The organism is Pseudomonas rhizophila (genome assembly GCF_003033885.1).
GTDB lineage: Bacteria > Pseudomonadota > Gammaproteobacteria > Pseudomonadales > Pseudomonadaceae > Aquipseudomonas > Aquipseudomonas rhizophila.
Map to the genome: position 1 here is coordinate 113,512 of NZ_CP024081.1, position 56,243 is coordinate 169,754.

The following is a 56,243-nucleotide window of genomic DNA, read 5'->3' on the forward strand; positions in this document are numbered from 1 at the left end:
GCCCTTGAAGTGCCCGGCCTTGATTCGCTTGATCACGTCATAGACGTCGCCCGTGGACGAAGCGGTGTGGGGCGTGCCTTGCACGAGCTGGAACATCCCGCTGCGCAGGATTTCGCCCTTGATGTCGCCGGTGAACTTGCGCAGTTCGCCCTGCTCGATATAGCTGGTGGTGGCTTCCATCTCGTCGTAGCTCGACGAAGCGCTGGCGCTGTAGGGGTTCGCCTGGAAGTTGCTCTGGGCCGAAACGGTGTGGATGTATTCCTCCACCCGTTGCTGGTACGCCAGGTCAGTGACCGCGACTTTCGGGGCCGCCTGGGCGCCGAACGCGCAGGCCAGGGCCATGATGCCGATCCATGTGCGCATGGCTTAGCGCTCCGTGGTCTTGCGGATTTCTTTCTCGTCCATCCACTCGGCCAGACCGCTTTCGACGTCGATCAATTGCAGGCTGAATTTGTAGAAGACGTCCTTGTAGTCGCTGCTGCGCTTGACGATCGAGCTGATGGAGCCTTCGAGGCGGTATTTGGCCGCGATCATGTTGCCGGTCTTGGCCACGGTGCTTTTCTTGTACAGGCCGCTCTGGTTTTGCAGCTTGAGCTGGTCAACCTGGCTGTCCATGGCGTTGTTGTCGCTGGCGAAACGTGCCGCACCGGTCTTCATCAATTGGGTCTTGATGCTGGTGGTGATCTCGCGGGTGTCGATGTACTCGCTGGTCTTGTTCTTCACGTCATAGACCTGAACCACCGGGCGGCCCTGCAGAATGCCGGACTGGGCCAGGGAGCGGGTCATGGACTCGGCGATCATTTGCAGATCGGTGGAACCGAATTCGTTGGTCACGGTTTCCACGGCCTTGGTGTCGCCGTAGCTGATGTTCTTGCTGCCCAGGACCGGAGAGTTGTTGGCGCAGCCGCTGACCAGCAAGGCGGCCAGGGCGAGGGATGAAATGCGTACAAACATGGGAGTGCTCTCGAAAGCTGAAAAATTAGGGTTAACGCGTGGTGCCAGTCAGTAGAGCCTTTTGTGGGAGCGAGCCTGCTCGCGATAGCGGTCTGTCAGCCAAGCGCATTGCTGGTTGATGCATTGCTATCGCTAGCAAGCTCGCTCCCACAGGTGTGTGGCTCAAGGCGTATTGATTTCCAATCGGAAATCCACAGCCTTGGGGGTCGGTGCGATAGCCGGCAGGAAACTGGTTTGTTCGCCGTACAGCGTCAGGCTTTTCCAGGTTTCTTCCTCGGCAACCGGAAAGCCTTCCGGTCCCAACCAGGCAAAGCGGTAGTACATCGTCTTGTTGTTGAAGCTGGTGTTGCTCAACTGCACATTGACGGTCAGGTAGCCGTTTTCCCGGGCCACGCGCATGGCGCCGACCACGATGTTTTTCTGCTTGCCCATGGCCACGACTTTGCTGGCGGCGCTGCCCGGCTCCGGCGGCGCAGGGGTGGCGCAACCGGCCAGCAAGGCCAGGACACCGAGGGTGATCAGTTTTAAACGCATTTGAACAAGACTCCGTTCTTAAGGTTGCTTGATGCTGGCGACGGCGGTCGGGTTGGTGCTCGGGATCACCTGGGCGGCCAGGCCACCGGCGAAGACCTGATTGCCCACCGCCCGCAGGCTGATGACCTGGTAACGCTGATCGACGGTAACCTTGACCACCGAACCGCCCACCGCGCTCGGCAAGGTGACGTGGTGTTCACCTTTTTTCAGGCGCAGACGCACCACTTGGGTGTAGTCCGGCAGGGTGCGCCAGGTCCGGGTGTCCGCGCCTTCCAGCACGGCCGAGGTCAGGCCCACCGCGAGGCCGGCCAGGGGATTGGTTTCGTTGATCTGTTTTTGCGCCACGCCCCGGGTGATCGCGCGCACGGTTGTGCGCAGGATGATGCCGGGCATGTCGTCGCGCAGGGCGCGGCGGGACATGGCTGTGGTGCTGTTGAGCTGGGTCAGGTCCAGTTGACGACCGTCGACACCGATTTGAGTGAACGTGGCGGTGGAGGTGTCAGGCTTGATCAGGGGGAATGACAGTGGCGTGATCACCACATTGCCGCTGATGGGCAGGGGCAGGGGAATGCGGATCGAGTCCCGGGACGGCGCCAGGCCGCTCTGCACCACAATCAGGATGTCGCTTTCATCCTTCTTGCCAGCGGGCTTGTCGAGGTTGATCAATGCCTGCTCCAGCAACGGCGTATTCGGACGCAGTTCGGCGGCTTTGCGATAACCCGGAGCGGCCAGGTCTTTTTCGCCCAAGGCTTCATAGACGAACCCGGCCAGGTAATGGCTGAACGCACTCTGATAGCTGTTTTTCAGGCTGATCACTTCCGGCGCGTCGAGGCTGGCCACCGGGTAGCCCTGCAGGTCCTTGTACTCGGTCTTGACCCCTTGCTTCTCGGCGTCTTCCTCGCGCTTGAGGTATTCCTTGTCCCGCAGGTCGGCAATCACCGCTTCGCGCTCGTGGGTTTTCTTGATCTGCATCCGCGCGCCGTCGAAGTCGTTCACGGCCAGCTGGTTCAGGGCCATCTGCGTGGTCAGCATGACCTTTTCGTAGTCATAGCCTTCGTAGCGTCGAACTTTATCGTTGACCAGAAAGCTGCCGAACTGTGCCAGATATTTGCCTGTGTCGAGCTTGACTGCATCTTCCCACTGACCCACCTGCTGATCGGCGCTGGACCAGGCAGCCTGACTGCCGGGCAGGTCGCCCTTGGCGCGCAACAGTTCGCCTTTTTCGAAGAAATACAGCAGGTCTTTGTCTTGGCTGGTGTTGTTCTTCTCCAGCAGGGTCAACGCCGCGTCGACGTTGCCGGAAGCCAGTTGCTGATTGGTCTGGGCCAATTCGCTGTCGTAGTTGCGAAACGCAGAGCAGCCAGACAACAAGGTGATCGCGCCGAGGGCGATCGAAAGAGCGGCACGGGATGCCATGAATACTTCTTCCCTGAGGTATCAGCCGGGGGTGCGGGTCGGGCTGGGACGATCCACGGACGAGCGCTGGGCGCTGTCGGTTCCTCATAACCGGAGGAGCTTTTATGCCTTCGGACAATAAGAGGGCGGCGGGATTATAAACATGGCCGTTGGCTATGTAATGGCTTTTTAATCTCGTAATGCAGTTTTTGTGACATCACTTCCAAGCGTGAAGATCCGATGAAATCTGCTTCAGAAACACATCAACCCTTGAGTCAAGGTCATTGGAAGTGAACAATGTGTTACTTCTTATTTCCATCTGAGAGTCATTCATGACTGCCCCGTACCGTTTTCTGGCCTGGCTAGCGCTGCCGTTGTTTGCGCTATGCAGCGCCAATCTATTGGCCGACACCCTGGAGGGCGCCCCCCAGGCGCTGCATTTACTGGATTACATCGGGGCGGATTATCCGGCGACGGTGCAGGCGGGCAAGGTTGTCGACGAGTCTGAATACCGCGAGCAACTGGAATTTACCCAGCGCCTGGAAGGGCTGATCGTTGCGCTGCCAGCCAAACCTGAGAAAGCAGAGCTGACACAAGGCGTCGCCGCCTTGCGCAGCGCCATCACCGCGCATCAGGACGGCGATGAGGTCGCCCGCCTGGCGCGGCAACTGGGGGCCAGACTGGCGGTGGCGTATGAGGTCAGTCAGGCGCCGGTGATCACCCCGGACCCGGCCCGCGGTGCGCCGCTATATGCGCAGAATTGCTCGGTGTGCCACGGTGACAGCGGGGCCGGCGACGGTCCTGCCGGTGTCGGCCTGGAGCCTGCACCCGCCAACCTGCGCGATGGGGCGCGCCTGGATCATCTGAGTCTCTACGCGATCTACAACACGCTTGGCATGGGCGTCGAAGGCACTGACATGCCGGCCTTTGCCGATCAGCTCGACGACCGTCAGCGCTGGGACCTGGCGACGTACATCGCCAGCTTCAGCGCCGACCCGGCGGCCGCTAAAAGCGGACAGACCTTCAACCTCGCTGATCTCGCGCGCCAGACACCGACCGAAATCCTCGCGGCGCAGGGCCCTGAAGCGGCAGCCACCTTTCGTGCCCAGCGTGCCCAGCCGCCACAAGTGCAGCGTGGCCCGGCGCAGTTGCTCGACTACACCGCCACCACCCTGGACAAGAGCATCGCGGCGTATCGCGCCGGTGATCACGACCAAGCCTATGACTTGTCGGTAGCGGCTTACCTGGAAGGTTTCGAGCTGGTGGAAAGTTCGCTGGATAACGTCGATGCCAATGTGCGTAAGGACACTGAAAAAGCGCTGATGGCCTACCGTCAGTCGTTGCAGGATGGCTTGTCGGTCGAGCAGGCCGAGCAGCGCCTGGACGCGGCCAAGGCCAAGCTGACGGAGTCGGCGGATCTGCTGGGTGGCGACGGTTTGAGCTGGTCGCTGAGCTACATCTCGGGCTTGCTGATTCTGCTTCGCGAAGGGCTGGAAGCGATTCTGGTGCTGGCGGCGATCCTGGCGTTCCTGCGCAATACCGGTCAACAGTCAGCGGTTCGCAGCGTCAACGTCGGTTGGGGGCTGGCGCTGCTGGCTGGTCTGGCGACTTGGGGGCTGGCCGCTTATGTGATTGACGTCAGCGGCGCCCAGCGCGAATTGCTCGAAGGCGCAACGGCCTTGTTTGCCAGTGTGATGGTGCTGTGGCTGGGTGTGTGGATGCACGACCGACGTCACGCGGCGGCCTGGCAGGATTACATCAAGAGCAGTCTGGTGGGCGGCGGCGGACGTTTCGGTTTTGCGATCCTGGCGTTTTTCTCGGTCTATCGCGAGCTGTTCGAAGTGATCCTGTTCTACGAAACCCTGTGGCTGCAAGCCGGTCCCGCCGGGCATGATGCCGTATTGGCTGGCGGCGCCACGGCGCTGGTGCTGTTGGTGGGGTTGGCCTGGGTGATTCTGCGCGGCTCGGCGAAACTGCCGCTGGCGTTGTTTTTCAGCATCAATGCCGGATTGCTCTGCGCGCTGTCGGTGGTTTTTGCCGGTCATGGCGTGAAGGCGCTGCAGGAAGCCGGGATCTTTGGCACCCGTCCGGTGGCGTTCTTCGATTTCGACTGGCTGGGCATTCACGCCGATGCTTATTCCTTGGCCGCCCAAGTGGTGGCGATCGTGGCGATTGTGGTGTTGTACGGGCGCAGTCGGGTGGCGGAGAAGCGTAGGGTCCAGGTTTCCTGAACAGCATTCGCTGCGCTCATAATCGCGGGCAAGCCTTGCTCCCACAGTCAGTATTCGCCTGTGGAAGCAAGGCTTGCCCGCGATGCTTTTAATTAGAGGAAAAACTCAATGCGTGTATGGATCGACGCCGACGCCTGTCCCAAGGCCGCGAAGGAACTGGTGGTCAAGTTCGCCTTGAAACGCCGCTTCGAAGTGGTGCTGGTGGCCGGCCAACCGCAGATCAAGCCGGCCCTGGCCTGCGTGAAGCTGATCGTGGTGCCCAGCGGGCCTGACGCGGCGGACGATTACCTGGTGGAGCATGCCGTACCGGGTGAGCTGGTGATCTGCAGCGACGTACCGTTGGCTGACCGGCTGGTGAAGAAGGGGGTTGCGGCACTGGATCCGCGGGGCAAGGAGTTCGATGCGCAGAACATGGGTGATCGGCTGGCGGTGCGCAACCTGTTCACCGACTTGCGTGAGCAGGGCCATATGGGCGGCGGGCCGGCAGCGTACAGCGAGCGGGACAAGCAAGGGTTCGCCAATGCGCTGGATCGGATACTGACGCGCTTGGCCCGAACTTCCTGAGTCTTGCTCGGACCTCTTGTGGGAGCGAGCCTGCTCGCGATGACGGTGTGTCAGCAAACAGATACATCAACTGAACTGACGCCATCGCGAGCAGGCTCGCTCCCACATTGAAGGGTGGTGTTACTCGTCATTCTCGTGAGTCAACTCCAGCACCCGGTCCACCAGTTTATTGATCCCCGAAGCCGCTTCGCTGATGTTCTGCGCCAGCATGTAGGCCGGCGTGCTGACCAGCTTGCGCGCAGTGTCTTCGACGATATCGGTGACAGCGCAGTCTTCGTGGATGCCGCCCATTTTGGTGACGGCGGCGGCAGTGTCGGTATCTGTGCCAATGGTGCAGGTCACCCCCGGACCATAGATTTTTGCCGCCAGGGCCGGGGAAATGCAGATCAGCCCCACCGGTTTTCCGGCCTCGGCAAAGGCTTCGGTCAGCGCCAGAACCTCCGGCTGGACGGTGCAGCCCGCGCCTTCGACGGCAAAGTTGGAGAGGTTCTTCGCCGCGCCGAAACCGCCAGGCACGATCAGCGCGTCGAAGTCCTCGACGTTGGCTTCGCGCAAATCCTTTACATTGCCCCGAGCGATCCGGGCGGACTCCACCAATACGTTGCGGCTCTCGCGCATCTGCTCGCCGGTCAGGTGATTGATGACCTGCAACTGCGCGATGTCGGGGGCGAAACACTGCACCTGTGCGCCGCGCTGGTCGAGGCGCAGCAAGGTGATCACGCTTTCTTGGATCTCTGCACCGTCATACACGCCACAGCCGGAAAGGATCACTGCAACTTTTTTGCTCATGGGCTTTTCTCCAGATTCATGGCGTTAAATGTCCACTAATTTGTCACTCGTTGCCATAGGGTTATCGAGCAGCTACACCTAATCTGCCGACTATCTCCCTGCTTTGTCTGCTCGGGTTGCGTCATGAATTTCATTCTGTATGCCGTGCCGTTTTTCTTTGTGCTGATTGCCGTCGAGTTGCTGGCCGACCGCTGGCGGGGTGTGAGCCATTACCGCGTGGCAGACGCCATCAACAGCCTGAGCACCGGCGTGCTCTCCACCACGACCGGTTTGCTGACCAAGGGCGTGGGGTTGGTGACCTACGCGTTTGCCTTGGAACACCTGGCCGTTATCCACTTGTCTGCCGACCAGGCCTGGGTCTGGGTATTGGCTTTCGTGTTCTACGACTTCTGTTATTACTGGCTGCACCGCATGGGCCATGAGCGCAACATCCTCTGGGCGGCCCATTCGGTCCATCATCAGAGCGAGGACTACAACCTCTCCACGGCGTTGCGCCAGACCAGCACCGGGTTTGTGTTGAGCTGGATTTTCTACCTGCCGCTGGCGGTGGCCGGCGTGCCGCTGGTGGTGTTCGTCAGCGTGGCGGCGTTGAATCTGCTGTATCAGTTCTGGGTCCACACCCAACACATCCCCAAGCTCGGCTGGCTGGAGTGGTGTTTCGTTACGCCGTCCAATCATCGCGCCCACCATGCACAGAACCCTCTTTACATGGATCGCAATTACGGCGGGGTGTTCATTATTTGGGACCGTCTGTTTCGCACCTTTCAGGAAGAAGACGCTAACGAACCGGTGATTTTTGGCGTGACCACGCCGCTGGCGAGCTGGAATCCGTTGTGGGCCAACCTGCAGTTCTATGCGCAATTGTGGGCGGATGCGCGACGGGCAGAGCGCTGGCGAGACAAACTGCGGATCTGGTTTATGCCCACCGGTTGGCGTCCGGCGGATGTGGCGGCGCGGTACCCGCTGAACAAGCCGGACCTGAGTCAGTTCCGCAAATTCGAGGTGCCGCTGGACGGCCGCCAGCAGTGGTACGTGGCGTTGCAGTTCTGTACCTACATTGCGCTGGGCAGTTACTTGATGAACCTGGAGAACAGCCTGTCGGTTGCTGCCCTGGTGTTGGGTTGGGGCACGGTGGCGCTGGGTTTGTTTGTGTTGGGCGTGGCCCTGGAGAATCGCCCGTGGGCCCTGAGGCTGGAGCTGTTGCGGCTGGTCCTGAATTTACCACTGGTGTGGCTGGCGCCGCTGGTGGGGTTGTGGCCGGCCAGCCCCGTGGCCTGGGTTGGGTTGCTCAGCTACAGCCTGCTCAGTGGCATCGGGCTGTATTGCTGTCGCAGCCGGGTCACTCGGCTGGCGTCGTAGGCTCGTGGGTCCTGGCTTGCTCCAGCCGTTCGGCTTCGAGGACTTTCCTGGCCAGCCGTGCATTCTTGATACGTCGACGCAGCCACAGGCACAACCCCAGCACCAGCAGGGCACCGAGTACCCACAATTCATATTTCTTGATGCTGCCCAGCATGCCTTCGAGCACCGCGCCGAAGTGGTACGCGGCGGCGGCCAGGGCAGTGGCCCAGATCGCCGCGCCGATACCGTTGAGCAACAGATAGCGGCCCGGCGGATAGCCCGACAGCCCGATGGCCACCGGCATGACTGTGCGCAAGCCGTAGACGAAGCGAAAACTCAGGACCCAGATGTCCGGATGCCGGCGAATGTGCTCCAGCGCCCGATCGCCCATCAACTGCCAGCGAGGTTTTCGCGCCAGTAGCCTGCGGCCGTGCTTGCGCCCCATGAAGTACCACAACTGATCGCCCGCGTAGCTGCCGCAGAACGCCACCACCACCACCAGATTGATGTCCATGTAGCCACGGAACGCCAGGAAGCCTGCGAGCACGAGGATGGTTTCGCCTTCGAAGAACGTGCCGATAAACAAGGCCAGGTAGCCGAAGTCATGGAGAAATTGCTGGAGCATTGTCTGGGTGCTGGCGAAATGAACGCGCAGCCTAACCCTTCGGACACATTCAGGAAAGTATCGAGATGTGTCTCGACGTGAACATTTCCTGCAACGACAATGACTGCGACGACGGGACGCAGGTGCACATATCTGTCATCTGTTCGTCATAATGGCCGTCTATAACTGTCACGCTCGCCCGTCAGCGCGGGCTCAGGAGTCTGCCGTGAGCTTTACCCCCGCCAATCGTCTGTTCCCCGCTACCCGTCTGCGTCGCAATCGCCGTGATGAGTTCTCTCGTCGGCTGGTGCGTGAAAACGTGCTGACCACTGATGACCTGATCCTGCCGGTGTTCGTGCTGGACGGTGAGAACCGTCGCGAGGCCGTGGCATCGATGCCCGGGGTAGAGCGCCTGACCATCGATCTGTTGCTTGAAGAAGCCGCCAAGTGGGTCGAGCTGGGTATTCCGGCGCTGGCGCTGTTCCCGGTCACACCTGCCGGGCTCAAGTCTCTGGACGCCGCCGAAGCCTGGAACCCCGATGGCATTGCCCAGCGCGCGACCCGTGCCCTGCGTGCCCGTTTCCCGGAACTGGGCGTGATCACCGACGTGGCGCTGGACCCGTTCACCACGCATGGGCAGGACGGCATTCTCGATGAAGAAGGCTATGTGCAGAATGACATTACCGTCGATGCACTGGTCAGGCAGGCGTTGTCTCACGCCGAGGCCGGTGCCCAGGTGGTGGCGCCGTCGGACATGATGGACGGTCGCATCCAGGCGATCCGTGAGGCGCTTGAAGTGGCCGGTCATGTCAATGTGCGGATCATGGCCTACTCGGCCAAGTACGCCAGCGCCTATTACGGCCCGTTCCGTGATGCGGTCGGCTCGGCGCTGAATCTGGGCAAGGCCAACAAGGCCTCTTATCAGATGGACCCGGCCAACAGCGAGGAAGCCTTGCACGAAGTGGCGGCGGACTTGTCAGAAGGGGCTGATATGGTCATGGTCAAGCCGGGCATGCCTTACCTCGACATTCTTTGCCGGGTCAAAGACGAATTCAAAGTACCGACCTTTGTCTATCAGGTCAGCGGCGAGTACGCCATGCACATGGCGGCAATCCAGAACGGCTGGTTGGGCGAAGGAGTGATCCTTGAGTCCTTGACCGCTTTCAAACGTGCAGGAGCTGATGGCATCCTGACTTACTTTGCTGTGCGCGCCGCCCAATTGTTACGAGAGCAGAAATAGCCTCCCAGGAACTTGTGATGAATACCGAAGGACTCTCTGAAGTTGCCGTAAAAGACGCTCAGCCCGTGGTCGAGCAGGTCGCCGAAACACCGCCGGAGCATGAGGCCGTGCCTACGCCGCCGGTGGTACCCGAGGCCCCCGTGGCCCCTGCGATTGTCATTCCCAACCTGGATGACAGCAGCCTGTACATCCATCGCGAGCTGTCGCAACTGCAGTTCAACATCCGCGTGCTGGAGCAGGCGCTGGACGAGTCCTACCCGCTGCTGGAGCGGCTCAAGTTCCTGCTGATCTTTTCCAGCAACCTGGACGAGTTCTTCGAGATTCGCGTCGCCGGCCTGAAAAAGCAGATCACCTTCGCCCGTGAACAGGCCGGTGCCGACGGCCTGCAGCCGCACCAGGCTCTGGCCCGCATCAGCGAGCTGGTCCACGGCCACGTTGACCGCCAGTACGCGATTCTCAATGACATTCTGTTGCCCGAACTGGAAAAGCATCAGGTTCGCTTCATTCGTCGGCGCAACTGGAACACCAAGCTCAAGACTTGGGTGCGCCGCTATTTCCGCGACGAGATCGCCCCGATTATCACCCCGATCGGCCTCGACCCGACGCACCCGTTCCCGCTGCTGGTCAACAAGAGCCTGAACTTCATCGTCGAGCTCGAAGGCATCGACGCCTTCGGTCGCGATTCCGGCCTGGCGATCATCCCCGCGCCACGCTTGTTGCCGCGCATCATCCGCGTGCCTGAAGACGTTGGCGGGCCCGGTGACAATTATGTGTTCCTGTCGTCGATGATCCACGCTCACGCCGATGACCTGTTCCAGGGCATGAAGGTGAAGGGTTGCTACCAGTTCCGCCTGACCCGTAACGCCGACCTGTCGGTAGACACCGAAGACGTCGAAGACCTGGCCCGCGCCCTGCGCGGCGAGCTGTTCTCGCGCCGCTACGGTGATGCGGTGCGCCTGGAAGTGGCCGACACTTGCCCCAAACACCTGTCCGACTACCTGCTCAAGCAGTTCAACCTGCATGAGACCGAGCTGTATCAGGTCAACGGTCCGGTCAACCTGACCCGACTGTTCAGCATCACCGGTCTGGACAGCCATCCGGAACTGCAATATTTGCCGTTCACGCCACAGATCCCGAAGTTGCTGCAAAACAGCGAGAACATCTTCAGCGTGATCAGCAAGCAGGACATCCTGCTGCTGCACCCGTTCGAGTCGTTTACGCCCGTGGTCGACCTGCTGCGCCAGGCGGCCAAGGATCCCCACGTATTGGCGGTGCGCCAGACCCTGTATCGCAGCGGCGCCAACTCGGAAATCGTCGACGCCCTAGTGGACGCGGCGCGTAACGGCAAAGAGGTCACGGCGGTGATCGAGTTGCGGGCGCGCTTCGATGAAGAGTCCAACCTGCAACTGGCCAGTCGTCTGCAAGCGGCCGGTGCGGTGGTGATTTATGGTGTGGTCGGCTTCAAGACCCACGCCAAGATGATGCTGATCCTGCGGCGCGAGGCCGGCGAGATCGTGCGTTACGCCCACCTGGGCACCGGCAACTATCACGCCGCCAACGCCCGTCTGTACACTGACTACAGTCTGCTGACCTCCGACGATGCCTTGTGCGAAGACGTCGGCAAGCTGTTCAGTCAGTTGATCGGCATGGGCAAGACCCTGCGCATGAAAAAACTGCTGCACGCGCCGTTCACCTTGAAAAAGGGCATGCTCGACATGATTGCCCGGGAGACGCAGTTCGCCCTGGACGGCAAGCCGGCGCACATCATCGCCAAATTCAACTCGCTGACCGATCCGAAGATCATCCGCGCGTTGTACAAGGCCAGCCAGTCGGGCGTGCGCATCGACCTGGTGGTGCGCGGCATGTGCTGCCTGCGGCCGGGTATCCCGGGGGTTTCCCACAACATCCATGTACGCTCGATCATCGGCCGCTTCCTGGAACATACCCGGGTGTTCTACTTCCTCAACGGTGGGGAGGAGCAGATGTTCCTGTCCAGCGCCGACTGGATGGAGCGCAACCTCGACAAGCGCGTCGAGACCTGCTTCCCGGTGGAAGGCAAGAAGCTGATCCTGCGGGTCAAGAAGGAGCTGGAAAGCTACCTCACCGACAACACCCACAGCTGGAGCCTGCAATCGGACGGTCGCTATATCCGCAACACGCCGACCGGCAACCAGAATGCCCGCAGCGCCCAGGCGACATTGCTGGAGCGCTTGGGCAGCCCGTTGCTGACGGTTCGTTAAGAGGTAGAGGCAGGCTTAGCTTTTGTGGCGAGGGAGCTTGCTCCCGCTGGGCTGCAAAGCGGCCCTGAATTCTTGGGAGGGCTTCGCCCTCCAGCGGGAGCAAGCTCCCTCGCCACAGGGATTGCAGCTCACTCCAGTGAGCAATCAGTGGATGTTCAGCACAATCCCGACTCGGGTAAGCCATTCGGCTTCCTGGGCGAAGTCAGCCTGGGTCAGTTGGTTCTCTTCCAGCCAGCCTTCGGGAAACAGCACATCCAGTTGAGCTCCGTCGGCGCGCAGGATCACCTGGGGCATTTCCTGGGTACCGCGGATGTGGTGGAACAGGATCGCAAAGCGCAGCAGCACGCACAGACGAATCAGTTTGATGCCGTCATTGCCGAACTCGGCGAATTTATCCCTGGGAATATTGCGCCGGTGGCCACGTACCAATAGCGCGAGCATCTGCTGGTCTTCGCGGGAGAAGCCAGCCAGGTCCGAATGCTCGATCAGGTAGGCGCCGTGTTTGTGGTAGTGATAGTGGGCGATGTCCAGGCCCACCTCATGCACCTTGGCGGCCCAGCCCAGCAATTCGCGCCAGACCCCGTCGTTCAGATCCCAGTCGTCGGCCACCTGGTCGAAGGCGTGCAGCGCTTTGCGTTCGACCCGTGCGGCCTGTTCCTGATCGACGTGGTAACGCTCCATGAGCGAGCCCAGGGTGCGCTCACGGACGTCTTCATGGTGATGGCGCCCGAGTAGGTCATAGAGCACGCCTTCGCGCAGGGCACCCTCGCAGTGGTCCATGCGTTGCAGTTCGAGGGCGTCGAAAATCGCTTCGAGGATCGCCAGGCCCGCCGGGAAAATCGCCCGGCGGTCAGGCTTGATGCCTTCGAAATCGATTTTGTCCGAGTCGCCGAGCTTGAACAGCCTGCGCTTGAGCCAGGCCAGGCCTTCGGCGTTGACCTCGCCAGTGCCATGGCCGCCGGCCTTGAGGGCCAGGCCAATGGCGCGAATGGTGCCCGAGGAGCCAATGGCTTCATCCCAGGTCAGGCGGTGCAGGGCATGTTCGATGCTCATGATTTCCAGGCGAGCCGCCGTATAGGCCTGGGCGTAGCGCGCCGGGGTGATCTTGCCGTCGCGGAAATAACGCTGGGTGTAGCTGACGCAACCCATTTGCAGGCTTTCGCGCAGCAGCGGCTCGAAGCGCTGGCCAATGATGAATTCGGTACTGCCGCCACCGATGTCCGCCACTAGGCGTTTGCCCGGTGTGTCTGCCAGCGTATGGGAGACACCGAGGTAAATCAGACGGGCTTCTTCACGCCCGGAAATGACTTCCACCGGATGGCCGAGGATCTCTTCGGCGCGGTGGATGAATTCGCCGCGGTTGCGCGCCTCGCGCAATGCGTTGGTGCCCACGATCCGTACCGCGCCCAGGGGCATGCCGTTGATCAGTTGGGCGAACCGCTTGAGGCAATCGAGCCCGCGCTGGATGGATTCCTCGCTCAGCTGGCGCTCTTCGTCGATGCCGGCGGCCAGTTGGACCTTCTCGCCGAGCCGCTCAAGAATTCGGATTTCCCCGTTCTGGGCCTTGGCGACGACCATGTGGAAGCTGTTGGAGCCCAGGTCTATGGCTGCGATCAGGGACAGATTCTTGGCTTGGGATGGCGGCATGGTCAAAAAGTCTCGGTCGATAACCTTGCCATCCTGCCACGATCAACCGCTTACGCCAACGCAAAGGCGACCGCTTCGCGTCAATCGCGAGCAGGCTCGCTCCCACAAGTGACCGAGTCGCGATCGAACTGGGAGCGAGCCTGCTCGCGATGAGGTCAGAAACGGCGCAGCAGAACCTCAGGTCGCCGACTCGACCGTCCCGATAAAATTCGCCAGTTCCACCGTCTGCGGATCGGCGAACAGCACCTTGGGGTCCCCCGTCTCATGCACCTTGCCCTGGTGCATGAACACCAGCTTGTCCCCTACTTCACGGGCGAAGCGCATCTCGTGGGTGACCATGATCAGGGTCATGCCGTCCTTGGCCAGCTGTCGCACCACGCCGAGCACTTCATTGACCAGTTCCGGGTCCAGGGCGGAGGTGATTTCGTCGCACAGCAGTACTTTTGGCGACATCGCCAGGGCGCGGGCGATGGCGACCCTCTGTTGCTGGCCGCCGGACAGGCGGTCCGGAAAGGCGTCGAATTTCTCCCCGAGTCCGACTCGCTCCAGCATCTGGCGTGCCAATTCAGCCGCTTTGGCCTTGGATACTTTTTGAACAACCTGCGGCGCGAGCATCACGTTCTCACCGACGGTCAGGTGCGGGAACAGGTTGAATTGCTGGAACACCATCCCGACTTTCTGCCGCAGGCTGCGCAGATCGGCGCGGCCGGCGTCGAGGTATTCGCCGTCGACTTCAATCACGCCGTCGTTGATCGACTCCAAACCATTGAGGGTGCGCAAGAGGGTGGATTTGCCCGAACCGCTGCGACCGATGATCGCCACGACCTGGCCTTCCTCGACGCTCAGGTCGATGCCTTTAAGCACGTGGTGATCGCCGTAGTATTTATGCAGGGCGGAAATTCTAAGCAGAGGCATGCAGTCTCCTTTCCAGGTAGCGCGCACTGAGGGACAAGGGGTAGCAAAGCAGGAAGTAACCGAGGGCCACCAGGCCGTACACCATGAACGGCTCGAACGTGGCGTTGGCGAGCATGCCGCCGGTCTTGGTCAGTTCGGTAAAGCCAATGATCGAGGTCACTGCCGTGCCCTTGACCACTTGCACCGAAAACCCCACGGTCGGCGCCACGGCGATGCGCAAGGCCTGGGGCAGGATCACGTAGCGCAACTGCTCCAGCGGGTTGAGGGCCAGGCTCGCCGAGGCTTCCCACTGGCCGTTGGATATCGCGTCGACGCAGCCACGCCAGATCTCCGCCAGATAGGCACTGGTAAACAGCGTCAAGGCAATCGCCGCTGCCATCCACGGCGAGATTTCCACCCCGGCCAGGGCGATGCCGAAGAACACCAGGAACAGCTGCATCAACAGCGGTGTGCCCTGGAACAGCTCGATGTAGGTGCGAGCAATATTGCGGGGCAGGGCGCTTTTGGAAATGCGCAGCACCATCACCAGCAAGCCGATCACGCCGCCCCCGATAAACGCCACCAGCGACAATGCCAGGGTCCATTGCAGGCCCGTGAGCAGGTTGCGCACCACGTCCCAGAAAGTGAAATCGCTCATTGGCTGCTCCTGGCAATGTAGCGGCGCCCCACCCAGTTCAGGAACTGGCGGATCAACAGCGCCATGCACAAGTAGATCAGCGTGGTCAGTGCATAGGTTTCGAACGCGCGGAAATTACGGGACTGAATGAAGTTGGCGGCAAAGCTCAGCTCTTCAGTGGCGATCTGCGAGCAGACCGCCGAGCCGAGCATCACGATGATGATCTGGCTGCTCAGGGCCGGCCAGACCTTGCCCAGCGCCGGCAGCAGCACCACATGACGAAAGGCTTCGAAACGGCTCATCGCCAGGGCCGCGGCGGCTTCCAGCTGCCCACGCGGAATGGCCTGGATGCCGGCGCGGATGATCTCGGTGGAGTAGGCGCCGAGGTTGATCACCATTGCCAGTACCGCTGCCTGCCATTCGGATATCTGCAAGCCCAGGGACGGCAGGCCGAAGAAAATGAAAAACAGCTGCACCAGGAATGGCGTGTTGCGGATCAGCTCCACGTACACGCCGAAGATCGCCGAGAACGGACGAATATGCCACGCCCGCACCACGGCACCGACGATGCCCAGGCCAACCCCGAGCAGCGCGCCGATGGCCGTCAACTCCAAGGTGAACAAGGCACCGCGCAACAGCAGCTCGGTGTTCTGCACCACCGGCATAAAATCGAACTGATAAGCCATGCTCAACCTCTCAGGCGACGGTCAGAGATCGGCCGGCAGCGGCTGCTTGAGCCAGGTCTGGGAGTTTTTCTCCAGGCTGCCATCGGTCTTGGCAGTGGCCAGGATCTGGTTGACCTTGTCCAGCAGCGCCGGCTCGTTCTTGTTCACGCCCACATACACTGGCGAATCCTTGAGTTTTACTTTCAGCGCCGGGACGCGCTTGGGGTTGCGTTCGCTGATCGCGACCATCACCACGTTGCCGCTGGCGATCAGGTCCACCTGACCGGCCAGGTAGGCGGCGATGGTCGAGTTGTTGTCTTCAAAGCGTTTGATCGTGGCGCCTTGGGGAGCGACCTTGGTCAGCTCGATGTCTTCGATGGCGCCGCGGGTGACGCTGATGGTCTTGCCCTTGAGGTCGTCCAGGCCACTGATGGCGGCGTCGGGCGGGCCGAATACCGCGAGGTAGAACGGCGCGTAGGCGCTGGAGAAGTCGATGACTTTTTCACGCTCGGGGTTCTTGCCCAGGCTGGAGATCACCAGGTCAACCTTGCCGGTGGTCAGGAACGGAATGCGGTTGGTGCTGTTGACGGGGGTCAGTTCAAGCTTGACCTTGAGCTGATCGGCCAGCAGTTTCGCGGTGTCGATGTCCAGGCCGCGCGGCTTCATGTCCGGGCCAACCGAGCCGAACGGCGGGAAGTCCTGGGGGACTGCGACTTTGAGGGTGCCACGCTTGACCACGTCTTCCAGGCCGTCCGCTTGAGCGGGCAGATGAGTGAGCATCAGGCTGGCGAACAGGGCGGTAAGCAGGGCGCTGTAACGCTTGATCATGGCGAATCTCCGCATCGGTGATGTGATTTCTGCGTTCGGACAGAGCACAGGCCATGCCAAGCTGGTTTTTAATCTGCCAAAGCCACGGTTTTACTGGCGGGATGAGGTCTTACTGGTCTGAACAGTTGCGCCGCGTTTCGCACCGTTATCGAGCGTTGGTATTTGCCGCCGAACCCAAGTGGAGCACGACTTGCCGGGCGCGGCGTTTAGCTTTACAACTGGTCGCTCACTGGCCCGGTTCGTCTGAAAAACCATGAATTCCATCTCTCGCGCGGTGCCCGAAGTGGCGCTGCAAGCCATCCGTAAACTGATCGTCGATGAAGGCTTCGCTCCTGGGGATGCGCTGCCGTCGCAACGGGACCTGGCGTTGCAACTGGGGGTGAGTCGCGCCTCGCTGCGTGAAGCGCTTTCATCGTTGAGTGCGCTGGGCGTCATCAGCGTACAGCCGGGCAAGGGTGTGTTCGTGCAGTCGTCGGTGGAGGTTTCGCGCAGCGAACTGGCCCCGGGCTGGCCGTTCGCGGCCCAGGCTTCGCCGGTGGATATCTTCCAGTTGCGTTATGCCCTGGAGGGTTTCGCGGCCGGGTTGGCGGCGGTGACGTTGAGCGCCGATGAACTCGACACATTGGAGGACAACGTCGAGGCCATGCGTCGGGAGCTCAAGGCAGGGGATTTCGACGCAGCGGCGCGGCTGGATTTCGAGTTCCATCGGCGCATCCTGCAGGCCAGCGGCAACCAGGCGATGCTGAGTATTCTCACCGCCAGCGCCGACATCTTCCTGGAGAGCCAGAAACTGCCGTTCATCAGGGCGGAGCGGGCGATGGAGACCTGGCAGGAGCATCGCAAGATCCTTCGGGCCCTGGCCCGTCGCGCTTCGGGTGGCGCGCAAAAAGCCATGCAGGAACACGTACGTAACGCCGCACTGCGCACCGGAATTTCCTTCGTGGCCCCGGCTGCCCCATGACGGGCGTCATACCTAAATACATCAGACACCATAGCGAGACTCAATCAACTGCGGCTTCCTGAACCCGGTAAGGGCAGCTATGATGGGCCACGTTTTTTTGCTGACAATCCCGGAGATTCCATGAGCAGCGATCTGATCAAACATGTTAGCGACGCTAGCTTCGAGGCTGACGTACTCAAGGCCGAAGGCGCGGTACTGGTCGACTATTGGGCTGAGTGGTGCGGTCCATGCAAAATGATCGCCCCGGTCCTGGACGAAATCGCTGACACCTACGCTGGCAAGCTGACCATTGCCAAGCTCAATATCGACGAGAATCAGGAAACCCCGCCCAAGTATGGCGTGCGTGGTATCCCGACGCTGATGCTGTTCAAGAACGGTAATGTCGAAGCCACCAAGGTTGGCGCACTGTCGAAGTCGCAACTGGCTGCTTTCATCGACGCCAACATCTAAGCGCCGAATGCTGTTGAAAAAGCCCCGCTAATCGCGGGGCTTTTTTCGTTACTCGGGGCTAGACGCTCGCAAACCCAGGTGTTACATTCGGCCCCGCACTGGTTTCTCCTTTGCCCCCTGCAAGCCGTCGCCGACGCACTCCTTTCGAATAAGTACGCGATCCTGTCGCCTTCTCCGCGGCGCGGCCTCATTAAGCCAAAAGCTTAATTTCCCCCCTCCATAAATGATTACGTCATTCCTATATGAATCTGACTGAACTCAAGCAAAAGCCGATTACCGAACTGCTCGAATTGGCCGAACAGATGGGCATAGAAAATATGGCCCGTTCGCGCAAGCAGGACGTGATTTTCTCCCTGCTCAAAAAGCACGCGAAAAGCGGCGAGGAAATCTCCGGTGATGGCGTGCTGGAGATTCTCCAGGACGGCTTCGGCTTTCTCCGCTCCGCAGACGCTTCCTATCTTGCCGGCCCAGACGATATCTACGTCTCGCCGAGCCAGATCCGTCGTTTCAACTTGCGCACCGGTGACACCATCGTTGGCAAGATCCGCCCTCCGAAGGAAGGCGAGCGTTACTTCGCGCTGCTCAAGGTCGACACGATCAACTTCGATCGTCCGGAAAACGCGAAGAACAAGATTCTCTTCGAGAACCTGACCCCGCTGTTCCCGACCGTGCGCATGAAGATGGAGGCCGGTAACGGTTCCACCGAAGACCTCACCGGCCGGGTCATCGACCTGTGCGCACCTATCGGCAAGGGCCAGCGCGGTCTGATCGTGGCGCCGCCGAAAGCGGGCAAGACGATCATGCTGCAGAACATCGCGGCCAATATCGCTCGTAACAACCCTGAAGTTCATCTGATCGTGCTGCTGATCGACGAGCGTCCGGAAGAAGTGACCGAGATGCAGCGCACCGTGCGCGGCGAAGTGGTTGCCTCGACGTTCGACGAGCCGCCGACCCGCCACGTGCAGGTTGCCGAAATGGTGATCGAGAAGGCCAAGCGCCTGGTCGAACACAAGAAAGACGTGGTGATCCTGTTGGATTCCATCACCCGTCTGGCCCGTGCCTACAACACCGTGATCCCGAGCTCCGGCAAGGTGCTGACCGGTGGTGTCGATGCCCACGCCCTGGAGAAACCGAAACGTTTCTTCGGCGCCGCGCGCAACATCGAAGAAGGCGGCTCGCTGACCATCATCGCCACCGCGCTGGTTGAAACCGGCTCGAAGATGGACGAAGTGATCTACGAGGAATTCAAAGGCACCGGTAACATGGAACTGCCTCTGGATCGCAAGATCGCTGAAAAGCGCGTCTTCCCGGCCATCAACATCAACCGTTCCGGCACCCGCCGCGAAGAGTTGCTGACCGCCGACGACGAGCTGCAGCGTATGTGGATCCTGCGCAAGCTCCTGCATCCTATGGATGAAGTCGCTGCCATCGAGTTTTTGGTCGACAAGTTGAAGCAGACCAAGACCAACGATGAGTTCTTCCTGTCGATGAAACGCAAGTAATCGATCAGGCAGGGCAGCAAAGCCGGGGAAACCCGGCTTTTTGCTATCCGTGCATTCACTATTTTGAACGGGCGGCGTTAAACTCGGGCCCCCGAACGCCACGGCTACCATGAGGCTTTTGCATGCAGTATCGCGACTTGCGCGACTTTATCAGCGGTCTGGAACAGCGCGGCGAACTCAAGCGCATTCAGGTGCCGGTGTCCCCCGTACTGGAAATGACCGAGGTCTGCGACCGTACGCTGCGAGCCAAAGGCCCGGCGCTGTTGTTTGAAAACCCGACCGGTTATGACATCCCGGTGCTGGGCAACCTGTTCGGTACGCCGGAGCGCGTGGCCTTGGGCATGGGCGCCGAAGCCGTCAGCGAATTGCGCGAGATCGGCAAGCTGCTGGCGTTTCTCAAGGAGCCTGAGCCGCCCAAAGGCCTGAAGGATGCGTGGTCCAAGCTGCCGATCTTCCGCAAGATCATTTCCATGGCGCCGAAAGTCGTCAAGGACGCCATCTGCCAGGAAGTGGTGATCGAAGGCGACGATGTCGACCTGGCAATGTTGCCGGTGCAGACCTGCTGGCCGGGCGACGTGGGGCCGCTGATTACCTGGGGCCTGACCGTCACCAAAGGTCCGAACAAGGACCGTCAGAACCTCGGTATCTACCGTCAGCAGGTCATTGGCCGGAACAAGGTCATCATGCGCTGGCTGAGCCACCGTGGCGGTGCACTGGATTACCGGGAATGGTGTGAAAAACATCCTGGGCAACCGTTTCCGGTGTCCGTGGCCCTCGGCGCGGACCCGGCGACCATTCTCGGCGCTGTCACGCCAGTGCCTGACAGCCTCTCCGAATATGCTTTCGCCGGGCTGTTGCGTGGCAACCGCACCGAACTGGTGAAATGCCGCGGGAACGACCTGCAAGTGCCGGCCACTGCCGAGATTATTCTTGAAGGCGTGATCCATCCCGGCGAAATGGCCGATGAAGGTCCGTACGGCGACCACACCGGCTACTACAATGAAGTCGACAGCTTTCCGGTGTTCACCGTCGAGCGCATTACGCATCGGATCAAGCCGATTTACCACAGTACCTACACTGGCCGTCCGCCTGATGAGCCGGCCATTCTCGGGGTGGCTCTGAACGAAGTGTTCGTGCCGATCCTGCAGAAGCAATTTCCCGAGATCACCGACTTCTACCTGCCGCCGGAAGGCTGCTCTTACCGCATGGCCGTGGTGACCATGAAGAAGTCGTACCCGGGGCATGCCAAGCGGGTCATGCTGGGGGTCTGGTCGTTTTTGCGACAGTTCATGTACACCAAGTTCGTTATTGTCACTGACGACGATATCAACGCACGAGACTGGAACGACGTGATCTGGGCCATCACCACGCGCATGGACCCCAAGCGTGACACGGTGATGATCGAGAATACGCCGATCGATTACCTCGACTTTGCCTCGCCGGTGTCCGGCCTGGGGTCGAAGATGGGACTCGATGCCACGCACAAATGGCCCGGTGAAACCACCCGTGAGTGGGGCCGGGTGATCGTCAAGGATGAAGCCGTTACCCAACGGATCGATGCCATCTGGAATCAGTTAGGAATAGATTGATGCGTGTAACCTTGCAGCCTTCCGGGGCGGTGTTGGATATCCGGCCCGCCGAGCGGATTCTCGATGGCGCGCGACGCCTGGGCTACGAGTGCCCGCAAAGCTGCCGCAATGGCAACTGCCATGTCTGTGGTGCGCTGTTAGTGGAAGGCCGCGTGGAGCAGGCGGGTGAAGTGCGCGATCACGGTGAGATTTTCACCTGCATTGCCGAGCCCCTGGAGGACTGCGTGGTGCTCTGGGATGGCGTGCTGTCACCGGGCGAGTTGCCGGTGCGCAGCCTGGCGTGCCAGGTCACTGAATGCGCCGACGTGGGCGGTGATGTCTGGCGAGTACGCCTGCGCGCGCCGGCGGGCAAGCCGCCGCGCTATCACGCGGGGCAGTACCTGATGATCGAGCGGGAGAATGGCGAGAAATCGGCGTTTTCCCTGGCCTCGGCGCCGCATTCGGGGCGCGAGCTGCAATTGCACGTATTAGTGCGCGAAAACAGTGCGCAGACATTGTTGGAGCAACTTCAGCGTAACCCCAATGTGCGCATCGAAATGCCCTTTGGCGACACCCATTTGTCCGAGTTGCCGGAGGGCCCACTGGTGTTGATTGCCGCCGGTACCGGCATGGCGCAGATGCACAGCCTGATCGAACATTGCCGCGCAGCGGGTTTCAAGCACCCGGTGCATCTGTATTGGGGTGTGCGGCGTCCGGAAGATTTCTATGAAATCGAGCATTGGGATGAGTGGAAAAAACTGCCGAACCTGTATCTGCACAAAGTCGTCAGCGACCTGTGCGGCTGGACAGGTCGTTGCGGGATGCTTCACGAAGCTGTGTGCGAGGACATCAGCAATCTCAAGGATGTGCATGTCTACGCCAGCGGTTCGCCGGCCATGATCTATGCCACGCTCGATGCTTTGGTAGAAGCCGGAATGGACGCCCACCAAATGCGCGCCGACGTGTTTGCCTATGCGCCGCGCTCTTGAGCCGAGCTCTTGAGCGGCTCTTGAGCGGCTCTTGAAGCTTGATTGAGGTCTGTTTTTTGTAGCGAGAGGATTTCAGCTTTGTGGGAGCAAAGCTTGCTCGCGAAACAGGCACCTCGGTCTCTGAAAGACAGCATCGCTTTCATCGCGGGCGAGCCTTGCTCCCACAGGGTCATATACCTGGCGATATATCGATTCGATATTTAGTACGCACACTAGATGTCGTTAAGGTATATGCCTGAGTTTCAGGCATTCATGGCATCCAACTTGCCTTGATTCTGATCAGCGTCAGTGTCATGACGGCGCTACCAACTTCCGACCCGCGAGGAGCCAACTGCTACCGGCCATGACCGCTATCGAATCCGCCTTTGCCAGCGCCCCATACCCGCCACGCCTCGACCTGGGGCCGCAGCTGACCCATGAGCAGCTGCGCACGTCGATGCAATCGACCATGAGTCTGCACCAGGGCGGGCCTGTGTGGTTGTTCGCTTATGGTTCGTTGATCTGGCGGCCGGAATGCACGGCGGTGGAACGGGTGCGCGGCCGCGTCCATGGTTATCATCGCGGTTTGTATTTGTGGTCTCACGAACACCGTGGCACCCCCGAATTGCCGGGGCTGGTGTTTGGACTGGATCGCGGCGGTTCGTGCAGCGGTTTTGCCTATCGATTGCCGCAGGACAATCTTGAGGATTCGTTGTTCGCCCTATGGCAGCGCGAGATGCCGTTCCCGTCCTATCGTCCGCACTGGCTCAGTTGCCGTCTCGAAGATGGCAGCCGAGTGCAGGCCTTGGGGTTTGTGCTGGAGCGGCACCTGCCCAGCTATGCCGGCAACTTGCCGGATCATGTGCTGAGCCAGGTGTTCGAAAGCGCCTGTGGGCGCTATGGCACCACTCGCGATTATGTCGAGCAGACCATCCACGCCCTGCGCAGCCACGCCATGCCAGACCGGAATCTGGAGGCGCGGCTCAAACGCTGTAAATCAGCCCTGGATCAGGCCACCGCTTCGCGGCTCTGACTGGCGATTTGCTTGTGCCACAAGGTTGGCGCGAGGAACGCCATCGCCAGCAGGCAAGCACCCACCAGCAATACAAAACCACCGTTCCAGCCGAAATGGTCCACCGTGTAGCCCATGGCAGCACTGGCCGCGACCGAGCCGCCCAGGTAGCCAAACAGCCCGGTGAAACCTGCGGCGGTGCCAGCGGCCTTTTTCGGCGCCAGTTCCAGAGCCTGCAAACCGATCAGCATCACCGGGCCGTAGATCAGAAAGCCAATGGAAACCAGGGCGATCATGTCCACGGTCGGGTTGCCGGCCGGGTTCAGCCAGTACACCAGTGTCGCCACGGTCACCAGCGCCATGAACACCATGCCCGTCAGGCCCCGGTTGCCGCGGAAGATTTTGTCCGACATCCAGCCGCACAGTAACGTGCCGGGGATGCCTGCCCACTCATACAAAAAGTACGCCCAGGAGGTTTTATCCACCGTGAAGCCTTTGGCTTCCTTGAGGTAGGTGGGCGCCCAGTCCAGCACGCCGTAGCGCAGCAGGTAAACAAAGACGTTTGCCATGGCGATGTACCAGAGCATTTTGTTGCGCAGCACGTACTTGACGAAGATTTCCTTGGCGCTGAACTCGTTCTCGTGACTGGCGTCGTAGCCTTCCGGGTAATCGTTCTTGTATTTTTCGATCGGCGGCAGGCCTACCGATTGCGGGGTGTCGCGCATGGTCGCGAAGGCAAACAGCGCCACCAGTAGCGCCACGGCCGCCGGTACATAAAACGCCGCATGCCAGTCATTGAACCAGCCCATCCCCAGCAGGAACAACGGCCCAATCAAGCCACCGCCGACGTTATGCGCCACGTTCCAGACGGACACCACACCGCCGCGTTCTTTCTGCGACCACCAGTGCACCATGGTCCGGCCACTGGGTGGCCAACCCATGCCCTGGGCCCAGCCATTGATGAACAACAGGATGAACATCATGGTTACGCTGGATGTTGCCCAAGGCGCGAAACCGAAAATGAACATCACCCCCGCCGAGACCAGCAAACCGAATGGCAGGAAATAGCGCGGGTTGGAACGGTCGGACACCAGGCCCATCAGGAACTTCGAAAGCCCGTAGGCGATGGCAATGGCCGACATGGCCAGGCCCAACTGACCCCGGGTGTAGCCCTCGTCGATCAGGTATGGCATGGCCAGGGAGAAGTTTTTGCGCAGCAGGTAATAACCGGCGTAGCCGATGAAGATGCCGGCGAAAATCTGCCAGCGAAGGCGTCGGTAGGTGCTGTCTATTTTTTCTTCAGGCAGGGGCGCCTGATGTACGGCAGGACGAAAGAAAGCAAACATTCAAGGGCTCCAGATTCTTGTTATGACTGCGGATGCGAATGTTACAGTTTCGTTACCGAAAATAGCATCGCTTCTCATCACTTAAACAATGGGAATTTCCCTGAATGAATGTTCTTAAATGAACATGTCGCTCAGACATACGCCGATGGCGTTGTAGGAATTGCCTTGTAAGGTCTCTTTACTCCTGCACTCCATCGTTGCGGGACAAGAAAGTAGGAAACGTCCTTCAACCAACACAGAAGTCTCGCCATTCAACTAATGAGCCTCGCTCTTTACACTTCACGTTTCTGCCGGAGCTGGCATTCAGGTGAGGAACGGTATGAGGGGGTGTGCTGTGATGCTGCTGTGCTTGGGCAGTGCGAGTTGGGCCGCTCAGGTTTTATGGGTGCCCGAGAACAATCCCGAGCCAGCCTCCCCGGCAGCGCAGACGCAAGCCGTGGAATCGTTGGAATTCCATCCGGAGGGCGAGCCGATCGATGCAGACAAATTGGCCGAGGCCTGGAAGTGCTCGGACATCAACGTGCATGGCGCCAACCATGGGTGCAGAAGTTGCGCTCGTTCCATTACACGCGCCGCTACGTGTCCGATGTGTTTTTCGGCAAGTAGATGCCGGGCGCCGGGCGTTTTGCCTTGATCGCCAGATTCAATCGTCACGCGGTCCGCCGCTTTTGGCACGCGGACCGCTTGATTGACTATCAACGCACCTGCACCACCACCTTCCCCACGGCTTTGCGCTGGCCCAGGTCATTGATCGCCTGGGCGGCGTTGCTCAATGGATACACCTGCGAGACCAGTGGCTTGAGCTTGCCTTCGGTGAACCAGCTAAACAATTGCTGGAAGTTGGCGGCGTTGTCCTGGGGTTGGCGTTGGGCGAAGGAGCCCCAGAACACGCCGACCACGGCGGCGCCCTTGAGCAGGGCCAGGTTTACCGGAAGCTCGGGGATGCGTCCGCTGGCAAAGCCGACCACCAATAGCCGGCCGTTCCAGGCGATGGCGCGAATGGCCTGGTCAAACAGATCGCCGCCCACCGGGTCGTAAATCACATCGGCGCCTTGGCCGTCGGTGAGGCGTTTGATTTCATCCTTGAGGCTGGTTTCGCTGTAGTTGATCAGTTCGTCGGCACCGGCAGCCTTGGCCACGGCCAGCTTCTCTGCACTGCTGGCGGCGGCAATCACCCGGGCGCCCATGGCCTTGCCGATCTCCACGGCCGCCAGGCCGACGCCGCCCGATGCGCCGAGCACCAGCAGGGTTTCGCCGGGTTGCAGGTTGGCCCGTTGCTTGAGGGCATGCATCGACGTGCCGTAGGTCATGCTGAAGGCGGCGGCGGTGTTGAAGTCCATGGACGAGGGGATGGGCAACACGTTGTAGCCTGGCACGGCCACCTGTTCGGCAAAGCTGCCCCAGCCGGTCAACGCCATGACCCGGTCACCGACCTTCAGGTGGCTGACCTTTTCACCCACGGCGCTGATGACGCCCGCTGCTTCGCCGCCGGGGGAAAACGGGAAGGGTGGTTTGAATTGGTATTTGCCCTCGATGATCAGCGTGTCAGGGAAGTTCACGCCGGCGGCATGCACATCCAGCAGCACTTCGTTCTTCTTCGCGACGGGGCTGGCGACGTCTTCCAGCACCAGCGATTCGGCAGGACCGAATTCTTTGCACAGCACGGCTTTCATCAGGGCTATTCCTTTGGGAGTGATGGCCGATAAGTGTAGGTGTGAGAGTCAATGGGTCAACGAGCATGCCCTGCCCTGATAGCCGGCCATAAGCTTGTGCTTGAACGGCGGGTCGGTATGCTGGGCCGCAAACCGTATGAGGAGTCGAATGTGAAAGCGTGGATCATGTTGATGCTGGCCCTGTCGTTGCCTGTGACGGCAATGGCCGAGGAAGCCAAAGAAGGCGAGGCGCCGAAGGTCAGTTACATCACCCTCAGCCCGCCGTTCGTGGGCAACTATGGCTTGGACGGCTCGGCAAAGCTGAGGGTGTACAAGGCCGATGTGGCCCTGCGTGTCACGGGGGATGCCGCCGCTGCGGCGGTGAAGGCCAACGAGCCGCTGATCCGTAATCAGCTGGTTGCGCTGTTCGCCCAACAGACCACCGAGGCCATGAACAATATCGAAGCCAAGGAAAAACTGCGTCAGGAAGCCTTGAAGCAGACCCAGCAGATCATGAACGACGAAACCGGCAAGCCGATGGTGGATGACCTGTTGTTCAATAACCTGATCATTCAATAAACCCGCTAGATCGCAGCCTTTGGCAGTGCCCGGATCCCCAGGCGCTACCCAAGGCTGCTTTTTTTCGTCAAGACGCCAGGCTTTTGCGAAACCGGCCCAGGGCGATTGCGAAGAACAACAGCCCGATCGCCGCCAGTGCCAGCAGGTCTGGCCATACCACGCTCACGCCTGCATCACGGAACAGGATCGCCGCGCTGAGGCTGACGAAATGGGTCGAAGGCGAACCTTGCATCACCCATTGCAACCATTGCGGCATGCTGTCCAGCGGCGTGCTGCCGCCCGACAACAGCAGCATCGGAATGATGACCGGGATCGACAGTAAGCCGAACTGGGGCGTCGAACGGGCAAGGGTGGCGAGGAAAATACCCAGGGCGGTGCTGGCGAACAGGTAGAGCGCAGTTACCAGCAGGAAGAGCAGCATGGAGCCGGCGAGCGGAACGCCCAGTGCGAACTTGACGATGATTTCCAGCGACGCCCAGGTACATAGCACCACCACCAGCATGTTGCTCCAGATTTTCGCCAGCATGATTTCCAAGGCCGTGAGCGGCAGCACCAGCAAGTGATCGAGGGTGCCGTGCTCGCGCTCGCGCAACAGCGCCGTGCCCGTCAGGATGATGGCCAGGATCGTGATGTTGTTGACGATCTGGATCACTGCGAGGAACCAGCCACCTTCCAGATTGGTATTGAACAGCGAACGAGTGGTCAATCTCACGGGCGTTTGTTCGCTCGCTTGTGCCTGGCCGGCATAGGTCGTCAGTTCCTGTTGGAAAATCCGCCCGATGTAGCCGGCTCCCATGAACGCCTGGCTCATGGCCGTGGCATCGACGTTGAGTTGCAGCGTCGGTTCGCGTCCTGCGAGCAGGTCGGCCTGGAAGTTGGCGGGCACGTTGATGACGAAGGTGTAGCGGCCATTGTCCATGACCTTGTCCAGTTCGGCGTAGGGCAGTGCCACCGGGCTCTGGAACTCCGGCGGTTGCAGGACCAGGGCCAATTGGCGCGAGAGATGGCTCTGGTCTTCGTCCACTATTGCGACACTGGCGTTGTGCACGCCGATCACCGAACCGGCGGCCGGCATGTAGATCGCCACGGTGAAGGCGTAGCCCAGGAACAGCAGCAGAACGGAGTCGTAGCGCAGGCTGGTCAGTTCCTTGAGCCCAAGACGCCAGATATGTGAAAGCGTATGCATCAGGCCTCCTGCTTCTTCAGCATGATCAGGCTGAGCCCGGTGAAGCCCAGGAAAAACCCGAACAACGCCAGGCATTGTGGCCATAGCTGGCGCAGATCAAGGGCCTTGGTGAAGGTGCCGACGGCGATGTCGAGGAAGTGCCCGGCGGGAAACAGCTGGCCCATCACCGAGGCTGCACCGTCCAGGGATGAGCGCGGCACGATCAGCCCTGAGAACTGGATGGTCGGGAGGCTGGTGATGATCATGGTGCCGAGGATCGCGGCGATCTGGGTGCGGGTGAATGCCGAGATCAACAGCCCCATGCTGGTGGTCGCCAGCACATAGAGCAGGCCGCCCAACGCCAGCGTCAGGGCGCTGCCCTTGAATGGCACGCCAAACAGCCAGCGGTTCATCGCGGTCAGCAGGGCCAGGTTGATCAGGCTTACCGCCAGGTAGGGCACTTGTTTACCCAGCAGGAACTCCAGGCGGGTCAGCGGCGTAGCGTAGAAGTTGGTGATCGAGCCCAGTTCCTTTTCCCGCACGATGCCCAGCGCCGTCAACATGGCCGGAATGAATGCGAGGATCAGCGCCATGACCCCTGGGCCGATGGCGTTGACGCTGACCACGTCCTGGTTATAACGAAAGCGTGTCTCCAGCTTCGCGCTGGGTTGCCGGGTGGGCGCGCGACTGCTGGATTCAGCCAGTTGCTCAAGGTTGCCCTGGTGCACCGCCTGGACGTAGTTGCGACTGGTCTCGGCCCGAAACGGTATGCCGCCATCCAACCAGGCGCCCACTGTCGGTTGGCGGCCGGCGTAGAGGTCTCGACCGAAGCCGGGGGGGATTTCCAGGGCCAGCTTGATCTCCGAGCGCTGCAAGCGTCGGTGTAGCTCCTTTGCATCGCGGATTATCGGTCGTTCTTCGAAGTAGCGCGAGCTGCGGAACGCCTCCAGGTAGGCACGGCTTTGCGGGCTCTGATCCTGGTCATACACGGCGAAGGCCAGTTTCTCCACGTCGAGGGAAATACCGAAGCCGAAGACCACCATCATGAACAATGCCCCCAGCAGGGCGAATGCCATCCGCACTTTGTCGCGCAGCAACTCCTTGCCCTCCCGGCTGGCGACGGCCCACAGGCGACCGAGGCTCAGGCCGCGCCGGTCCCGGGGCGCGCCGGCGTTCTCAAGGGTCACTGGGGCGGCGTCTTGCTGCGTTTCGCCCTGGGCGTTTTCCAGGCAGGTGACGAACGCGGCTTCCAGCGTCTGACCGCTGAACTGCGCTTGCAAGGCCGCTGGCGTGTCGCAGGCCAGGACCTTGCCGGCGTGCATCAGCGAAATGCGATCGCAGCGCTGGGCCTCGTTCATGAAGTGCGTGGAAAGAAAAATCGTCACACCTTGCTCGCGAGACAACTCGATCAACAGTCGCCAGAAATCATCCCGCGCGGCCGGATCGACGCCTGAGGTCGGCTCGTCGAGGATCAGTACTTCCGGGCGATGCAAAACCGCCACCGCCAGGGACAGGCGCTGCCGCAGGCCCAGTGGTAGCGCCCCGGACGTTTGGTCCGCCAGTTCCTGGAGATTGAAGCGCTGGATAAGCTCATCGATGCGCTGGCGGCTGTCTGTAGTGGGCAGATCGAACAGCTTGGCGTGCAGCTCCAGGTTTTGGCGCACGCTCAGTTCGCCGTAGAGCGAAAAGCTCTGGGACATGAAACCCACCCGCTTGCGGGTGGCGAGGTCCTTGGCGTTGACCGGGTTACCCAGCAGCCGGGCACTGCCTTCGCTGGCGGGGATCAGTCCGGTCAGCACCTTCATGGTGGTGGTCTTGCCGCAACCGTTGGAACCCAGGAAGCCAAAGATTTCACCGCGACCAATCGCGAAGCTGACGTTATCGACGGCGGTGAAATCGCCGAAGCGCAAGGTGAGATCGTGGGCTTGGATGGCAATGTCGGTAGTGTTGGCGGTCCTGGGGGGGATCACCAGCGGTTCGGCGTCATGGCCGCTGCCGCCCTGGAAGTGGGTGAAGGCCGAATCGAGCTTGCCGTCCGGGGTGACCTTGGCCAGCTCCGCACTCAAGCCCTTGGCGATCAAGCGACCGTTGTCGAGCATCAGGCAGTGCTCGAATTGCTCGGCCTCTTCCATATATGCCGTGGCGACCAGCAGGGTCAGTTGCGGTCTTTGCCGACGCACGCTTTCTATCAGTTCCCAGAAGCGTCGCCGGGACAGCGGGTCCACGCCCGTGGTGGGTTCGTCGAGAATCAGCAGGTCCGGTTCATGGATCAGCGCACAACACAGGCCGAGCTTTTGTTTCATGCCGCCGGACAGTTTGCCTGCCGGACGGTCGGCAAAACGCTGCAGATCGGTGGCCAGCAGCAAGGTCCCCATGCGTTGTTCGCATTCTGCTCGCGATAGCCCGAACAATGTGCCGAAGAACCGAATGTTCTCGCCTATCGACAGGTCCGGGTAAAGGTTGCCCCCCAACCCTTGGGGCATGAAGGCAATGCGTCGGTAGAGAGTCTTGCGATGGCGTCGATCGTCAATCGAGGCGCCGAGCACATCCAGTTGGCCATGCTGGAGCTTCTTCACCCCGGCAATCAGCCCCAGCAGGCTCGATTTGCCGGCACCGTCCGGGCCGATCAGGCCACAGCGAGTGCCGGCGGGCAGGCTGAAGGCGATTTCGCTCAGCGCCACATGCTGGCCGTAGCGATGTTCGAGACCCGAGGCGTGCAATGCCTCGCCGGCGGTGGCGCTCATTGCAAGTTGGCCGGCCAGTCAATGGGCGCCGTGCGCACGTAACCGGCCCCGGGCATACCCGGTTTTGCCTGGGGCACTTCGCCGGGACGGGTCAGGTGCACTTTGACGCGGAACACCAGTTTCTGGCGCTCATCACGGGTTTCGACTTCCTTGGGGGTGAACTGGGATTTGGCCGCGACGAAGCTGACTTTGGCCGGTAGCGGCCGCTCGGGCAAGGCGTCGAGCAACAGTCGCGCTTCATCGCCCACCGCCAGTTTCCCGGCCACCGACGCCGGCAGGTAGAGGTTCATGTACTGGTCGCTCGGATCGATCATCAGCAATACTCGACCGCCGGCGCCGAGCACTTCACCTGGCTCGGCCAGGCGCAACTGGATCACGCCGTCGAGGGGGGCCCGCAAGGTGCTGTCATCTATTTCGCTGGTGAGCTGGGCCACCTGGGCCAGGGTCGCGCCGATGGCCGCATTCGCCGCCGATACCTGGGCCCGGGCGGCGTTGACCGCCGCGTTGGCGGTGTCGACGCGGGCTTGTTGCTGGTCGAGGATCTGGCCGCTGGCGTAACCGCGCTTGAACAGTTCCTGGGTCCGCTTGAGTTCTTGATGGGCGAGCAATTGTTCGCTCTGGCGCAGTTGCACGTTGGCTTCGGTGGCGGCGAGGTTCTGCCGGGCCCGGGTGACTTCGGCTTCGGCCTGGTTGCGCTGGGCCTCCAGGGTGCGGGTGTCCATGCGCGCCAGCACTTGGCCCTTGATGACGTTGTCGCCTTCGTCGACCTGAACGTCGGCCAGGCGCCCGGGTGTCTTGCTGGCGATCTGGACTTCGGTGGCCTCAAGGCGGCCATTGCCCATGCTCAAGCCTTCCGGCAGGCGATCCTGGCGTGACTTCCAATAGCCAAATCCACCGGCGGCCAGCAACAGAGCCATCAAGGCGAAGGCAAAAAAGCGAGAGGTACGATGGTTCGTCGACATGTCCGGCATCCTGCGGCTGTAGCATCGAAGTCTGCAGGATCAGCGACCGACCCCGCTTGATGTCCATCAACTCATCGGCGATCAGCGCAGCGCAATCACCGCTGCCCATTGTTCGGCCGTGACGGGCATCACCGACAGCCGTGAGCCTTTCTGCACCAGCGGCATTTCAGCCAGGGCGGTCTGTTGCTTGAGGTAGTCGAGCTTCAGCACGCGGGGGAATGTTTCGACGTGGGCCACGTCGATCGCGGTCCAGGGGTTTTTATCCGGCCCGGCCTTGGGGTCGAAGTAATGGCTGTCGGGTTCCAGCGCTGTTGGGTCAGGGTAGGCCGCGCGGACGATTCGGCCGATCCCGGCAATGCCTGGCTCGGGGCAACTGGAGTGGTAGAAAAAGAACGCATCGCCCACCGCCATGGCCCGCAGGAAGTTGCGCGCCTGGTAGTTGCGCACCCCGTCCCATCGCGCCTGGCCGAGCTTTTCCAGACCCTGGATGGACAATTCGTCGGGCTCGGATTTCATCAGCCAATAGGCCATGATTTCTACTCCTGGGCGGTAATGATAAAAAAAGTTCAGCGATCTTATGACAAACCGACAGTCGGTTGACGCCAGAGTTTGCGTGTTGCAGCAGGTTGCCGCAAAATGCCGGCCTTCCAAGCTTTACGCTGCTGCACGGCCAATAAGAAAACCGCTGCTGTCATCGTGTGTGATATGCCTTGAGGGGGGCAATCGATGAAACGCAAACCGGATTTGTTGTGGATCTTGGTCATTCTGTTCGGCCTGGGGGTCGTTACCACGGGATACGCTCAGAGTCTGTGGGCCAGCAAGACCGATACACCGATGGAAATCACCCAGCCCGCGCCTTCGCTCAAACGCTGAGCCGGTCTAGCGGACGCCGCTGTTTCCCTGCGGCGTCTACCCCGCGATATACCAATGCCGGTCGCTGACCGTTCCCTGCAGCGGCACGTCCCAGCTCGCCTGCGCCAACCGTTCGACTTTCTGACATTCATGGGCCAGTCCCAGCAGTGTCGGCTTGCGCCATTGCTTGCGTCGCGCCAGATACGCCAGGCTGCGGTCATAAAAGCCACCGCCCATGCCCAGCCGACCTCCCGCATCGTCAAACCCCACCAGCGGCAATAGCACCAGGTCCAGAGTCCAGACCTTGCGTTGCCGGGCGATGTTCATCCGCGGCTCCAGAATACGAAAACGATTGGGCCGCAGCTTTTCGCCGGGGCGGATGCGCTGGAACACCATCTTGGTCTGCGGCCATGGGCTCAGTACCGGCAGATAAGTGGCCTTGCCCCGGCGCTGAGCGGCGCGCAGCAACAGGCGCGGGTCGATCTCGCCATCGTTGGGCAGGTACAGGGCGATGTGTCTTGCCCGGCGAAACAGCGGGTGCTGGGCCAGTTGCCTGTAGAGCCCGCGAGCGGCTTCACGCTGCTGGGCAGGTGTCAGGGCGCGACGGGCCTGGCGTAGCAGGCGGCGGAGTTGCGGGCGCGGCAGCAGCGCGGGTTCGGTCATATCGATATTTCACGCAATCGGTGGCGACAGCACAGCGTAACCGCAAAACAGCGCGCTCAGAAATGCCTGCGCCAGACACAACAATGCCAGTCTTGATGACTGGCATTGTGAGAATCAGGCTCCCCGGATGAACCGCTGTCGGCTTAGCCCTTGAACCCGAAAGTTCAAGGTGGAAGTTGCAGGGGGCGTTAAGGCTTTCCGTCAAGCGGACATGCACACCGGCCCCAACGTGCAACTCCCGTGGTTGTGCGTATCGGCTCAGGGACATCACCAACTGGCAAGCACCCCAGGGAGTGACGCAAGTATACCCCAGGCAGCCTCGCGAATCAGCCCTTGCTGACGTCCGGGTCGGTGGCCAGTACCAGATCCACCCGATCGAGCAGGTCGCGCACCTGTTCACGGGTCGAGCCGCTGACTTGCACGTCCGGCGTATCCTGGCGGTGCAACAGCTCGTGGGTGATGTTCAAGGCAGCCATTACAGCAATGCGGTCGGCGCCGATGACTTTGCCGCTGCTGCGGATCTCGCGCATCTTGCCGTCCAGGTAACGGGCGGCGCTTACCAGGTTGCTGCGCTCTTCCTGGGGACAGATGATCGAATATTCTTTATCGAGGATCTGCACGGTTACGCTATTGCTTGAACTCATGAGTCTTGCTCCAGGGCCTTGAGGCGCGAAATCATCGATTCGACCTTACGCCGGGCGATTTCGTTTTTTTCAATGAGGTGCGCGCGTTCCTCGCGCCAGGTCTTTTCCTGAGCTAATAGGAGTCCGTTTTGGCTCTTAAGTTGCTCGACCCGCTCAATTAGCAATTCGAGTCTGGCCATCAGCGCTTGCAGGTCGGTGTCTTCCATTGTGTCCACTGAAGATTGTGTCTGATGGGGATAGGGTCGCACAGCCTCTGATAGTCTTGGCGAGTCTGTCGATGTAGGATACAAGGCCTCCATTCTAGACATAGCGCCGTCTGGCGCCTAGCTGCCCATGCCCATTCAGAATTCCCCGTATCAAGCGTTTGCCACCCTGCTGAGCACCAGCGGTCATCCTGTCTCGCCTGCTGAACTGCATGGCCTGTTGCTTGGGCGCAGTTGCGCCGGCGCCGGCTTCGATGCCGACGGCTGGCTGGCTGACGCCGCCGAGTTGCTGGAAGGCGAGCCGGCGGACAACGTGCGCAATGCGCTCATCGGCCTGCAGGAAATGGTCAAGGGTGAGTTGACCAGCGATGACATGACCGTCGTCCTGCTGCTGCCTACCGATGACGCTCCGCTGGCCGAACGCGCCGCAGCGCTGGGCCAGTGGTGCCAGGGCTTCCTCGCCGGCTTCGGCCTGACCCGCCGCGAATATGCGTTGAGTGACGAGGCCAAGGAAGTATTGCAAGACCTGGCGGCGATCTCTCAGGTCCAGGACGCCCTGGAAGAATCCGATGACGGTGAAAGCGACTACATGGAAGTGATGGAGTACCTGCGGGTCGCGCCATTGCTCCTGTTCACCGAAACCAAGAAAACCGCTGAACCGGCCGCCAAGCCGTCCTTGCACTGATTGCTTGAAAGGGAACACCGTCTGCCCATGATTCATATCCCGAAATCGGAATACAGCCGTCGCCGCAAGGCCCTGATGGCGCAGATGGAACCCAACAGCATCGCAATCCTGCCCGCCGCCGCCGTTGCCATCCGCAACCGCGACGTCGAGCACGTTTACCGCCAGGACAGCGACTTTCAATACCTCAGCGGCTTCCCCGAGCCGCAAGCGGTGATCGTGCTGATGCCCGGCCGGGCCCATGGCGAATACATCCTGTTCTGCCGCGAACGCAACGCCGAGCGGGAGTTGTGGGATGGCCTGCGAGCCGGCCAGGAAGGGGCGATGCGTGACTATGGCGCCGACGATGCATTTCCCATCACCGACATCGACGACATCCTGCCGGGCCTGATCGAGGGCCGTGACCGGGTGTATTCGGCCATGGGCAGCAACCCGGAATTCGATCGGCACCTGATGGAGTGGATCAACGTGATTCGCTCCAAGGCCCATCTCGGTGCCCAGCCGCCGAACGAATTCGTTGCCCTGGATCATCTGCTGCACGACATGCGCCTGTATAAATCGGCGGCAGAGGTGAAGGTGATGCGCGAAGCGGCGCGGATTTCCGCCCAGGCGCACATCCGGGCCATGCAGGCCGCGCGCACGGGGTTGTACGAATACAGCCTGGAGGCCGAGCTGGATTATGAGTTCCGCAAGGGCGGGGCGAAAATGCCGGCCTACGGGTCGATCGTCGCGGCGGGTCGCAACAGCTGCATCCTGCATTACCAGCAGAACGACGCACTGCTCAAGGACGGCGACCTGGTATTGATCGACGCCGGTTGTGAAATCGACTGCTACGCCAGTGATATCACCCGTACCTGGCCAGTCAGCGGCAAGTTTTCGCCCGAGCAGAAGGCGATCTACGAAGTGGTGCTGGCCGCCCAGGAAGCGGCGTTCGCCGAAATTGCGCCGGACAAACACTGGAACCAGGCCCACGAAGCAACAGTGCGAGTCATTACCGAAGGGCTGGTGCGCCTGGGCCTGCTGGAGGGCGAAGTGGACGAGTTGATCGCCAGCGAAGCCCACAGGGCCTTCTACATGCACCGCGCCGGCCACTGGCTGGGCATGGACGTGCACGACGTTGGCGAGTACCGGGTCGGCGGCGAATGGCGGGTACTGGAAGTCGGTATGACGTTGACCGTGGAGCCGGGCATCTACATCGCCCCGAACAACCGCAACGTAGCGAAAAAATGGCGCGGCATTGGCGTGCGCATCGAGGATGACGTGGTAGTGACCAAAACCGGTTGTGAAATCCTGAGTCACGGCGTACCCAAGACGGTCGCCGAAATCGAGGCCCTGATGGCCGCCGCCCGGGCTGATGCGGCATGAGCCGGGTCAATCTGGCGATCGTCGGCGGTGGCCTGGTAGGCGCGAGCCTGGCCCTGGCCCTGCAAGCCGGCGCCAAGGCCCGGGGTTGGAAGATCATGCTGATCGAACCCTTCGCCCCCGGCGATGCCTGGCAGCCGAGCTACGATGCCCGTTCCTCGGCCTTGTCGTTCGGGTCCCGGCAGATTTATCAACGCCTGGGTATCTGGCAGGAAGTGTCTCGTCGCGCCGAGCCGATCAAGCAGATCCACGTGTCTGATCGCGGGCGATTTTCCACGGCGCGGTTGTCGGCCATGGAAGAAGGGGTGCCGGCCCTGGGGTATGTGGTGGAAAACGCCTGGCTCGGCCAGTGCCTGTGGCAAGGGTTGGACACCGAGGTGGTCAGTTGGCACTGTCCGGCACAAGTTACCCGGATGGAGCCCATGGTCGGCGGCTATCGCCTGACGCTCGATGACGAAACCACCTTGGAATGCGACCTTGCCGTGCTGGCTGACGGTGGTCGTTCCAGCCTGCGCGAACAGCTGGGTATTGGCGTGCGCAATCGACCTTATGGGCAGAGCGCGCTGATTGCCAACATCACACCCGGCGAAGCCCACAACGGCATGGCCTTCGAGCGCTTCACCGACGACGGCCCGATGGCCTTGCTGCCGCTGCCGGAAAACCGTTGCGCGTTGGTCTGGACCCGCCAGGGCATGGATGCGCAACGTCTGGCGGTCCTGGATGAGCGCAGCTTTCTCAGCGAATTGCAGGGCGTGTTCGGTTATCGCCTGGGCACCCTGAAACAAGTTGGCGCTCGGCATCTTTATCCGTTGGCGCTGGTGGAAGCCGAAGAGCAGGTCCGCCCGCATCTGGCGATCCTGGGCAACGCGGCCCACAGTCTGCATCCGATTGCCGGCCAGGGGTTCAATCTGTCCCTGCGCGATGCCCAGGCCCTGGCCGACGCCTTGCTCGACAGCGACAGCGCGCCGGGGGATTTCGCCGTGCTGCAAGCCTATCGCGAGCGTCAGCGGATGGATCAGACGCTGACCGTCGGGTTTTCCGACCAGGTTACGCGGCTGTTCAGCAGCAACCTGCCGCTGGTGTCCCTGGGCCGCAACCTTGGCCTGCTGGGGCTCGACCTGCTGCCTCCGGCCAAGCGCTGGTTCGCCCGCCAGGCCATGGGGTTGGGGACGCGTCCCGATGCGTGAGGCTTGGTTCGATCTTTTTTCTCATGGGCGACTCATGTCGCCAGCACAACAGGCTTAAAGCATGGAATTGCGTGCAGATCTGCTGATTGTCGGCGCCGGAATGGTCGGCAGCGCCCTGGCGCTGGCGTTGCAGGGTAGTGGCCTGCAAGTGCTGTTGCTCGACGGCAGCCCGATGAGCGTCAAACCCTTCGATCCCCAGGCTGCCTTCGAACCTCGGGTCAGTGCATTGTCGGCGGCGAGCCAGCGGATCCTTGATCGTCTTGGGGTCTGGGACGGTATTATCGCCCGGCGCGCCAGTCCTTATACCAACATGCACGTCTGGGATGGCAGCGGCACCGGGCAGATCCATTTCTCGGCGGCCAGCCTGCATGCCGAGGTCCTGGGGCACATCGTCGAAAACCGCGTCGTGCAGGATGCCCTGCTGGACCGCCTGCATGACTGCGATCTGGGTCTGCTGGCCAACGCTCGGCTTGAGCAGATGCGTCGCTCCGGCGATGACTGGTTGCTGACCCTGGCCGATGGCCGCACCCTGCGGGCACCGCTGGTGATCGCCGCCGACGGTGCGAACTCCGCCGTGCGTCGTTTGACGGGGGTTGCGACCCGGGAATGGGATTACCTGCACCACGCCATCGTAACCAGTGTGCGCAGCGCCCGGCCTCATCGGATGACCGCATGGCAGCGCTTCACCGATAACGGTCCCTTGGCATTCCTGCCACTGGAGCGCGACGGCCTGCACGACTGGTGCTCGATCGTCTGGTCCACCACCCCTGGCGAGGCTCAGCGGTTGATGGCGCTTGAGGAAGCGGATTTCTGCAACGAGCTGGAGCGGGCCTTCGAGGGGCAACTGGGGACGGTGCTGAGCGCCGATTCGCGCTTGTGCGTACCGCTGCGCCAGCGCCATGCCAAGCGCTACGTGGCCGAAGGGCTGGCGCTGATCGGCGATGCGGCCCACACCATCCATCCGCTGGCCGGACAGGGGGTGAACCTGGGTTTCCTGGATGCCGCCGTCCTGGCCGAAGTGCTGTTGCAGGCGGCCGGGCGCGGTGAACGGCTGGCGGACGTGAAGGTACTGAGCCGCTACGAACGCCGACGCATGCCCCATAACCTGGCGCTGATGGCCGCGATGGAAGGGTTTGAGCGGCTGTTCCAGGCCGATCCGTTGCCGGTGCGTTGGCTGCGTAATACCGGGCTGAAACTGGTGGACGGTCTGCCCGAGGCCAAGGCGTTGTTCGTACGTGAGGCGTTGGGGTTGACCGGGGATTTGCCGGATTTGGCCAAGGTCTGAGAGATGGGTTGGGGCTTATGGCCCTATCGCGGGCAAGCCTTGCTCCCACAAGCTCTTGCTTCCACAGGGGCAATGTGGGACGAGCTTTTGTGGGAGCACGGCTTGCCCGCGATGGCGGACGCAAAACCACAGCACCTCTCATAGCTGCAACATTTTGAAACGTGTCTGGACACTGTTCGATTGAGAAGGCAAATGTGAGTCCTTATCATTCGCGCACTTATAACAATCGAGAGACCGCTCCCATGTTGGCACCCAAGCGTCTGCTGTCCGTCCTCGCCTTGACCCTGATCGGCGCTACCGCCGCCCAGGCTGCCGATGAGGTAGTGGTCTACTCCTCGCGTATCGATGAGCTGATCAAGCCGGTTTTCGATGCCTACACCAAAAAGACGGGCGTCTCGGTGAAGTTCATCACCGACAAGGAAGCGCCATTGATGCAGCGGATCAAGGCCGAGGGTGAAAACGCCACCGCCGACCTGCTGTTGACCGTCGATGCCGGCAACCTCTGGCAGGCCGAGCAGATGGGGATTCTCCAACCGTTCACTTCCAAGGTGATCGACGCCAACATCCCGGCCCAATACCGCGCGTCTTCCCACGCCTGGACCGGCCTGAGCCTGCGGGCGCGGACCATTGTCTACTCCACCGACCGGGTCAAACCGAGCGAACTGACCACCTATGAAGCCCTGGCGGGTAAAGAGTGGGAAGGCCGCCTGTGCCTGCGCACTTCGAAGAAGGTCTACAACCAGTCCCTGACCGCCACCCTGATCGAAACCCACGGCGCGGAAAAAACCGAAGAAATCATCAAGGGCTGGGTCAAGAACCTGTCCACCGATGTGTTCTCCGATGACACGGCACTGCTTGAAGCCATCAATGCCGGGCAGTGCGACGTCGGTATCGTCAACACTTACTACTTCGGTCGCCTGCACCAGCAGAAGCCGGACCTGAAGGTCAAGCTGTTCTGGCCGAACCAGGCCGACCGTGGCGTGCACATCAATCTCTCGGGCATCGGCCTGACCAAGTACGCACCGCACCCGGAAGCCGCGAAGAAACTGGTGGAGTGGATGACCACGCCCGAAGCCCAGAACATCTTTGCCGACGTGAACCAGGAGTTCCCGGCCAATCCGAACGTGGAGCCTTCCAAGGAAGTCGCCGCCTGGGGCAAGTTCAAGGCTGACACCCTGCCGGTTGAAGTGGCGGGTAAACGCCAGGCCGAAGCTATCCGCTTGATGGATCGCGCTGGCTGGAACTAAAAAAGCACTCAAGATCGCAGCCTGCGACAGCTTCTACAGGGGATCGCGTTCCAATGTAGAAGGTGGCGCAGGCTGCGATCTTTTTTTTGCGGTTTAATAGGCGTTTGCTGACTGCCCCGAGATTCCCCCTTGACCCACCCCGTCCAACGCCGCTGGTACCCTCTGGTTTTTGCTATCGCCGCGCTGGTGCTGTTGCCCTTGAGCGTCCTGCTGCTGTCCTGGCAAAACATCGATCAGCAAATCTGGTCCCACCTGTGGGATACCCAGATGCCACGCTTGTTGGGCAACACCCTGACGCTGATTGTCGGTGTGGGTGTCGGTGTAACGTTGCTGGGCGTCAGCCTTGCCTGGCTCACCAGCCTGTGTGAGTTCCCCGGGCGACGCTGGCTCGACTGGGCGTTAATGTTGCCGTTTGCGATTCCGGCCTACGTGCTGGCGTTTGTCTTCGTGGGCCTGCTGGACTTTGCCGGTCCGGTGCAGACATTGATGCGCGAATGGTTCGGCAGCAACCTGCGCCTGCCCCGGGTACGCTCCACCGGCGGAGTGATCCTGGTGCTGGTCCTGGTCTTTTACCCTTACGTTTATTTGCTGGCGCGAAGTGCGTTCCTGGCCCAAGGCAAGGGATTGATGGAAGCGGCCCGGGTGCTCGGGCAGTCGCCGTGGCAGGCGTTCTGGCGAGTGGCGTTGCCGGTGGCCCGACCGGCCATTGGTGCCGGCGTGGCGCTGGCGTTGATGGAAACCCTGGCGGATTTCGGCGCGGTGTCGGTGTTCAACTTCGACACCTTCACCACGGCCATCTACAAAACCTGGTACGGCTTCTTCAGCCTCTCCAGCGCCGCGCAACTGGCCAGCCTGTTGCTGCTGGCGGTGATGCTGGTGCTTTACGGCGAACGCCGCGCCCGAGGCGCCCAGCGGGCGAGCAACGAGCGACCCCGGGTCAAGGCGCTTTATCACTTGCGCGGTCTCAAGGCGGTGGCGGCCAGCGGCTGGTGCGCCCTGGTGTTTGCCTGCGCATTTGTTATTCCGATGCTGCAACTGCTGGTGTGGTTCTGGCAGCGCGGCCGGTTCGATCTGGATGAGCGTTATGCCGGGCTGATCGTCCATACCCTCTATCTGGGTGGGCTGGCGGCACTGGTCACCGTTTGCGTCGCCTTGCTGTTGGCCTTCGCTCGGCGTCTGGCGCCGACCCGTCCCATTCGCGCCGGTGTTGGCCTGGCGAACCTGGGCTACGCCTTGCCCGGTTCGGTGCTGGCGGTATCGATCATGCTTGCCTTCAGCTATCTGGACCGCGAACTGGTCATCCCCCTGTCAACGCTACTTGGCGGTGCCGGCAAACCGTTGCTGTTGGGCAGCCTGTCGGCCCTGCTGCTGGCCTATCTGGTGCGCTTTTTGGCCGTGGCCTACGGTCCACTGGAAAGCAGCCTCGCGCGAATCCGTCCTTCTTTGCCTGAAGCAGCACGCAGCCTTGGGGTCAGTGGGCCGCGACTGTTTTTCAAAGTGTATCTGCCGTTGCTGTTGCCGGGCACCTTGAGTGCGGCGTTGCTGGTGTTCGTCGATGTGCTCAAGGAAATGCCCGCGACCCTGCTGATGCGCCCGTTTGGCTGGGACACGCTGGCGGTGCGGATCTTTGAAATGACCAGTGAAGGGGAGTGGGCCCGGGCCGCGTTACCGGCGCTGACCCTGGTGCTGGTGGGGTTGTTGCCGGTCATCGGATTGATACGACGCTCGGCCCATCGAAACAGCTAGGTGTCAGTCCTACATCATGCGGCTACAATGCGCGGCATTCGGTGCGGTCCGTCTGTCGGACCGGGCAACTGATAGCGTCTGAAAACGTTTTTGGCGTTCACGCTGTGCAGTGCTCGTCCGCACCTTCGCCAATCCCGGAAGGAGACACCCATGGGACAGCGTACGCCTCTGTATGACCTTCATCTCGCCCTCGGCGCGAAGATGGTCGATTTTGGCGGTTGGGATATGCCTTTGCATTACGGCTCGCAGGTTGAGGAGCACCATCAGGTGCGTCGCGACTGCGGTGTGTTCGATGTATCCCACATGACCGTTATCGATGTCGCCGGTCCCCAGGCCAAGGTCTGGTTGCAGCGCTTGCTGGCCAACGATGTCGATCGCTTGCAGGACACGGGACGTGCCTTGTACAGCACCATGCTTAACGAGCGCGGCGGCATCGTCGACGACATGATCATTTATCGGGTCGAGCACGGCTATCGGCTGGTCTTCAACGCCTCGACCCGCGATCAGGACTTGGCCTGGATGCAGGCACAGCTTGGTGAATACGATGTGCACCTGCTTGAACGCCCCGAACTGGCAATGCTGGCGATCCAGGGCCCCCAGGCCCGGCACAAGATTGCCGAACTGGTTTCGCAATCGCGCGGCCAACTGATCCAGCAACTCAAGCCTTTCGAAGGCCGTGCCGACGGTGACTGGTTCATCGCCCGTACCGGCTACACTGGCGAAGATGGCCTGGAAATCGTCCTGCCTGCCCACGAAGCCCCAAGTTTTTTCAATGATCTGGTGGGCGCCGGCATTTCTCCCATCGGCCTTGGCGCTCGCGATACCTTGCGCCTGGAAGCTGGCATGAACCTGTATGGCCAGGACATCCACCAGGACGTTTCTCCGCTGGCCTCGAACATGGCCTGGAGCATCGCCTGGGAACCGGCGAGCCGTCAGTTCATCGGGCGCAGTGCTCTGGAAGCCGAGCTGGCCGGCGGTGTACAGCAAAAACTGGTGGGCCTGGTGCTGGAAGAACGCGGCGTTCTGCGCGCTCATCAGGTGGTCCGCATCGCCGATGTTGGCGAAGGGGAGATCACCAGTGGTAGTTTTTCTCCTACGCTTAGCAAGTCAATTGCCTTGGCACGCGTTCCGATGGCCACCGCCGATCGTGCCGAGGTAGAAATTCGTGGTAAGTGGTACCCGGTACGAGTGGTCAAGCCGACCTTCGTCCGCCATGGCAAAACCCTGATCTAACCTTTTGCGGCGGGCCGCTGGCCGCTGACACTTCTCTTGAGGACACAGAGTATGAGTTTTATCCCTACCGATTTGCATTTTGCCGAAAGCCACGAGTGGGCGCGCCTGGAAGCTGACGGTACCGTCACCGTGGGCATCAGCGATCATGCGCAGGAAGCCCTGGGTGATGTGGTGTTTGTCGAACTGACCGAGGTCGGTAAGGTTTATTCCGCGGGTGACCAGGCCGGTGTGGTGGAGTCGGTAAAAGCCGCTTCCGACATCTACTCGCCGATCAGTGGCGAAGTGATCGCAATCAACGAAGACGTGGGCGGTTCACCGGAACTGCTGAACTCCGATCCCTACGGTGCATGGATCTTCAAGCTCAAGCCAAGCGACAAGGCCGAGCTGGACAAGCTGCTTGATGCAGCAGGCTACAAGGCCGCTATCGGCGAATAAGCAACAAACCTGTGGGAGCGAGCCTGCTCGCGATAGCTGTGGGTCAGTCAATATGGCTGCCACTGATCCACCGCTATCGCGAGCAGGCTCGCTCCCACAGGTTTAAGTGCCTTGGAGAGAATTGCCAGGCAAAAAAATGCCGCTCAATCGAGCGGCATTTTCCATCGGTCTGGAATCAGTCCTGGGCGACGGCGTTTTTCGCCAGGATCGCGTTGGCCAGTTCCATGTCGGTGGCCTGCAAGCCCGGGTTGTCGGCACGGACTTTCTGCATCGCAGCTTCCAGGTATGGACCACGGATACCGCCGTCGCTGGCAACGAAGCTGCCGGCGTCGTCCTGAGCGGCGACGATCAGCTTGTTATCCTTGAAAGTCAGGTAGGTGGAACCGGTGGTTGCACCGGACGAGATGACGTTACGCCAAAACGTGTCGGCCATTGCCGAGCCGACAGGAAGAGCAAGCAAGGCCAAGGTCGCGACAGCAAGTTTGAGACGCATGATAGGTGACTCCACTGGGTTAACTATGACTTTGGATAACCAACTCCTCGATTGAGTTCCATGACGTCTCAGTCAGCCCGTTCTACCAGCAGCACCGCGCCTTCCTGTGCCACCACCCTGACCCGCGTGCCCACGGGCGACTCGGGCCCCTTGGCCAGCCAGACACTGTCCGCCACCTTGATCTTGCCGCGTCCATCGATAATCGCTTCATGAATCTGAAAGACCTTGCCGATCAGTTCCTGCCCGCGCAGGTTCAGGAGCGGTTGATCGCTTTGGCGTACTGCGCTGCGCTGGCGTCGCCACCAGTACAGTGCTGTCGCGATGGCGAAAAGGCCGAACAACAGGAACTGCATTTCCCACGGCATCTGCGGCAGGATGAACGTGAGCACGCCGACCGCGGCGGCGGCTATGCCGATCCACAGCAGGTAGCCGCCGGCGCCAAACACTTCGAGGATCAGCAGGATGACGCCCAGCGCCAGCCAGTCCCAGTACGATAGTTGTTGCAGGAACACCCACATATTGGCGCCTCAGGCTTTCTTGCTGTCGAAGGTGGCCTTGACGATCTCACCGATGCCACCAACCGCTCCGATGACCTGACTGGCTTCCAGCGGCATCAGGATCACTTTGCTGTTGTTGGCCGACGCCAGGCGGCCCAGCGCATCAATGTATTTTTGCGCGACGAAGTAGTTCACGGCCTGGACGTTGCCGTCTGCGATTGCCTGGGATACCACCTGGGTGGCCAGCGCTTCGGCTTGCGCTTGACGCTCGCGGGCCTCGGACTCCAGGAACGCGGCCTGGCGGCTGCCCTCTGCCTCGAGGATCTGCGCCTGCTTCTTGCCCTCGGCGGTGAGAATCGCCGACGCTCGCAAGCCCTCGGCTTCCAGGATTTGGGCACGCTTGATGCGTTCGGCTTTCATCTGCCCTGACATGGCGGCCATCAGGTCGGCCGGTGGGCTGATGTCCTTGATCTCGATCCGGGTGATCTTGATGCCCCACGGTGCTGTAGCTTCATCGACAGTGCGCAGCAGTTTTTCATTGATGCCATCACGCTGGCTCAGCATCGCGTCCAGCTCCATGGACCCCAACACGGTGCGGATATTGGTTTGCAGCAGATTGCGGATCGCGTGCTCGAGGTTGTTGACCTCGTACGCAGCCTGGGCGGTGTTGACCACCTGGAAGAAGCACACCGCGTCGATCTGCACCGTGGCGTTGTCGGCGGTGATGACCTCCTGAGGTGGGATGTCCAGTACGCTTTCCATGACATTGATCTTGCGGCCGATGCGATCCATCACTGGGATGATGATGTTCAAGCCGGGCTTGAGGGTGTTGGTGTAGCGGCCGAACCGTTCGACAGTCCATTGGTAGCCCTGGGGCACGACCTTGAAGCCCATGAATAGAATGGCGACCACGAGGCCGATAAAAAGTAAAAGTACGCTACCGATCTGCATGACTGTTCCCTGTTCTGATTGAAAATGACTTGCGCGCCCTGAGTGTAGGGCAAACGGCCATTGTCATCACTCAGTGGGAGCAAAGCTTGCTCGCGATGCAGGCGCCTTGCTTCCCTGGGAGACCGCGTCATTTTCATCGCGGGCAAGCCTTGCTCCCACAGCCTCTCCCCACAGCTACTTCTGCTCGCTCTGCGGGGTCACGCGCAGGACTTCCTCAACGGTCGTCAGCCCTGCGGCGACTTTTTGTGCGCCCGATAACCGCAAGCTGCGCATCCCTTCCTTGAATGCCTGGCGACGCACCGCCAGCAGGTCGGTGTCGGGGTGAATCAAGCCTTTGACGCTGTCGGTCAATTGCATGATTTCGTAGACCCCGGCGCGGCCGCGATAGCCGGTGTCACGGCATTCCAGGCAGCCGACGGCCTGTTGGGCATTGGCCGGCAACGGGGCCTGCCAGGGGCGTGTCAGGGTCTGCCAATCGTCTTCATCCAGGGTCAGAGGGGCCTTGCAGTGCGGGCACAGCGTGCGCACCAGGCGCTGGGCCATGACGCCGAGCACCGTGGCTTTGATCAGGTAATGGGGCACGCCTAGCTCCAGCAAGCGACTGATGGCGCTCGGTGCATCGTTGGTGTGCAGGGTCGAGAGGACGAGGTGTCCGGTGAGCGCCGCCTGGATCGCCATTTCAGCGGTTTCCAGATCGCGGATCTCGCCGATCATGATGATGTCCGGGTCTTGCCGCATCAGCGCCCGGACCCCGGCGGCGAAGGTCAGGTCGATGTTGTGCTGCACCTGCATCTGGTTGAAGGACGCCTCGACCATTTCAATCGGGTCCTCGATGGTGCAAAGGTTTACCTCTGGTGTCGCCAGCTTCTTGAGGGTGGTGTAGAGGGTGGTGGTCTTGCCCGAACCGGTGGGGCCGGTCACCAGGATGATGCCGTTGGGCTGACGGGTCATGTCTTGCCAGCGGCGCAGGTCATCGGCGGAGAAGCCGAGCTGGTCGAAGTCCTTGAGCAGTACTTCGGGATCGAAGATCCGCATGACCATTTTTTCGCCAAACGCCGTGGGCAGCGTCGACAGGCGTAATTCCACTTCGCCACCGTCCGGAGTCTTGGTCTTGACCCGACCGTCCTGGGGCTTGCGCTTTTCCGCGACGTTCATCCGCCCCAGGCTCTTGAGGCGACTGATGATCGCCATCGTCACCTGCGGCGGGAACTGATAGACGGTGTGCAGCACCCCGTCGATGCGAAAGCGCACCGTGCCCTGCTCGCGACGCGGTTCGATGTGGATATCGCTGGCACGTTGCTGGAAGGCGTATTGGAACAGCCAGTCGACAATGTTGACGATATGGGCGTCGTTGGCGTCCGGCTCCTGATCGCTGGCGCCCAGGTTGAGCAGTTGTTCGAAGTTGCTCAGGTTGCTCGGTTGCTGGTCGACCGTAGTGGCGCCGCTGACCGATTTGGCCAGGCGATAGAACTCCACGCTCAGGCGCTGGATATCCACCGGGTTGGCAACGACCCTCTGGATCGGCAGCTTGAGTACATGGGTCAGGTCCGCTTCCCAACTGCTGACGTAAGGCTGGGCGCTGGCCACCGTGACCGCGTCGCGGTCCACAGCCACCGCGAGAATCTTGTGGCGCTGGGCAAAGGCGTAGGACATCAGCGGCGTGACGGCCGCCACGTTGATTTTCAGCGGGTCGATGCGCAGGTAGGGCTGGCCGGCCTGTTGCGACAGCCAGAGGGTCAGGCTTTCCAGGTCCAGGCGCTTGCCGGGGCGGCTGAGATCGTCCAGATGCTGGTTGGCGATGAACTCCAGTGGGTGCAGCTGGGCGCTGGCGCTATGGCGCCGGCGCGCATTGAGTGCGGTTTCGGCGCAGTCCTGGCTGATGAAGCCCTGGGCGACCAATTGGCGCAGCAGATCATTGAGGTCCAGCCAGCGGTCCTGAGTGGCGTGTTTGGTGGACATGCGGGTTCCTATTGGACAATTGCAGCAAAGCCGCGATACAGACGCTTCGGCGTCCTCGCTCGGTCTGCAAAAGAATAGTCCCGACACTATGGACCGTTGGGCCACTACCCGACCAATGCGTTTCGAATTCTTGCCGGCAGCCGTTCAGCCTGCCGCCTGGGCCGGCTCAAGGCGCGCACTGTCAGCGTCTTGCAGGTCCACGGAGCACACGCTGATCAGGTTACGTAATTTTTCAGCGAGCACTTGGGCACGGTGCCAGCTCAACCCGTCCATGAGGATCTCCATCGACAGCAGATCGTCGTCGCGTTCGACGTGGACCTGCCGGGGTGTCAGGCCTTGCAAGGCAAACAGATTCAGCGCCCGGCACAGCAGATCCGGTTCGGCTTCGGCCCGCAGATGGTAGTGGGCGCGACAATGGCGATTCTGGGCGTGCCAGACATCGGGTCGGTTGGAGGTGACGGCTTCGAGAGGGGGCATGGACGGTCTCCGGGGATGTGGAGAAATGTTTACATGCGCGACGGGGTATTTCTTATCTAATATGAATGATTATTCAGATCCGGTGAATCGTATGATTCTGGATTAAGCCTAGAAGAGGTTTATTTATGCACGGAGAGTTGGACGGCTACGACCGCAGGATCCTGGCGCTGCTCCAAGAGGATGCTTCGCTGTCCAGCGCGCAGATCGCCGAACAGGTGGGCTTGTCCCAATCACCCTGCTGGCGGCGGATTCAACGGATGAAGGAGGAGGGGATTATTCGCGGTCAGGTGACCTTGCTCGATCGCAAGAAAATCGGCCTCAACACGCAGATATTCGCCGAAATAAAACTCAACGCGCACGGACGTTCGAACTTCACCGAGTTCACCGAAGCCATTCGCGGCTTTCCCGAGGTGCTGGAATGCTACGTGCTGATGGGGTCGGTGGATTTCCTGCTGCGCATCGTCACGGCGGACATCGAGGCGTATGAACGCTTCTTCTTCGAAAAGCTGTCGATGGTGCCGGGGATCCAGGAAGTGAACTCGATTGTGGCGCTGTCGGAGATCAAATCGACGACGAGTTTGCCGGTGGTGCGCTGAGCTTGTTTTTGCGGTGTTTGTGCTGGCCCCCCATCGCGAGCAGGCTCGCTCCCACATGGGATCTCTGTTCGCCGAAGATCCATTGTGGGAGCGAGCCTGCTCGCGATGGCAATGTTACAGGCGCAGCAAAGTCTTCCAGGCCCGATTCTGATAAACCGCGATCGCCTGTTGCTTGCGCGCCTCCAGGGCTTCTTCGGTAATCGGTTCGTTGGCCAGTTGTGCCAGTTTGTTCAGCTCACCGTAGAGGCGGTCCATTTCCGGGATTTCCAGCACATGGCGAGCGTGGTGCAGCCAGGCCTGGATGCGTTCAATGCGCGGCAGCTGTTCGGCCAGGTCTTCCGGCTGTTGCTGATAGCGTTGCAGTTGCAGCGACGAGGACTCTTCGCCCAGCAGGCGCGGCAGCCAGCTAGCCAGTTGGGCGGCACCCTGGCGATTGCCGCGGGTGTTGCGCTCGGCAGCCCAGCTGCGGGCCAGCAGCCAGCGTGAAGTGTTGAGGGAGAATTGGCCCCAGCGCGGGTCTTGCAGCTCTTCAAGGAACTGTTCCGGCGCGGCCTTGCGCACGTCTTCGTCATCCAGGCCGGCCTGGACCAACGGGCGCCAGTCTTCCAGCAGTGCGTCCAGGGCGACGCGCAAGTCATGCGTTGATTGGCGTGGTGCGGCCTGGCCGAGGCTGCTGAGCAGGGCGCGCAATTCGGCCAGGTTTTCCACCCAATCCTGCAGCAGGCGCCAGTGGCCGTTAAAACGATACTGTTCGGCCAGACGCTGGCTGCTGCCCAGTAAATGCCAGCTCAGCGCGGCAAAGGCATCATCGAGTGGCATCTCGCCGGTCAATTGCGGGGCCGGCAGACTCAGGGCATAGCTGTTCGCATCATGCAGGCGATAACCACGCTCGGCCTTGCTGATATCACACGGCATCAAGGGCAGGGTCGCGGCCAGCTCGGCGGCCAGTTCCAGCAGGGCAGCGGGTTCACCTTCGCGCAATTCCAGCTCCAGCTCGCAGATTTCTTCCTTCTGCTTGCCGACCACGACGTGGCCCAGGTCCAGCGCGGCCTCGATGACCACTTTGCTTTTGCCGCGGCCCCAGGCGATTTCCGCGCGTTCACGCACGAAATCGGTGGTGAAGATGGCCTTGAGGGTTCTCTTGTCCAGTTCGGCCAACGCCTCTGGCCAGCATTCGCCATCGAGTTTCTTCAGGTCGAGCTTGGCTTTGGGCAGGTGCCAGTCGTACTCGTTGCGCTCGGACAGGCCGGCGATGCTCTGGCCGCGAGTCTTGAGGGTCTGGATCACCTCTTCGCCGTCGCGACGCAGGCGCAGGGCGACCTTGGCCCCGGCCAGGTCACGCTCTGGCGTGTCGAAATACTGGTTCATCAGTTCGTGGCGTTCCCAGCCGCTTTTGTTGCGTTTCTTGAGCAATGGGTGCTCGCGCAAGGCTGCCAGGGTCTCGCGGCTGACGCGGAGTTTGATTTCGGTTTCTTTCTGCATGGCCGGAAAATCCAGGGATCGGGTGCGCAGCCGGGGGAAGGTGTGGCTGCCAAGGCCGTGCAGTGTACAGGACTCATCCGTTCTACGCGCCGCGGCGGTTTATGGGAGTGTCCTGTCTCACCAATACTGTTCCTTTTGGGTGAGACAGGACACTCGCGCAAGATGGTTCTATGATGGACATCAATTTGTAAGTCCGGAGCCAGCGATGCCTTTGCCCACCCTGAAAGATCAGTTCGCTGCCCTGATCGCCGCGCCTTCGGTCAGTTGTACCCAACCTGGGCTGGACCAGTCCAACAGTGCCGTGATCGAGCTGCTGGCGGGTTGGCTCGCCGATCTGGGGTTCTCCTGCGATATCCAGCAGGTCAGCCCCGGCAAGTTCAATTTGCTGGCCAGTTTCGGCAGCGGTCCCGGAGGCCTGGTACTGGCCGGGCACAGCGACACGGTGCCGTTCGACGGCCAGTTGTGGCAGACCGATCCGCTGAAGCTCACCGAGGTCGATGGCCGTTGGGTTGGCCTGGGCAGTTGCGACATGAAGGGTTTTTTCGCCCTCGCCATCGAAGCGGTCAAGCCCTTGCTGGAGCAACCGTTCAAGCAGCCCTTGCTGATCCTGGCCACTTGCGACGAAGAAAGCTCCATGGCCGGCGCCCGTGCCCTGGCCGATGCCGGAAGGCCGTTGGGGCGTGCGGCGGTGATCGGCGAGCCGACCGGCCTCAAGCCGATTCGGATGCACAAAGGCATCATGATGGAGCGCATCGACATTCTCGGGCGCAGTGGTCATTCCTCCGACCCGAGCCTGGGTCACAGCGCTCTTGAAGCGATGCACGACGCTATGGGCGAGTTGCGTGGCCTGCGCCTACAATGGCAGCGCGAATTTCGTAACCCGCAATTCACCGTGCCACAGCCAACCCTGAATTTCGGCTGCATCCACGGCGGCGACAACCCCAACAGGATTTGCGGCCAGTGCTCCATGGAGTTCGATCTGCGGCCATTGCCCGGCATGGACCCGAATGTCTTGCGGGCTGCGATCCAGCAGAAGCTCAATCCCATCGCCGAGCGTCATAAAGTCAAGATCGACTACGCACCGCTGTTCCCCGAAGTGCCCCCCTTCGAGCAGGCCGAAGACTGCGAACTGGTGCGAGTGGCCGAGCGACTCACCGGCCATCGTGCCGAAGCAGTGGCGTTTGGCACCGAAGCGCCTTATCTTCAGCGTCTTGGCTGCGAAACCCTGGTACTTGGCCCCGGCGATATCGCCTGTGCCCACCAACCGGGCGAGTACCTTGAAATGTCACGTTTGCAACCTACCGTGCAGCTATTGCGGCAACTGATCGAACATTACTGCCTGACACCGGCCACGGCCGGCTAAATTGCCCACATCCGGGCCCGTATTCATGAGGAGAGCGCGCGTGTCGCCAAGCCTGTTCCGACGATAACCATCAGCCCGCTGTGCGTTCCGTTTCGTCTTTTTTCGGCTGCTATTTATTTACAGGCCCAGGTTCATGCCCGAATACGTCAATTGGCTTCGTCACGCTTCGCCCTACATCAACGCCCACCGCGATTGCACCTTCATCGTCATGCTGCCCGGCGATGGTGTGGAACATCCGAACTTCGGCAACATCGTCCATGACCTGGTACTGCTGCACAGCCTTGGCGTGCGTCTGGTGCTGGTTCATGGTTCGCGTCCACAGATCGAAACCCGCCTCGCCGCGCGGGGCCTGACGCCCCATTACCACCACGGTATGCGCATCACCGACGCTGCAACTCTGGAATGCGTGATCGACGCTGTCGGCCAGCTGCGCATCGCCATTGAAGCGCGCCTGTCGATGGACATGGCGTCCTCGCCGATGCAGGGTTCGCGCCTGCGGGTCGCCAGCGGCAACCTGGTGACGGCACGGCCCATCGGCGTACTGGAAGGCGTGGATTATCACCACACCGGCGAAGTCCGTCGGGTCGATCGCAAGGGCATCAATCGCCTGCTGGACGAACGCTCCATCGTCCTGCTGTCACCATTGGGCTATTCACCGACCGGGGAGATTTTCAACCTCGCCTGCGAAGACGTGGCGACCCGGGCGGCCATCGACCTGGCAGCCGACAAACTGCTGCTGTTCGGTGCCGAGCAGGGGCTGATCGGCGAAGACGGTCGTTTAGTGCGCGAGTTGCGCCCGCAACAGGTCCCGGCCCACATGCAACGGCTGGGCAGCGACTATCAGGCCGAGCTGCTGGATGCGGCGGCCCAGGCCTGTCGCGGTGGTGTGGCGCGCAGTCATATCGTCAGCTACGTCGAAGACGGTGCGTTGCTGGCCGAACTGTTTACCCGCGATGGCAGCGGTACGCTGGTGGCCCAGGAACAATTCGAGGTGGTGCGCGAAGCGGCCATCGAGGATGTCGGCGGTTTGCTGGACCTGATCAGCCCGCTGGAAGAACAGGGGATTCTGGTGCGTCGTTCCCGCGAAGTGCTGGAGCGTGAGATTGAGCAGTTCAGCGTGGTCGAACGCGAAGGCATGATCATCGCCTGCGCGGCGCTTTATCAGATCGCCGATTCGGATGCCGGGGAGCTGGCGTGCCTGGCGGTGAATCCGGAATACCGCCACGGCGGTCGTGGCGATGAGCTGCTGGAGCGGATCGAAACCCGGGCTCGGGCCAAAGGGCTCAAGACGCTCTTCGTACTCACCACCCGTACGGCCCATTGGTTCCGCGAGCGGGGCTTTGAGCCCAGCAGTGTCGAGCGCCTGCCAGCGGCGCGGGCATCGCTGTACAACTATCAGCGCAACTCGAAAATCTTCGAAAAAGCCCTCTAGGCGTCCTGCCAGGGGGTGAGCCGCACATCGGAGTGAACCGCGTAGCTGCGACCTTCTTGATTCCAGACAATGATCCGTCCGGCTGGAATCCATCAAGATCGCAGCTACGCTGTTTTGTCCATGAGTGCTGCATTTGGAGTGCTTGGGAGCCCCGCCGCGTTTCCAGGATCGCCACAGTGCAGGACCGCTATCAATAAAAACATTCAGTAATTCACAGACTGGCCGATATGCCATGTCACGGTTGGATGACGCTTTGATGGCGGTGATATTTCCAAATGAGCTGAAAACTTATGAAACAATTCTTTTTAGATTTATAAACAAACCATTATTCTGCGGGCCGATGTCGCGGGGTTAGACGATGGTCGTAATCACAAATGCTTACGATTGACTTGCCAGTCACGGTCTGGCGCTAATCACGCATCCGCGGATTCCGGGCGTTCGACCCGGAACCAAAGACACACAAGAATTAGAAAACGAGAGGAGCGAAGCATGAACAAGTCCACCTTGGCCCTGGCTGTGGCCGTTGGGGTTCTGGCGCAGCAGGCAGGCGCCGCGGGTTTTATCGAGGACAGCAAGGCGTCTGTCAGTTCTCGTACGTTGTATTTCAATAACGATAACCGTGAAACGGGCACTGAAGATCTGCGCGAAACGGGCACCGGCCTCAAATTCGACTACAAATCTGGCTTCACGCAGGGTGTGGTTGGTTTCGGCATCGACGCTCAGGCGCTGGTTGGTATTCGTCTCGATGGGGGGAGGGGTCGTAACGCCGGCTCCTATATGCCAGCCGATACTGATGGTTCGGCTGTGCATGAGTGGAGCCGTTTGTCCGGCAACGTAAAGGCACTTTTCTCCAAAACCGAAGCTCACGTGGGTGGCGCCCTGGCACCAAACCTGCCGATCCTGGTTGCCAACGACAGCCGTCTGCTGCCACAGACCTTTGAAGGTGGCACCATCACCTCCAAGGAAATCGACAACGTTACTTTTAACGCTGGTCAGTTGGAACACGCCACAGGTCGTGCATCGAGCAACAGCACTGGTCTGGCAGTGGCGGGCGGTACCGAGGAAAGCAACCAGTTCCGTTACGCCGGTGCTGACTGGAAGGTCACCAAAGACCTGACCCTGCAGTACTACTACGCCAACCTGCAGGATTACTACAAGCAGCACTTCCTGGGCGCGGTACACGTTTTCCCGATCAGCGAGGGGCAATCCTTCAAGACCGACCTGCGCTATTTCGACAGCAGCTCGGATGGCCGTAACGGCGACGCGGGCTATCGCTTCAACAACAACAGTGGCTATGCCAAGAACCCGGGCGAGGTCGATAACAAGACCTGGAGCGCGATGTTCACTTACACCCTCGGTGGCAGTGCCTTCCTGTTGGGTCACCAGCAAGTCGGCGATGACGGTGGTTTTGTCTACCTGAACCAGGGCAACGTAGTTGATGGCAACGGTCGCCCCGAAGGTGCCGGTGGTGCGAGCTTCTACCTGTTCACCGACAGCATGATCAACGGGTTTGTCCGTGCCGGTGAAAATACCACCTTCGGCCAATACTCCTACGACTTCGCTTCCTTGGGCGTCCCAGGCCTGAAAGCCTCGGTTTCCTACCTGCGTGGTGATGACGTTAAAACCGTCAGCGGCTCAAGCGATTACTCCGAGTGGGAACGCGACATGCGTGTGGATTACGTCATCCAGCAGGGTGCGTTGAAAGGCTTCGGTACCACCGTGCGTCACGGCTCCTACCGCAGCAGCGGTGTTGGCGATGATCAGGATCAGACTCGCGTGATCTTCAACTACACTTACAACTTCATGTAAGACGTAGCGAAGTAAAGAAGCCCCGCCCGGCAGCACGCCGGGCGGGGCTTTTGCGTCTTCGGATCAGGCCCACCCCTGTAGCCTTCTCCGAACCTTCTCCTCTTTCAGCAACTCGAGGCCTTCTCGAAACCTCGGAAATAATCATGAGCGGCTAGGCCCGAAGCCGCCAGTGAACAGTTTTTTATATTCGCTATTGATCTAGATAAATGGATATTGATTCTTTTTAAAGCAATCAAAACCGGTGCACAGTTTGGACTCACAAAAACCATCAGGAGCCGCACCATGAGCCTCAGACTCGGCGACATCGCCCCCGATTTCGAACAGGATTCCAGCGCCGGCAAGATTCGCTTCCACGAGTGGCTCGGCGATAGCTGGGGAGTGCTGTTTTCCCATCCGGCGGATTTCACACCGGTGTGCACCACCGAACTGGGCCTGACCGCCAAGCTCAAGGACGAGTTCGCCAAACGTGGAGTCAAGGCCATTGCTCTCTCGGTAGACCCGGTGGACTCGCACCACAAGTGGATCGAGGACATCAACGAAACTCAGAATGCGGTGGTCAATTTCCCGATCCTGGCCGACGCCGACCGCAAGGTGTCAGACCTGTATGACCTGATCCACCCCAACGCCAGTGACACGCTGACCGTGCGCTCCCTGTTCGTGATCGATCCGAACAAGAAAATCCGCCTGACTATCACGTATCCGGCCAGCACCGGGCGCAATTTCAACGAGATCCTGCGGGTGATCGACTCATTGCAACTGACCGACAACTACAAGGTGGCCACACCGGCCAACTGGCAGGACGGCGATGAAGTGGTGATCGTGCCGTCGCTCAAGGATGAGGACGAAATCAAACAGCGCTTTCCCAAGGGTTACCGCGCGGTAAAACCTTACCTGCGCCTCACTCCGCAGCCCAATCGCTGACGCAAAACCTGAACCTGTGGGAGCGAGCCTGCTCGCGATAGTGGTCTATCAGTCGACATCGCCGCCGGCCGCCATCGCGAGCAGGCTCGCTCCCACAAAGAGGATCTCTGTGCACTAAGGGTTTTGGCCGTTCCGACGGCCTTTTTTACGTCTTGATGTTTATATCTCTTTATCGAATAAATAAATGAAAAAATATGATTTAAGGATATATAAACCGGCTGTTATGGTTTGCTCCATCCCGCGAGATCGCCCACTGCGCATCGCACGTGACAGTTAAGGAATGGTTGGTATGTTGGTTGTCTCGCTCGGCGGCAGTCCTAGCCAGCGCTCCCGTTCAGGAGTGCTGCTGGAGCGCTCACAACGTTGGTTGCAACAACAGGGGGTGGAAGTGGTGAGCTATCAGGTGCGGGATTTTCCCGCCGAGGATTTGCTCCATGCCCGCTTCGGCAGCCCCAAGGTGGTGGACCTGCTCGCCCAGATCGAAAACGCCGACGGGCTGTTGATCGCCACGCCGGTCTACAAGGCGTCTTTTTCCGGTGCTTTGAAGACAGTGCTGGACCTTCTGCCGGAACGTGCCCTGGCCCATAAGGTGGTATTGCCCATGGCCACGGGCGGCAGCATCGCCCATATGCTGGCGGTGGATTACGCCCTCAAGCCGGTGCTGTCGGCGCTCAAGGCCCAGGAAATGCTCCATGGGATTTTCGCCGAAGACAGCCAGATCGCTTATGGCGAAGGCAGTGCCCAGGCGCAGTTGGCCCCGGCCCTGCAAGCGCGCCTGAGCGAAGCGCTGGAACAGTTCTACAGCGCCATGGCTCGTCGGCCAAAGCCGCTGGACCCCAGCGTATTGAATGAACGCCTATTGAGTGCTCGCTGGAGCATCTGACCCGATACATCACTGATTCAACTCCACCTTACTCAGCCGCCAACGGCCAAGCAGGTGCAGCCAAAACCCCACAGCAAAAGGAGAAGCGCCATGCGCACTGTCATTTTGCGTCGCGGGCTGGTCGCTCTGTTTGCTGCGGCTGTGTCCTTCGGCGCCATCACCCAGGCTCAAGCCGAGACCCTTCGGATCGGTTACCAAAAATACGGCACGTTGGTGCTGCTCAAGGCCAAGGGTACTTTGGAAAAGCGCCTCGCCGCCCAGGGCGTGGACGTGCAATGGACCGAGTTTCCCGGCGGCCCCCAACTGCTTGAAGGCTTGAACGTCGGCTCCATCGATTTTGGTGTGACCGGCGAAACCCCTCCGGTATTCGCC

General features: G+C 60.8%; 54 protein-coding genes and 1 other RNA gene (2 of these 55 only partly in view). 28 read left to right on the top strand and 27 right to left on the bottom strand.

Annotation, left to right across the window (positions count from 1 at the left end; translation table 11 throughout):
- The 4 genes from CRX69_RS00520 to CRX69_RS00535 all read right to left on the bottom strand — a co-directional run.
- Positions 1 to 363, bottom strand: partial view of a hypothetical protein gene (locus CRX69_RS00520; protein WP_047226112.1) — the start only. 381 nt of this gene lie to the left of the window's left edge; 363 of the gene's 744 nt are visible here — the first part of the coding sequence; it begins with the start codon at positions 361 to 363; its stop codon lies beyond the left edge, outside the window.
- 3 nt (positions 364 to 366) lie between these two features.
- Complete coding sequence (lpoB, locus tag CRX69_RS00525) at positions 367 to 954, bottom strand: penicillin-binding protein activator LpoB (RefSeq protein WP_047226111.1); 588 nt, start codon at positions 952 to 954, stop codon at positions 367 to 369.
- Positions 955 to 1,116: 162 nt separating this feature from the next.
- Positions 1,117 to 1,488 carry a YcfL family putative periplasmic lipoprotein gene (locus CRX69_RS00530; protein ID WP_047226110.1) on the bottom strand — a complete coding sequence of 124 codons (372 nt, stop codon included), beginning with the start codon at positions 1,486 to 1,488 and terminating at the stop codon, positions 1,117 to 1,119.
- A gap of 18 nt (positions 1,489 to 1,506) precedes the next feature.
- Complete coding sequence (locus CRX69_RS00535; RefSeq protein ID WP_047226109.1) at positions 1,507 to 2,904, bottom strand: COG3014 family protein; 1,398 nt, start codon at positions 2,902 to 2,904, stop codon at positions 1,507 to 1,509.
- 311 nt (positions 2,905 to 3,215) lie between these two features.
- On the opposite strand from CRX69_RS00535, the gene CRX69_RS00540 reads away from it, so the two are divergent.
- Both CRX69_RS00540 and CRX69_RS00545 read left to right on the top strand, forming a co-directional pair.
- Positions 3,216 to 5,114, top strand: a complete 1,899-nt coding sequence (locus CRX69_RS00540; RefSeq protein WP_107321373.1) for an FTR1 family protein — start codon at positions 3,216 to 3,218, stop codon at positions 5,112 to 5,114.
- Between the two features lie 108 nt (positions 5,115 to 5,222).
- Positions 5,223 to 5,678, top strand: coding sequence for a YaiI/YqxD family protein (locus CRX69_RS00545; protein ID WP_047226107.1), 456 nt, complete (start codon positions 5,223 to 5,225; stop codon positions 5,676 to 5,678).
- 120 nt (positions 5,679 to 5,798) lie between these two features.
- On the opposite strand, the gene elbB is transcribed toward CRX69_RS00545, so the two are convergent.
- A complete protein-coding gene (gene elbB, locus CRX69_RS00550; RefSeq protein WP_107321374.1) occupies positions 5,799 to 6,467 on the bottom strand; it encodes an isoprenoid biosynthesis glyoxalase ElbB in 669 nt (222 codons plus the stop codon).
- A gap of 123 nt (positions 6,468 to 6,590) precedes the next feature.
- On the opposite strand from elbB, the gene CRX69_RS00555 reads away from it, so the two are divergent.
- Positions 6,591 to 7,826: a sterol desaturase family protein gene (locus tag CRX69_RS00555; protein ID WP_047226105.1), complete on the top strand. Its 1,236-nt coding sequence runs from the start codon at positions 6,591 to 6,593 to the stop codon at positions 7,824 to 7,826.
- Here the strand turns inward: CRX69_RS00555 and CRX69_RS00560 are convergent.
- Positions 7,807 to 8,430 carry a DedA family protein gene (locus CRX69_RS00560; RefSeq protein WP_047226104.1) on the bottom strand — a complete coding sequence of 208 codons (624 nt, stop codon included), beginning with the start codon at positions 8,428 to 8,430 and terminating at the stop codon, positions 7,807 to 7,809. The genes CRX69_RS00555 and CRX69_RS00560 overlap by 20 nt on opposite strands.
- A gap of 205 nt (positions 8,431 to 8,635) precedes the next feature.
- Here CRX69_RS00560 and hemB point away from each other — a divergent pair, with 205 nt between their 5' ends.
- Entirely contained in the window at positions 8,636 to 9,649 is a 1,014-nt protein-coding gene (hemB, locus tag CRX69_RS00565; RefSeq protein ID WP_047226103.1) for a porphobilinogen synthase, read from the top strand.
- A 17-nt stretch (positions 9,650 to 9,666) separates the two neighbouring features.
- Complete coding sequence (gene ppk1, locus CRX69_RS00570; protein ID WP_076383067.1) at positions 9,667 to 11,889, top strand: polyphosphate kinase 1; 2,223 nt, start codon at positions 9,667 to 9,669, stop codon at positions 11,887 to 11,889.
- A 144-nt stretch (positions 11,890 to 12,033) separates the two neighbouring features.
- Here the strand turns inward: ppk1 and ppx are convergent, their stop codons facing one another.
- From ppx to CRX69_RS00595, 5 genes are all read right to left on the bottom strand, one after another.
- A complete protein-coding gene (gene ppx, locus CRX69_RS00575; protein ID WP_107321375.1) occupies positions 12,034 to 13,536 on the bottom strand; it encodes an exopolyphosphatase in 1,503 nt (500 codons plus the stop codon).
- A 177-nt stretch (positions 13,537 to 13,713) separates the two neighbouring features.
- The gene (locus tag CRX69_RS00580) at positions 13,714 to 14,451 is read right to left on the bottom strand and encodes an amino acid ABC transporter ATP-binding protein (RefSeq protein WP_047226100.1); all 738 of its coding nucleotides are present in this window, start codon (positions 14,449 to 14,451) and stop codon (positions 13,714 to 13,716) included.
- Positions 14,438 to 15,088 (bottom strand): amino acid ABC transporter permease, encoded by a 651-nt coding sequence (locus CRX69_RS00585; RefSeq protein WP_107321376.1) that lies wholly within the window; start codon positions 15,086 to 15,088, stop codon positions 14,438 to 14,440. The genes CRX69_RS00580 and CRX69_RS00585 overlap by 14 nt, the downstream gene beginning before the upstream one ends.
- The gene (locus tag CRX69_RS00590) at positions 15,085 to 15,753 is read right to left on the bottom strand and encodes an amino acid ABC transporter permease (RefSeq protein WP_047226098.1); all 669 of its coding nucleotides are present in this window, start codon (positions 15,751 to 15,753) and stop codon (positions 15,085 to 15,087) included. The genes CRX69_RS00585 and CRX69_RS00590 overlap by 4 nt, the downstream gene beginning before the upstream one ends.
- 21 nt (positions 15,754 to 15,774) lie before the next feature.
- A complete protein-coding gene (locus CRX69_RS00595) occupies positions 15,775 to 16,560 on the bottom strand; it encodes a transporter substrate-binding domain-containing protein (protein WP_107321377.1) in 786 nt (261 codons plus the stop codon).
- Between the two features lie 253 nt (positions 16,561 to 16,813).
- On the opposite strand from CRX69_RS00595, the gene CRX69_RS00600 reads away from it, so the two are divergent.
- From CRX69_RS00600 to CRX69_RS00625, 6 genes are all read left to right on the top strand, one after another.
- On the top strand, positions 16,814 to 17,521 hold the full coding sequence (locus tag CRX69_RS00600) for a FadR/GntR family transcriptional regulator (protein WP_047226096.1): 708 nt from the start codon (positions 16,814 to 16,816) through the stop codon (positions 17,519 to 17,521).
- A gap of 120 nt (positions 17,522 to 17,641) precedes the next feature.
- The gene (trxA, locus tag CRX69_RS00605; RefSeq protein ID WP_047226095.1) at positions 17,642 to 17,971 is read left to right on the top strand and encodes a thioredoxin TrxA; all 330 of its coding nucleotides are present in this window, start codon (positions 17,642 to 17,644) and stop codon (positions 17,969 to 17,971) included.
- A gap of 242 nt (positions 17,972 to 18,213) precedes the next feature.
- Positions 18,214 to 19,473, top strand: a complete 1,260-nt coding sequence (gene rho, locus CRX69_RS00610) for a transcription termination factor Rho (RefSeq protein WP_025216061.1) — start codon at positions 18,214 to 18,216, stop codon at positions 19,471 to 19,473.
- Positions 19,474 to 19,595: 122 nt separating this feature from the next.
- Complete coding sequence (gene ubiD, locus CRX69_RS00615; protein WP_039590257.1) at positions 19,596 to 21,062, top strand: 4-hydroxy-3-polyprenylbenzoate decarboxylase; 1,467 nt, start codon at positions 19,596 to 19,598, stop codon at positions 21,060 to 21,062.
- Positions 21,062 to 22,030 carry a CDP-6-deoxy-delta-3,4-glucoseen reductase gene (locus CRX69_RS00620; RefSeq protein WP_076383063.1) on the top strand — a complete coding sequence of 323 codons (969 nt, stop codon included), beginning with the start codon at positions 21,062 to 21,064 and terminating at the stop codon, positions 22,028 to 22,030. Before ubiD ends, CRX69_RS00620 begins: the two co-directional genes overlap by 1 nt.
- A gap of 343 nt (positions 22,031 to 22,373) precedes the next feature.
- Positions 22,374 to 23,042: a gamma-glutamylcyclotransferase gene (locus CRX69_RS00625; RefSeq protein WP_047226092.1), complete on the top strand. Its 669-nt coding sequence runs from the start codon at positions 22,374 to 22,376 to the stop codon at positions 23,040 to 23,042.
- Here the strand turns inward: CRX69_RS00625 and glpT are convergent.
- Both glpT and CRX69_RS00635 read right to left on the bottom strand, forming a co-directional pair.
- On the bottom strand, positions 23,018 to 24,367 hold the full coding sequence (gene glpT / locus CRX69_RS00630) for a glycerol-3-phosphate transporter (RefSeq protein ID WP_047226091.1): 1,350 nt from the start codon (positions 24,365 to 24,367) through the stop codon (positions 23,018 to 23,020). The genes CRX69_RS00625 and glpT overlap by 25 nt on opposite strands.
- A gap of 695 nt (positions 24,368 to 25,062) precedes the next feature.
- Positions 25,063 to 26,040, bottom strand: coding sequence for an NADPH:quinone oxidoreductase family protein (locus CRX69_RS00635; protein ID WP_076383061.1), 978 nt, complete (start codon positions 26,038 to 26,040; stop codon positions 25,063 to 25,065).
- A gap of 150 nt (positions 26,041 to 26,190) precedes the next feature.
- Between CRX69_RS00635 and CRX69_RS00640 the strand changes: the two genes are divergently transcribed.
- Complete coding sequence (locus tag CRX69_RS00640; protein ID WP_047226193.1) at positions 26,191 to 26,598, top strand: flagellar basal body-associated protein FliL; 408 nt, start codon at positions 26,191 to 26,193, stop codon at positions 26,596 to 26,598.
- Between the two features lie 67 nt (positions 26,599 to 26,665).
- Here CRX69_RS00640 and CRX69_RS00645 read toward each other — a convergent pair whose 3' ends face one another.
- From CRX69_RS00645 to CRX69_RS00660, 4 genes are all read right to left on the bottom strand, one after another.
- Entirely contained in the window at positions 26,666 to 27,784 is a 1,119-nt protein-coding gene (locus CRX69_RS00645) for an ABC transporter permease (RefSeq protein WP_047226089.1), read from the bottom strand.
- Entirely contained in the window at positions 27,784 to 30,507 is a 2,724-nt protein-coding gene (gene rbbA / locus CRX69_RS00650; RefSeq protein WP_047226088.1) for a ribosome-associated ATPase/putative transporter RbbA, read from the bottom strand. The genes CRX69_RS00645 and rbbA overlap by 1 nt, the downstream gene beginning before the upstream one ends.
- Positions 30,504 to 31,469, bottom strand: a complete 966-nt coding sequence (locus CRX69_RS00655; RefSeq protein ID WP_107321378.1) for an HlyD family secretion protein — start codon at positions 31,467 to 31,469, stop codon at positions 30,504 to 30,506. Before CRX69_RS00655 ends, rbbA begins: the two co-directional genes overlap by 4 nt.
- An 81-nt stretch (positions 31,470 to 31,550) precedes the next feature.
- Positions 31,551 to 32,000, bottom strand: a complete 450-nt coding sequence (locus CRX69_RS00660) for an EVE domain-containing protein (protein ID WP_047226086.1) — start codon at positions 31,998 to 32,000, stop codon at positions 31,551 to 31,553.
- Positions 32,001 to 32,195: 195 nt separating this feature from the next.
- Between CRX69_RS00660 and CRX69_RS27635 the strand changes: the two genes are divergently transcribed.
- Positions 32,196 to 32,342, top strand: a complete 147-nt coding sequence (locus tag CRX69_RS27635; protein WP_092395219.1) for a hypothetical protein — start codon at positions 32,196 to 32,198, stop codon at positions 32,340 to 32,342.
- Between the two features lie 36 nt (positions 32,343 to 32,378).
- On the opposite strand, the gene CRX69_RS00665 is transcribed toward CRX69_RS27635, so the two are convergent.
- The 4 genes from CRX69_RS00665 to CRX69_RS00680 all read right to left on the bottom strand — a co-directional run bounded on the left by CRX69_RS00665 (position 32,379) and on the right by CRX69_RS00680 (position 33,834).
- Positions 32,379 to 32,984, bottom strand: a complete 606-nt coding sequence (locus tag CRX69_RS00665; RefSeq protein WP_047226085.1) for a 5-formyltetrahydrofolate cyclo-ligase — start codon at positions 32,982 to 32,984, stop codon at positions 32,379 to 32,381.
- A gap of 116 nt (positions 32,985 to 33,100) precedes the next feature.
- Positions 33,101 to 33,280, bottom strand: a non-coding RNA gene (ssrS, locus tag CRX69_RS00670) — 6S RNA.
- A gap of 30 nt (positions 33,281 to 33,310) precedes the next feature.
- A complete protein-coding gene (locus CRX69_RS00675; protein WP_047226084.1) occupies positions 33,311 to 33,628 on the bottom strand; it encodes a cell division protein ZapA in 318 nt (105 codons plus the stop codon).
- Positions 33,625 to 33,834: a TIGR02449 family protein gene (locus tag CRX69_RS00680; protein WP_030138125.1), complete on the bottom strand. Its 210-nt coding sequence runs from the start codon at positions 33,832 to 33,834 to the stop codon at positions 33,625 to 33,627. Before CRX69_RS00680 ends, CRX69_RS00675 begins: the two co-directional genes overlap by 4 nt.
- Before the next feature lie 127 nt (positions 33,835 to 33,961).
- On the opposite strand from CRX69_RS00680, the gene CRX69_RS00685 reads away from it, so the two are divergent.
- The 8 genes from CRX69_RS00685 (at position 33,962) to gcvH (ending at position 43,008) form a co-directional block, all read left to right on the top strand.
- Positions 33,962 to 34,516 carry a YecA/YgfB family protein gene (locus CRX69_RS00685; RefSeq protein WP_047226083.1) on the top strand — a complete coding sequence of 185 codons (555 nt, stop codon included), beginning with the start codon at positions 33,962 to 33,964 and terminating at the stop codon, positions 34,514 to 34,516.
- Positions 34,517 to 34,543: 27 nt separating this feature from the next.
- On the top strand, positions 34,544 to 35,878 hold the full coding sequence (pepP, locus tag CRX69_RS00690; protein WP_047226082.1) for a Xaa-Pro aminopeptidase: 1,335 nt from the start codon (positions 34,544 to 34,546) through the stop codon (positions 35,876 to 35,878).
- The gene (ubiH, locus tag CRX69_RS00695) at positions 35,875 to 37,062 is read left to right on the top strand and encodes a 2-octaprenyl-6-methoxyphenyl hydroxylase (RefSeq protein ID WP_107321379.1); all 1,188 of its coding nucleotides are present in this window, start codon (positions 35,875 to 35,877) and stop codon (positions 37,060 to 37,062) included. Before pepP ends, ubiH begins: the two co-directional genes overlap by 4 nt.
- A gap of 67 nt (positions 37,063 to 37,129) precedes the next feature.
- Positions 37,130 to 38,347, top strand: coding sequence for a 2-octaprenyl-3-methyl-6-methoxy-1,4-benzoquinol hydroxylase (locus tag CRX69_RS00700; protein WP_171061307.1), 1,218 nt, complete (start codon positions 37,130 to 37,132; stop codon positions 38,345 to 38,347).
- A 242-nt stretch (positions 38,348 to 38,589) separates the two neighbouring features.
- Entirely contained in the window at positions 38,590 to 39,594 is a 1,005-nt protein-coding gene (locus tag CRX69_RS00705; protein WP_076383055.1) for an extracellular solute-binding protein, read from the top strand.
- Between the two features lie 129 nt (positions 39,595 to 39,723).
- Positions 39,724 to 41,340, top strand: coding sequence for an ABC transporter permease (locus CRX69_RS00710; protein ID WP_047226078.1), 1,617 nt, complete (start codon positions 39,724 to 39,726; stop codon positions 41,338 to 41,340).
- Between the two features lie 150 nt (positions 41,341 to 41,490).
- Entirely contained in the window at positions 41,491 to 42,573 is a 1,083-nt protein-coding gene (gene gcvT, locus CRX69_RS00715) for a glycine cleavage system aminomethyltransferase GcvT (RefSeq protein WP_047226077.1), read from the top strand.
- Positions 42,574 to 42,624: 51 nt separating this feature from the next.
- Positions 42,625 to 43,008 (top strand): glycine cleavage system protein GcvH, encoded by a 384-nt coding sequence (gene gcvH, locus CRX69_RS00720; RefSeq protein WP_047226076.1) that lies wholly within the window; start codon positions 42,625 to 42,627, stop codon positions 43,006 to 43,008.
- A gap of 175 nt (positions 43,009 to 43,183) precedes the next feature.
- On the opposite strand, the gene CRX69_RS00725 is transcribed toward gcvH, so the two are convergent.
- The 5 genes from CRX69_RS00725 to CRX69_RS00745 form a co-directional block, all read right to left on the bottom strand.
- The gene (locus CRX69_RS00725; protein WP_171061308.1) at positions 43,184 to 43,504 is read right to left on the bottom strand and encodes a DUF2388 domain-containing protein; all 321 of its coding nucleotides are present in this window, start codon (positions 43,502 to 43,504) and stop codon (positions 43,184 to 43,186) included.
- Positions 43,505 to 43,569: 65 nt separating this feature from the next.
- Positions 43,570 to 44,019: an NfeD family protein gene (locus tag CRX69_RS00730; protein WP_047226074.1), complete on the bottom strand. Its 450-nt coding sequence runs from the start codon at positions 44,017 to 44,019 to the stop codon at positions 43,570 to 43,572.
- A gap of 9 nt (positions 44,020 to 44,028) precedes the next feature.
- Positions 44,029 to 44,949 (bottom strand): SPFH domain-containing protein, encoded by a 921-nt coding sequence (locus CRX69_RS00735; protein WP_047226073.1) that lies wholly within the window; start codon positions 44,947 to 44,949, stop codon positions 44,029 to 44,031.
- A gap of 174 nt (positions 44,950 to 45,123) precedes the next feature.
- The gene (gene tfpB / locus CRX69_RS00740; protein WP_047226072.1) at positions 45,124 to 46,908 is read right to left on the bottom strand and encodes a type IV pilus assembly ATPase TfpB; all 1,785 of its coding nucleotides are present in this window, start codon (positions 46,906 to 46,908) and stop codon (positions 45,124 to 45,126) included.
- Between the two features lie 144 nt (positions 46,909 to 47,052).
- Entirely contained in the window at positions 47,053 to 47,385 is a 333-nt protein-coding gene (locus CRX69_RS00745; RefSeq protein WP_047226071.1) for a hypothetical protein, read from the bottom strand.
- Between the two features lie 125 nt (positions 47,386 to 47,510).
- On the opposite strand from CRX69_RS00745, the gene CRX69_RS00750 reads away from it, so the two are divergent.
- Positions 47,511 to 47,981, top strand: a complete 471-nt coding sequence (locus CRX69_RS00750) for an Lrp/AsnC family transcriptional regulator (RefSeq protein WP_047226070.1) — start codon at positions 47,511 to 47,513, stop codon at positions 47,979 to 47,981.
- Between the two features lie 114 nt (positions 47,982 to 48,095).
- Here CRX69_RS00750 and CRX69_RS00755 read toward each other — a convergent pair whose 3' ends face one another.
- On the bottom strand, positions 48,096 to 49,463 hold the full coding sequence (locus CRX69_RS00755) for a CYTH domain-containing protein (RefSeq protein ID WP_107321380.1): 1,368 nt from the start codon (positions 49,461 to 49,463) through the stop codon (positions 48,096 to 48,098).
- Between the two features lie 205 nt (positions 49,464 to 49,668).
- Between CRX69_RS00755 and argE the strand changes: the two genes are divergently transcribed.
- The 6 genes from argE to CRX69_RS00785 form a co-directional block, all read left to right on the top strand.
- The gene (gene argE, locus CRX69_RS00760; protein WP_047226068.1) at positions 49,669 to 50,826 is read left to right on the top strand and encodes an acetylornithine deacetylase; all 1,158 of its coding nucleotides are present in this window, start codon (positions 49,669 to 49,671) and stop codon (positions 50,824 to 50,826) included.
- Between the two features lie 133 nt (positions 50,827 to 50,959).
- Positions 50,960 to 52,258 (top strand): amino-acid N-acetyltransferase, encoded by a 1,299-nt coding sequence (argA, locus tag CRX69_RS00765; protein ID WP_047226067.1) that lies wholly within the window; start codon positions 50,960 to 50,962, stop codon positions 52,256 to 52,258.
- Between the two features lie 489 nt (positions 52,259 to 52,747).
- On the top strand, positions 52,748 to 54,067 hold the full coding sequence (locus CRX69_RS00770) for an OprD family outer membrane porin (protein ID WP_047226066.1): 1,320 nt from the start codon (positions 52,748 to 52,750) through the stop codon (positions 54,065 to 54,067).
- 282 nt (positions 54,068 to 54,349) lie between these two features.
- Positions 54,350 to 54,988 (top strand): peroxiredoxin, encoded by a 639-nt coding sequence (locus CRX69_RS00775; RefSeq protein WP_047226065.1) that lies wholly within the window; start codon positions 54,350 to 54,352, stop codon positions 54,986 to 54,988.
- A gap of 289 nt (positions 54,989 to 55,277) precedes the next feature.
- Positions 55,278 to 55,871, top strand: a complete 594-nt coding sequence (gene ssuE, locus CRX69_RS00780; protein WP_047226064.1) for an NADPH-dependent FMN reductase — start codon at positions 55,278 to 55,280, stop codon at positions 55,869 to 55,871.
- Positions 55,872 to 55,961: 90 nt separating this feature from the next.
- Positions 55,962 to 56,243, top strand: partial view of a sulfonate ABC transporter substrate-binding protein gene (locus CRX69_RS00785; protein WP_107321381.1) — the 5' end (the start) only. It continues 684 nt past the right edge of the window; only the first 282 of its 966 coding nucleotides appear in the window; it begins with the start codon at positions 55,962 to 55,964; the stop codon falls past the right edge of the window.

Bases quoted from the DNA above. Each gene is read 5' to 3' on its own strand.
- glpT (WP_047226091.1), bottom strand. From the start codon at position 24,367: ATGTTTGCTTTCTTTCGTCCTGCCGTACATCAGGCGCCCCTGCCTGAA.
- CRX69_RS00560 (WP_047226104.1), bottom strand. From the start codon at position 8,430: ATGCTCCAGCAATTTCTCCATGACTTCGGCTACCTGGCCTTGTTTATC.
- CRX69_RS00545 (WP_047226107.1), top strand. From the start codon at position 5,223: ATGCGTGTATGGATCGACGCCGACGCCTGTCCCAAGGCCGCGAAGGAA.
- CRX69_RS00530 (WP_047226110.1), bottom strand. From the start codon at position 1,488: ATGCGTTTAAAACTGATCACCCTCGGTGTCCTGGCCTTGCTGGCCGGT.
- CRX69_RS00680 (WP_030138125.1), bottom strand. From the start codon at position 33,834: ATGGAAGACACCGACCTGCAAGCGCTGATGGCCAGACTCGAATTGCTA.
- CRX69_RS27635 (WP_092395219.1), top strand. From the start codon at position 32,196: ATGAAACGCAAACCGGATTTGTTGTGGATCTTGGTCATTCTGTTCGGC.
- CRX69_RS00585 (WP_107321376.1), bottom strand. From the start codon at position 15,088: ATGAGCGATTTCACTTTCTGGGACGTGGTGCGCAACCTGCTCACGGGC.
- CRX69_RS00620 (WP_076383063.1), top strand. From the start codon at position 21,062: ATGCGTGTAACCTTGCAGCCTTCCGGGGCGGTGTTGGATATCCGGCCC.
- CRX69_RS00705 (WP_076383055.1), top strand. From the start codon at position 38,590: ATGTTGGCACCCAAGCGTCTGCTGTCCGTCCTCGCCTTGACCCTGATC.
- CRX69_RS00540 (WP_107321373.1), top strand. From the start codon at position 3,216: ATGACTGCCCCGTACCGTTTTCTGGCCTGGCTAGCGCTGCCGTTGTTT.
- gcvH (WP_047226076.1), top strand. From the start codon at position 42,625: ATGAGTTTTATCCCTACCGATTTGCATTTTGCCGAAAGCCACGAGTGG.
- CRX69_RS00635 (WP_076383061.1), bottom strand. From the start codon at position 26,040: ATGAAAGCCGTGCTGTGCAAAGAATTCGGTCCTGCCGAATCGCTGGTG.
- rho (WP_025216061.1), top strand. From the start codon at position 18,214: ATGAATCTGACTGAACTCAAGCAAAAGCCGATTACCGAACTGCTCGAA.
- CRX69_RS00600 (WP_047226096.1), top strand. From the start codon at position 16,814: ATGAATTCCATCTCTCGCGCGGTGCCCGAAGTGGCGCTGCAAGCCATC.
- elbB (WP_107321374.1), bottom strand. From the start codon at position 6,467: ATGAGCAAAAAAGTTGCAGTGATCCTTTCCGGCTGTGGCGTGTATGAC.
- CRX69_RS00590 (WP_047226098.1), bottom strand. From the start codon at position 15,753: ATGGCTTATCAGTTCGATTTTATGCCGGTGGTGCAGAACACCGAGCTG.
- CRX69_RS00685 (WP_047226083.1), top strand. From the start codon at position 33,962: ATGCCCATTCAGAATTCCCCGTATCAAGCGTTTGCCACCCTGCTGAGC.
- CRX69_RS00535 (WP_047226109.1), bottom strand. From the start codon at position 2,904: ATGGCATCCCGTGCCGCTCTTTCGATCGCCCTCGGCGCGATCACCTTG.
- CRX69_RS00775 (WP_047226065.1), top strand. From the start codon at position 54,350: ATGAGCCTCAGACTCGGCGACATCGCCCCCGATTTCGAACAGGATTCC.
- ubiD (WP_039590257.1), top strand. From the start codon at position 19,596: ATGCAGTATCGCGACTTGCGCGACTTTATCAGCGGTCTGGAACAGCGC.
- argE (WP_047226068.1), top strand. From the start codon at position 49,669: ATGCCTTTGCCCACCCTGAAAGATCAGTTCGCTGCCCTGATCGCCGCG.
- ssuE (WP_047226064.1), top strand. From the start codon at position 55,278: ATGTTGGTTGTCTCGCTCGGCGGCAGTCCTAGCCAGCGCTCCCGTTCA.
- CRX69_RS00735 (WP_047226073.1), bottom strand. From the start codon at position 44,949: ATGCAGATCGGTAGCGTACTTTTACTTTTTATCGGCCTCGTGGTCGCC.
- CRX69_RS00655 (WP_107321378.1), bottom strand. From the start codon at position 31,469: ATGTCGACGAACCATCGTACCTCTCGCTTTTTTGCCTTCGCCTTGATG.
- CRX69_RS00660 (WP_047226086.1), bottom strand. From the start codon at position 32,000: ATGGCCTATTGGCTGATGAAATCCGAGCCCGACGAATTGTCCATCCAG.
- CRX69_RS00580 (WP_047226100.1), bottom strand. From the start codon at position 14,451: ATGCCTCTGCTTAGAATTTCCGCCCTGCATAAATACTACGGCGATCAC.
- gcvT (WP_047226077.1), top strand. From the start codon at position 41,491: ATGGGACAGCGTACGCCTCTGTATGACCTTCATCTCGCCCTCGGCGCG.
- lpoB (WP_047226111.1), bottom strand. From the start codon at position 954: ATGTTTGTACGCATTTCATCCCTCGCCCTGGCCGCCTTGCTGGTCAGC.
- CRX69_RS00755 (WP_107321380.1), bottom strand. From the start codon at position 49,463: ATGCAGAAAGAAACCGAAATCAAACTCCGCGTCAGCCGCGAGACCCTG.
- CRX69_RS00675 (WP_047226084.1), bottom strand. From the start codon at position 33,628: ATGAGTTCAAGCAATAGCGTAACCGTGCAGATCCTCGATAAAGAATAT.
- CRX69_RS00745 (WP_047226071.1), bottom strand. From the start codon at position 47,385: ATGCCCCCTCTCGAAGCCGTCACCTCCAACCGACCCGATGTCTGGCAC.
- CRX69_RS00625 (WP_047226092.1), top strand. From the start codon at position 22,374: ATGACCGCTATCGAATCCGCCTTTGCCAGCGCCCCATACCCGCCACGC.
- CRX69_RS00645 (WP_047226089.1), bottom strand. From the start codon at position 27,784: ATGCATACGCTTTCACATATCTGGCGTCTTGGGCTCAAGGAACTGACC.
- CRX69_RS00750 (WP_047226070.1), top strand. From the start codon at position 47,511: ATGCACGGAGAGTTGGACGGCTACGACCGCAGGATCCTGGCGCTGCTC.
- CRX69_RS00595 (WP_107321377.1), bottom strand. From the start codon at position 16,560: ATGATCAAGCGTTACAGCGCCCTGCTTACCGCCCTGTTCGCCAGCCTG.
- ppk1 (WP_076383067.1), top strand. From the start codon at position 9,667: ATGAATACCGAAGGACTCTCTGAAGTTGCCGTAAAAGACGCTCAGCCC.
- CRX69_RS00730 (WP_047226074.1), bottom strand. From the start codon at position 44,019: ATGTGGGTGTTCCTGCAACAACTATCGTACTGGGACTGGCTGGCGCTG.
- CRX69_RS00770 (WP_047226066.1), top strand. From the start codon at position 52,748: ATGAACAAGTCCACCTTGGCCCTGGCTGTGGCCGTTGGGGTTCTGGCG.
- tfpB (WP_047226072.1), bottom strand. From the start codon at position 46,908: ATGTCCACCAAACACGCCACTCAGGACCGCTGGCTGGACCTCAATGAT.
- ppx (WP_107321375.1), bottom strand. From the start codon at position 13,536: ATGCCGCCATCCCAAGCCAAGAATCTGTCCCTGATCGCAGCCATAGAC.
- trxA (WP_047226095.1), top strand. From the start codon at position 17,642: ATGAGCAGCGATCTGATCAAACATGTTAGCGACGCTAGCTTCGAGGCT.
- CRX69_RS00665 (WP_047226085.1), bottom strand. From the start codon at position 32,984: ATGACCGAACCCGCGCTGCTGCCGCGCCCGCAACTCCGCCGCCTGCTA.
- CRX69_RS00555 (WP_047226105.1), top strand. From the start codon at position 6,591: ATGAATTTCATTCTGTATGCCGTGCCGTTTTTCTTTGTGCTGATTGCC.
- rbbA (WP_047226088.1), bottom strand. From the start codon at position 30,507: ATGAGCGCCACCGCCGGCGAGGCATTGCACGCCTCGGGTCTCGAACAT.
- pepP (WP_047226082.1), top strand. From the start codon at position 34,544: ATGATTCATATCCCGAAATCGGAATACAGCCGTCGCCGCAAGGCCCTG.
- ubiH (WP_107321379.1), top strand. From the start codon at position 35,875: ATGAGCCGGGTCAATCTGGCGATCGTCGGCGGTGGCCTGGTAGGCGCG.
- argA (WP_047226067.1), top strand. From the start codon at position 50,960: ATGCCCGAATACGTCAATTGGCTTCGTCACGCTTCGCCCTACATCAAC.